Origin of the sequence: Paenarthrobacter sp. NPDC090522, assembly GCF_044769225.1 — a bacterium.
Taxonomy (GTDB): domain Bacteria; phylum Actinomycetota; class Actinomycetes; order Actinomycetales; family Micrococcaceae; genus Arthrobacter.
Genome location: NZ_JBIVXL010000016.1, coordinates 1 through 57671, shown reverse-complemented (window position 1 = coordinate 57671; position 57671 = coordinate 1). Strand labels below are relative to the sequence as shown.

Annotated in this window: 42 protein-coding genes, 2 tRNA genes and 1 riboswitch (1 of these 45 running past the window's edge); of the genes, 26 read left to right on the top strand and 18 right to left on the bottom strand. The window is 63.8% G+C overall.

All coding sequences use genetic code 11. The annotated features are described in order from the left end of the window. The 4 genes from ACIQT2_RS18620 to ACIQT2_RS18605 all read right to left on the bottom strand — a co-directional run. Positions 1-820: the 5' portion of an Lrp/AsnC family transcriptional regulator gene (locus tag ACIQT2_RS18620; protein ID WP_402949384.1), read on the bottom strand. 134 nt of this gene lie to the left of the window's left edge; 820 of the gene's 954 nt are visible here — the first part of the coding sequence; it begins with the start codon at positions 818-820; the stop codon falls past the left edge of the window. Between the two features lie 224 nt (positions 821-1044). Beyond that, positions 1045-2286, bottom strand: coding sequence for an AGE family epimerase/isomerase (locus ACIQT2_RS18615; RefSeq protein ID WP_402949382.1), 1242 nt, complete (start codon positions 2284-2286; stop codon positions 1045-1047). Between the two features lie 177 nt (positions 2287-2463). Continuing rightward, a complete protein-coding gene (locus ACIQT2_RS18610; protein WP_400335973.1) occupies positions 2464-3246 on the bottom strand; it encodes a DeoR/GlpR family DNA-binding transcription regulator in 783 nt (260 codons plus the stop codon). Positions 3247-3320: 74 nt separating this feature from the next. Continuing rightward, entirely contained in the window at positions 3321-4463 is a 1143-nt protein-coding gene (locus ACIQT2_RS18605; protein WP_402949379.1) for a Gfo/Idh/MocA family protein, read from the bottom strand. A 133-nt stretch (positions 4464-4596) separates the two neighbouring features. Here ACIQT2_RS18605 and ACIQT2_RS18600 point away from each other — a divergent pair, with 133 nt between their 5' ends. From ACIQT2_RS18600 to ACIQT2_RS18560, 9 genes are all read left to right on the top strand, one after another. Then, positions 4597-5496: a PfkB family carbohydrate kinase gene (locus ACIQT2_RS18600; protein WP_402949377.1), complete on the top strand. Its 900-nt coding sequence runs from the start codon at positions 4597-4599 to the stop codon at positions 5494-5496. A 16-nt stretch (positions 5497-5512) separates the two neighbouring features. After that, positions 5513-6397, top strand: coding sequence for an aldolase (locus tag ACIQT2_RS18595; protein WP_402949375.1), 885 nt, complete (start codon positions 5513-5515; stop codon positions 6395-6397). A 75-nt stretch (positions 6398-6472) separates the two neighbouring features. Further along, positions 6473-7762: an ABC transporter substrate-binding protein gene (locus ACIQT2_RS18590; RefSeq protein ID WP_402949373.1), complete on the top strand. Its 1290-nt coding sequence runs from the start codon at positions 6473-6475 to the stop codon at positions 7760-7762. Continuing rightward, positions 7759-8715 (top strand): carbohydrate ABC transporter permease, encoded by a 957-nt coding sequence (locus tag ACIQT2_RS18585; protein WP_400335961.1) that lies wholly within the window; start codon positions 7759-7761, stop codon positions 8713-8715. The genes ACIQT2_RS18590 and ACIQT2_RS18585 overlap by 4 nt, the downstream gene beginning before the upstream one ends. A gap of 4 nt (positions 8716-8719) precedes the next feature. Continuing rightward, positions 8720-9535 carry a carbohydrate ABC transporter permease gene (locus ACIQT2_RS18580; RefSeq protein WP_402949371.1) on the top strand — a complete coding sequence of 272 codons (816 nt, stop codon included), beginning with the start codon at positions 8720-8722 and terminating at the stop codon, positions 9533-9535. Between the two features lie 28 nt (positions 9536-9563). Then, on the top strand, positions 9564-11003 hold the full coding sequence (locus ACIQT2_RS18575) for an NAD-dependent succinate-semialdehyde dehydrogenase (RefSeq protein ID WP_402949369.1): 1440 nt from the start codon (positions 9564-9566) through the stop codon (positions 11001-11003). Continuing rightward, entirely contained in the window at positions 11004-11747 is a 744-nt protein-coding gene (locus ACIQT2_RS18570; RefSeq protein ID WP_402949367.1) for a sulfite exporter TauE/SafE family protein, read from the top strand. Positions 11748-11777: 30 nt separating this feature from the next. Then, complete coding sequence (locus ACIQT2_RS18565) at positions 11778-11957, top strand: hypothetical protein (RefSeq protein WP_402949365.1); 180 nt, start codon at positions 11778-11780, stop codon at positions 11955-11957. A gap of 13 nt (positions 11958-11970) precedes the next feature. Further along, on the top strand, positions 11971-13365 hold the full coding sequence (locus ACIQT2_RS18560) for a phosphomannomutase/phosphoglucomutase (protein WP_402949363.1): 1395 nt from the start codon (positions 11971-11973) through the stop codon (positions 13363-13365). 14 nt (positions 13366-13379) lie between these two features. Here ACIQT2_RS18560 and ACIQT2_RS18555 read toward each other — a convergent pair whose 3' ends face one another. Further along, on the bottom strand, positions 13380-15041 hold the full coding sequence (locus tag ACIQT2_RS18555) for an alkaline phosphatase D family protein (protein WP_402949360.1): 1662 nt from the start codon (positions 15039-15041) through the stop codon (positions 13380-13382). Between the two features lie 104 nt (positions 15042-15145). Between ACIQT2_RS18555 and ACIQT2_RS18550 the strand changes: the two genes are divergently transcribed. Together ACIQT2_RS18550 and ACIQT2_RS18545 are read left to right on the top strand one after the other, a co-directional pair. Continuing rightward, positions 15146-15766, top strand: a complete 621-nt coding sequence (locus ACIQT2_RS18550) for an MBL fold metallo-hydrolase (RefSeq protein WP_402949358.1) — start codon at positions 15146-15148, stop codon at positions 15764-15766. Positions 15767-15930: 164 nt separating this feature from the next. Then, complete coding sequence (locus ACIQT2_RS18545) at positions 15931-17142, top strand: MFS transporter (protein WP_402949356.1); 1212 nt, start codon at positions 15931-15933, stop codon at positions 17140-17142. A 72-nt stretch (positions 17143-17214) separates the two neighbouring features. Here the strand turns inward: ACIQT2_RS18545 and ACIQT2_RS18540 are convergent, their stop codons facing one another. After that, positions 17215-17580 (bottom strand): bleomycin resistance protein, encoded by a 366-nt coding sequence (locus ACIQT2_RS18540; RefSeq protein ID WP_402949449.1) that lies wholly within the window; start codon positions 17578-17580, stop codon positions 17215-17217. A 36-nt stretch (positions 17581-17616) separates the two neighbouring features. Beyond that, on the bottom strand, positions 17617-18576 hold the full coding sequence (locus ACIQT2_RS18535) for a LysR family transcriptional regulator (protein WP_402949354.1): 960 nt from the start codon (positions 18574-18576) through the stop codon (positions 17617-17619). 71 nt (positions 18577-18647) lie between these two features. Here ACIQT2_RS18535 and ACIQT2_RS18530 point away from each other — a divergent pair, with 71 nt between their 5' ends. From ACIQT2_RS18530 to ACIQT2_RS18510, 5 genes are all read left to right on the top strand, one after another. Then, entirely contained in the window at positions 18648-20384 is a 1737-nt protein-coding gene (locus ACIQT2_RS18530; RefSeq protein WP_402949351.1) for an FAD-binding protein, read from the top strand. 59 nt (positions 20385-20443) lie between these two features. Further along, positions 20444-21058, top strand: a complete 615-nt coding sequence (locus tag ACIQT2_RS18525; protein ID WP_402949348.1) for a TetR/AcrR family transcriptional regulator — start codon at positions 20444-20446, stop codon at positions 21056-21058. 350 nt (positions 21059-21408) lie between these two features. Next, positions 21409-22896 carry an aldehyde dehydrogenase family protein gene (locus tag ACIQT2_RS18520; protein ID WP_402949345.1) on the top strand — a complete coding sequence of 496 codons (1488 nt, stop codon included), beginning with the start codon at positions 21409-21411 and terminating at the stop codon, positions 22894-22896. Beyond that, complete coding sequence (locus tag ACIQT2_RS18515; protein WP_402949343.1) at positions 22897-24549, top strand: GMC family oxidoreductase; 1653 nt, start codon at positions 22897-22899, stop codon at positions 24547-24549. Positions 24550-24660: 111 nt separating this feature from the next. Next, entirely contained in the window at positions 24661-26250 is a 1590-nt protein-coding gene (locus ACIQT2_RS18510; RefSeq protein ID WP_402949340.1) for an APC family permease, read from the top strand. Positions 26251-26371: 121 nt separating this feature from the next. On the opposite strand, the gene ACIQT2_RS18505 is transcribed toward ACIQT2_RS18510, so the two are convergent. From ACIQT2_RS18505 to ACIQT2_RS18475, 7 genes are all read right to left on the bottom strand, one after another. Continuing rightward, positions 26372-27211: an aldo/keto reductase gene (locus ACIQT2_RS18505; RefSeq protein WP_400335919.1), complete on the bottom strand. Its 840-nt coding sequence runs from the start codon at positions 27209-27211 to the stop codon at positions 26372-26374. A 157-nt stretch (positions 27212-27368) separates the two neighbouring features. Next, the gene (locus tag ACIQT2_RS18500) at positions 27369-27809 is read right to left on the bottom strand and encodes a hypothetical protein (protein ID WP_400270673.1); all 441 of its coding nucleotides are present in this window, start codon (positions 27807-27809) and stop codon (positions 27369-27371) included. 8 nt (positions 27810-27817) lie between these two features. Further along, positions 27818-28459 carry a bacterial proteasome activator family protein gene (locus ACIQT2_RS18495; RefSeq protein ID WP_402949336.1) on the bottom strand — a complete coding sequence of 214 codons (642 nt, stop codon included), beginning with the start codon at positions 28457-28459 and terminating at the stop codon, positions 27818-27820. 85 nt (positions 28460-28544) lie between these two features. Then, a complete protein-coding gene (locus ACIQT2_RS18490; protein ID WP_402949334.1) occupies positions 28545-28736 on the bottom strand; it encodes a YbdD/YjiX family protein in 192 nt (63 codons plus the stop codon). Beyond that, complete coding sequence (locus ACIQT2_RS18485) at positions 28736-31003, bottom strand: carbon starvation CstA family protein (protein ID WP_402949331.1); 2268 nt, start codon at positions 31001-31003, stop codon at positions 28736-28738. Before ACIQT2_RS18485 ends, ACIQT2_RS18490 begins: the two co-directional genes overlap by 1 nt. Positions 31004-31186: 183 nt before the next feature. Beyond that, positions 31187-31726, bottom strand: coding sequence for a PadR family transcriptional regulator (locus tag ACIQT2_RS18480; RefSeq protein ID WP_402949328.1), 540 nt, complete (start codon positions 31724-31726; stop codon positions 31187-31189). Between the two features lie 29 nt (positions 31727-31755). Continuing rightward, a complete protein-coding gene (locus ACIQT2_RS18475; protein WP_400335907.1) occupies positions 31756-32739 on the bottom strand; it encodes an NAD(P)H-quinone oxidoreductase in 984 nt (327 codons plus the stop codon). Between the two features lie 103 nt (positions 32740-32842). Between ACIQT2_RS18475 and ACIQT2_RS18470 the strand changes: the two genes are divergently transcribed. The 8 genes from ACIQT2_RS18470 to ACIQT2_RS18435 all read left to right on the top strand — a co-directional run bounded on the left by ACIQT2_RS18470 (position 32843) and on the right by ACIQT2_RS18435 (position 47327). After that, positions 32843-32933, top strand: a tRNA-Ser gene (locus tag ACIQT2_RS18470). Between the two features lie 287 nt (positions 32934-33220). Further along, positions 33221-34111, top strand: a complete 891-nt coding sequence (locus ACIQT2_RS18465; RefSeq protein ID WP_402949326.1) for an LPXTG cell wall anchor domain-containing protein — start codon at positions 33221-33223, stop codon at positions 34109-34111. 284 nt (positions 34112-34395) lie between these two features. After that, the gene (locus ACIQT2_RS18460) at positions 34396-40596 is read left to right on the top strand and encodes an RHS repeat-associated core domain-containing protein (protein WP_402949324.1); all 6201 of its coding nucleotides are present in this window, start codon (positions 34396-34398) and stop codon (positions 40594-40596) included. Beyond that, positions 40593-40895, top strand: a complete 303-nt coding sequence (locus tag ACIQT2_RS18455) for a hypothetical protein (protein WP_402949322.1) — start codon at positions 40593-40595, stop codon at positions 40893-40895. The genes ACIQT2_RS18460 and ACIQT2_RS18455 overlap by 4 nt, the downstream gene beginning before the upstream one ends. 46 nt (positions 40896-40941) lie before the next feature. Continuing rightward, positions 40942-41358, top strand: a complete 417-nt coding sequence (locus tag ACIQT2_RS18450) for a hypothetical protein (protein ID WP_402949319.1) — start codon at positions 40942-40944, stop codon at positions 41356-41358. 120 nt (positions 41359-41478) lie between these two features. After that, positions 41479-42264 (top strand): VOC family protein, encoded by a 786-nt coding sequence (locus ACIQT2_RS18445; protein ID WP_402949317.1) that lies wholly within the window; start codon positions 41479-41481, stop codon positions 42262-42264. Between the two features lie 175 nt (positions 42265-42439). Then, the gene (locus ACIQT2_RS18440) at positions 42440-42625 is read left to right on the top strand and encodes a hypothetical protein (protein WP_402949314.1); all 186 of its coding nucleotides are present in this window, start codon (positions 42440-42442) and stop codon (positions 42623-42625) included. 181 nt (positions 42626-42806) lie between these two features. Continuing rightward, positions 42807-47327: an ExeM/NucH family extracellular endonuclease gene (locus ACIQT2_RS18435; RefSeq protein ID WP_402949311.1), complete on the top strand. Its 4521-nt coding sequence runs from the start codon at positions 42807-42809 to the stop codon at positions 47325-47327. A gap of 61 nt (positions 47328-47388) precedes the next feature. Here ACIQT2_RS18435 and cycA read toward each other — a convergent pair whose 3' ends face one another. Both cycA and ACIQT2_RS18425 read right to left on the bottom strand, forming a co-directional pair. Continuing rightward, positions 47389-48849, bottom strand: coding sequence for a D-serine/D-alanine/glycine transporter (gene cycA / locus ACIQT2_RS18430; protein WP_402949308.1), 1461 nt, complete (start codon positions 48847-48849; stop codon positions 47389-47391). A 159-nt stretch (positions 48850-49008) separates the two neighbouring features. After that, a riboswitch (glycine riboswitch) is annotated at positions 49009-49108 on the bottom strand. Positions 49109-49230: 122 nt separating this feature from the next. Next, entirely contained in the window at positions 49231-51177 is a 1947-nt protein-coding gene (locus ACIQT2_RS18425; RefSeq protein ID WP_402949305.1) for an FAD/NAD(P)-binding protein, read from the bottom strand. Between the two features lie 60 nt (positions 51178-51237). Here ACIQT2_RS18425 and ACIQT2_RS18420 point away from each other — a divergent pair, with 60 nt between their 5' ends. Further along, the gene (locus tag ACIQT2_RS18420; RefSeq protein WP_402949302.1) at positions 51238-53472 is read left to right on the top strand and encodes a prolyl oligopeptidase family protein; all 2235 of its coding nucleotides are present in this window, start codon (positions 51238-51240) and stop codon (positions 53470-53472) included. 68 nt (positions 53473-53540) lie between these two features. Beyond that, positions 53541-53629: transfer RNA gene (locus ACIQT2_RS18415), tRNA-Ser, on the top strand. A gap of 59 nt (positions 53630-53688) precedes the next feature. Here the strand turns inward: ACIQT2_RS18415 and ACIQT2_RS18410 are convergent. Beyond that, positions 53689-55122, bottom strand: a complete 1434-nt coding sequence (locus ACIQT2_RS18410; protein WP_402949299.1) for an MFS transporter — start codon at positions 55120-55122, stop codon at positions 53689-53691. 178 nt (positions 55123-55300) lie between these two features. After that, entirely contained in the window at positions 55301-57466 is a 2166-nt protein-coding gene (locus ACIQT2_RS18405) for a RecQ family ATP-dependent DNA helicase (protein ID WP_402949297.1), read from the bottom strand. Positions 57467-57671: the final 205 nt, after the last annotated feature.

Below are 57671 nucleotides of genomic sequence, written 5' to 3'. Positions count from 1 at the left end.
TGACATCGGCGATTACCTGGTAGTCGCCTGCTATGGCCGCGGCGTAGCGGACCATGGGGAGTTCGGCGAGGCTCTTGCCCAGTTGCTCAACGTGCTGTGGCGCGGCCCGGATCCAGAGCAAGGCTTCAACGGCGAGGCCGAAAGCTGCCGGTTCGATCACCACCCGCAAGTGGACCTGGTTGTTGGCCAGAAGCCATTCGCTGCGTCGGCGGGCGGTCGCTTCCGAGACGCCCACCCGACGGCCCAGCGCCTCGAAGCTCATCCGGCCATCGGCGCACAAGGCTTCCACGATCTCGTTGTCCTGGCGGCTCAGTTCCTTCTGGGCTTCCAGGATGCCCGAGTCCACGGTGAGGTGTGACCGCAGTGCCTCGGCCCGGTCCGCGCTGAGGATTTCCGGCCGCCACCCCCGGATGGTGCGGAAGTATCGCAGGACCGGGTAGCTGGTTGAATCCCTGAGGCCGATGGTGGACGGAAGTTCGTCCGAGAGCACGTCGGCCATGTGCCCGGGGTCCGTCATGATCTCGGCCACGCAATCACCGGTGCCCGTTGTGGTGTAGACGAACGTGATGTCTTTTCGCTGGGCCAGGGCTTTCGCAGCCGTCCGCACCGTCCCAGGGATGCACCGCATCTCGAAGAGCACCGCTGCCGGCTTCGGCCGCACGCCCACCACCGCAACCGCTCCCGACTCCAGGAGTTGGGAGCCCCGGCGCGCAACTGTTCGCTCGGCTTCCCCCAACACCGCAGCCATCTTGCGCCACGGGCATCGCGGGTCGATCTGGAGGGCGGCCACGATCTGCCGCTCCAATGCGTCAAACAACACCGTGGGCGCTCCATTCGGTTCGTTGGAGCCTCGGTTTCTGTCACGGGCCCACAGACAGAATATAAGGGCGCCACCCAGCCGGAGCCCACCCAGCCGGGGCGACAGGCAAGTCCTGGCACCCCGGCCCTGCCGCGCAGGTCGTCCCATGGCAGGGGAAAGTCAAAATGGTCCCCCGGTCCGCCTTCCCCGTATTGATGTCAAGTGCCCGGGGTTGACGCAGCAGCTTAGTGGAGGCGCGAGTCCAGCAACCCGGCCGCGAGTGCCGGAGCCAGGCCGGGCGCCAGCGGGAGCCGTGGAACAACGAGGCAGTGCCACAAGTGGTAGACATCTGCCTTGCCCGACCACACGGTCGAGGCCACGTTGCCTTGCTCGTCCAGTTCCTGCTTCCAAGAGCCATGCTCGTAGTCGATGAACCAGTCGCGGGCGTGGTCCCAGATCCGCTCGTACCAGTCCGCGTAGCTCTCGTCTCCGGTGGCCATGTACAGCGCGGCAGCACCGCCGATCGCCTCCACCGGCACCCACCGGATGCGGGACGTGACAACGGGCTTGCCCTCCCAGTCCACGGAGTACACGAACCCGGGATGGCCGTCCGGCTCCCAGGCATCGCGGATGGCGGCGTCGAACAGGCCCCGGGCGTCCTCCGTCAGCCAGGACGGGACCTCCAGGCCCCGGGCCTCGAGGCCGGCGCGGAGGTGCAAGAGCAAGCGCGCCCATTCGACCCAGTGGCCAGGCGTTCCGCCGTAAGCCCGGAACTGGCTTGCGCGGTCGTCTGTGTTGTACTCCGGAATCGGATTCCATTCCGGGTCGAAGTGCTCGAAGACGCGGTAGTTGTTGTTGCGCGCGAACTGATGAATGAGCACTTCGGCGATGTGCAGGGCACGTTCGATCCAGCGGTTCTCGCCCGTCACGTCGGCAACAATGAGGTAAGCCTCCACGGAGTGCATGCTGGCGTTTCCACCGCGGTAGGCCTCGGTTTCCGTGAAGTCGCGGTTCCAGGAGTCGAAGCACATGTTGGCTTCGTGGTCCCAGAACTTGGAGTCGGCTATGTGCAAGGCTTCCTCGAGCAGCTCCTGCGCGCCTGGCCGGCGGGCCGCGACCGCGCTGGCTGCCGCCAGGAGCACGAAGGAATGCTGGTACCCGGACTTTGCGTCGTTCACGGGCCCGTTCCCGTCCACTTCGGCGTACCAACCGCCATGCTCACTGTCCCGGAAGACTCCGTTGAGCGCGGCAATGCCGTGGTCCACCAGGGCTGCCGCACCTGGCCGTCCCATCAAGGTTGCAACTGCGAAACTGTGGACCATGCGGGCAGTGATCCACAGGTGGGTCGGCTTGCCCGCGTCCACCTTGCCGTAGTTGTCGAGCCAACCGAATCCTGTGGCAACCTTTGAACCGGCTGCAAAGTTAATGAGCCGATCCGTTTCTGCTTCGAGCCAACGTGCGTGAGCGGCGCTGTTCAGCCACGTCATGTGCATCTCCTCAGTGATTTTGGGGCCGCCAAAAGGGGCCTGTTGTTGACTTCACTCCCGATGATCGAATTCCACCAAGGTTTAGTCTGATTTCTGACACTGAAGGTCAGTGGATAACTGACGGTCAGTGGGTAACAGGAGCCTTTGGCTCCAGCAGTCAGGGCCGCTGCGGTGCGGTCAGGCCGCCACGATCAGTTTCACGTCGGCCGCTTTCAGCGCGGCCTCAATTTCCTGTGGCGGCGGCGCGTCCGTCACCAAGACGTCGACCGCATCAAATACGGCCAGTTTGGCCAGTGCATACCGCAGCATTTTCTGGTGCGTGGCCACCACCACCACCTGCTCGGCCGATGCCATGAGCGCAAGCTTCGTGGCCCGTTCAACATCACGTTCAATGTAGAACGCTTCATCATGGATCCCGCTGACGCCGATGAAGGCGGTCTTGGCACGCAGGCCTTGGGCGGCACTGACGGTCATGGGACCGTTGAACGCCTGGCTGTCCAGCAGCAGTTCGCCACCCAGGCAAATGGTCCGCGCGGACGTCAGTTGCAGGCACCGCTGTATGGCCGGTGCCGAATGGGTGATGATCGTGCCCATGAAGGACGCCGGCAGTTCCTGTGCGATCTGGTAGGTGGTGGTTCCTGCGTCAAGGATGATTGCGTCACGTTCGGCCACCATGTCCACGCAGGCCTTGGCAACACGCTGCTTGGCGTCGGCATCCTCGCGGGCCCGCGCCGCGAAGTCAGCGTTTTGTCCGTGTCCTTCGACCGCGCTTACCCCGCCGTGCACCACCTTGACCAGTCCCAGCTTGGACAGCGCCCGGGTGTCGCGGCGGACTGTCATGTCCGAGACGTCGAACGTCCCGGCCAAATCCGCCGTGGAAAGGAATCCCCGTCGGCCGAGCTCGTCCAGAATGGTGCGCTGACGCGGCGTCAGCGGCGCCTCTTCCCGTGCGATGCTCATGGCCTCCCCTTTCCTCTCATGTCCTTGGACGTTCCAGGGTGTCGCAAAGTGTTGCAATTCCAACACAATCCTACTTACTTCCGGGCGCCAACCATCGGTGCCTGGAGTTCAATGGCGCGTCCTTCCACAATGGACCGCTCGGCTGCAAGGCCCATCCTGACGGATTGAAGGCCGTCCGCCACCGTCACATCCACCGGCCCCTCACCCAGTATGGCCTTCCGGTAGCCGAGGTGCTCGTAGTAGGTGGAACCGTGGTGCGCCCCTGCGGCAAGGACTGCCTCGTCCACCGGAACGTCGTGCTTTTCCGGACCCAGCGGCGAGCGCGGACTGAACTCGACGGTGGCTTCAGTTTCGTCGCCTTCGATCCAGTGGTTGGCGGCCACAGGGATGAGAGTCTCGATTTTGGCTGCGTCGCCCACAATCGAGATTCGCTCCTGGAACTTGGACCCCTCGGCAAACATGGACAGTTCCAGCATGGCCCGGCTTCCGCCCTTGAAATCGACGATCACGTAGGCGTTGTCCACCATGTCGGAGATTCGCCCGTCATAGACCTCGTCGAGGTGGTTCACGTCGTGCCCGCCGCTGGCGTAGACGCGGGTGGGTTCGTCCTGCAGGATCAGGCGCATGAGGTCGAAGAAGTGGCAGCACTTTTCCACCAAGGTGCCGCCGGTGCGCTCGGCGAACCGGTTCCAAGCGTCCACCTTGTGCAGGAACGGGAAGCGGTGTTCGACGATCGAGAGCATGTGGATGGTGCCGAGCTTGCCACCGTGTGCGGCCTGGATGATCTCCTGCACGGGCGGCATGTAGCGGTACTCCATGGCAACCCACACCGGGGCCGGGTACGAGGCGGCCAGCACTTCCAGCTCGTCAGCCTGCTCCGCACTGGTGCACACCGGCTTCTCCACCAGGACCGGCAGGTTGGTGCCGCTGGCGAAGATGTCCTTCAGGATTCCCAAGTGCGTGTCGTTCGGACTCGCGATCACAAGGGCATCCACCAGCCCCGATGCCAGCAGGTCCTGGTGCGAGGAGAACGTCTTCACGTCGTAGCCAATTTCGCGTGACGTCTCTTCGAGGGAGGAGGGCGTGGGATCGGAGACCGCGGTGATGCGGCTTCCTGGGATCAAAGCAAGGTTTCGCACATGTTCGCGGGCCATGTGGCCGGCGCCGATGAGTCCGTAGCGAATGGTCTGGGCTGTTTCCTCAGAGGGCAATGCCATGAGCTGCTCCGTTTCTCTGCGTTGAGTGGGGGATCGACGTTGCATCCCAAACATCATTATACAGAATGTGTTGTTTTTCACACATAGCGTGTGTATATTTTTTCAAACCAGCCCAACTACAACGAGGTGGATCGTGCCCCAACCGTCATCCGGAACCCTGCTCTTCGTCGGGTGTGCCACTTTGGACTCCATCGCACTGGTGCAGGAATACCCCGCTGCCGACAGCCGCACTGTGGCCACAGATTTTGCGACGGCGGGCGGCGGCCCGGCCGCGACAGCGGCAGTCGCGGCAGCCCGTGCCGGCGCAAAGGCGGCCTTTGCCGGCGTCGTAGGTGAAGACGAGGAAGGCGACCGGATCATCAGCGGCCTCGAAGCTGAGGGCGTGGACACCTCAGCCGTCATCCGTGACCCCAAGGTCCAGACGGGCGCCAGCGTGATCGTGGTCAGCCGATCCACCGAAAGCCGGGCAATCGTGACCCGGCCCGTACCTCCGGTCGAGTTCCCGGCGGGCAGTCGCTTCCACGAGTTGGCGCGAAGTGCCGCTTGGGTCCATGTGGACCACTTGGGCTGGAACGCCATCGCTGATCTGGAGGGCCTGCGGATCAGCGTGGATGCGGGAAACCCCATCCCTGCCTTCAGGCCGGATGGCGTGGCGCTGTATGTGCCCACGATCGAACGCCTGCGGGCCGAGTTCGGTGACCACCTGTCCCCGGAGGCCCTGGTGCAAAAAGCCGTCGACGGCGGTGCGTCCGCCGTCGTGGCGACGGCAGGGTCCGCGGGAGCCTGGGGACTGGAACGGGACGGCGTTCCTTTCCACGTACCGGCAACACCCGCGGAGATCGTCTCCACGCTCGGTGCCGGCGATGTCTACCACGGCGCCATCCTCGCTGCCGTCGCGGCCGGACTCCCGCTGGCAGAAGCAGCAGCCTTCGCCGGCCGCACGGCCACGGCGTCCTGCGCGGGCCTGGACGGTCGCTCCATGATTCCCCGCCAGGCCATCACCCCCGTTTTGACCAGCAATCCCACTGTCTAGCTGAAAGAAGCAGCCCATGAGCACCACCGATCTTTCCCCTCTCCAGCGCCCGTCCGGTGCATTCGCCATGCTGGCAGTGGACCAGCGCGAAGCCATGCGAAACATGTTCGCGGAGCACACTGACCAGCCTGTCACCGACAAGGACCTCCGCGACTTCAAGCTTGCGGCGGCCCGGATCCTCACACCGTATGCGTCCGGCGTCCTCATTGATCGCCAGTTCGCGCTGGACCAAGCCATCGAAGCCAACGTGGTTGACCCCAGCTGCGGACTCATCGCCTCAGCCGACCACTTTGAGTCAGCCCACGGCGAATTGGTAGGGGAAGTGACCATCGACAAACTGGTGGATCCCGCAAAGTACGCCGCGCTGGGCGCGAAGGCCCTCAAGCTCCTGGTGCTCTACCGCCCGGATGAACCCGCCGAAGGCCGCGTGGCAATGGTCCGCGAGTTCGTAGAGAGCTGCAAGTCCGCCGGGCTCATCAGCATCATCGAACCCGTCTCCCGTAAGCCCCTGGCTGGTGGCGATTTCGACTGGAACGCCGGCATCCTTGCCGCGGCCAAGGAACTCGGCAGCCTGGGCGCCGACCTTTACAAGGCAGAGGTTCCGTACAAGGGCCAAGCCCCCGAGGCCGAGGTTCGCGCAGCATGCGCCGAACTGACCAAGGCCATCGACGGCCCCTGGGTGGTCCTTTCCTCCGGCGTCCCCGAGGACGTCTTCCCTGACGCCGTCCGGTGGGCATGCATGGAAGGGGCCAGCGGGTTCCTGTCCGGTCGGGCCGTTTGGGCGTCCTGCATCGGCTCCACTGACGTCGTGGAATCCCTGTCCACCGATGCCGTCCGTCGGCTGCAGCGGCTCTGCGCCGTCGTCGACGAGGTGGTTTCCGCACAACGGACCACCGCCTGATCCGTCCCGGAGGCCGCTGGGGCGGCCCATGATCCAAACAACCAGGCACAGCAAACACTCAATGAGGAGAATATTGTGAGTCAGATTTCACGCAGGCAGGCCATGGCCGTTTTCGGTGCCCTGGGTCTCGGTGCGACCGCCGCGGCATGCGCAGGACCTGGCGGTTCCACGGCCCCGGGTGGAGCCTCCGGTCCGGTTGCTCCGTCCACCGGTGACATCACCGGCAAGGTGTCCTTCGCCCACTGGCGTGGCGAAGACAAAGCAGTGTTCGACGAGCTCATCAAGCGCTTCGTGGCGAAGAACAGCGGGGCGGAGGTCACCCAGGATATTTCAACGTCCAACGACTACAACGCCCAGGGTTTGCAGAAGGTCCGGGGCGCGGCCATCGGTGACGCGTTTGCGACGTTCCGCGGCGCACAGTTCAAGAATTTCGGTGAGGCCGGAATCTACACCGAGCTGAAGAACAGCAAGGCGGTGGGGAATTACCAGAAAGGCCTCCTCACGGCCGGGCAGTCCGGAGACAGCCAACTGGGCCTGCCGTACCAAGTGGTCTTCCCCATGCCGATGGCCAACGTGGACCTCTTCGACAAAGCCGGGGCTGAGCTTGCTCCCAAGGACTGGGACGCTTTCCTGGCCATGTGCGAGAAGCTGGCGTCCTCCGGCGTCACGCCCATCTCGTGGCCAGGCGGCGATGTAGGCAACGGTGGCCAGTTGTTCAACTGCATGATCGCCAACAACGCCCCTGTGGACGACATGTGCTCCCAGATCGAACAGGGCAAGCTCAAGTGCACTGACGACTGGTTCATCGCCATGCTGAACCAGTACAAGGACCTGGTACCGTTCCTGCAGTCCAACGCCACAGGCACCGCGGTGGAACCGGCACAGAACCTGTTCTCCCAGGGCAAGGCCGCCATGCTGGCGACGGGGTCCTACCACCTCGCCGCCGTCCGAAATCTGGGCGCAAAGTTCCCCATCGAGCTCGTTTTCCCGAATACGTCCAAGGACGGCAACGCCAAGTATGAGGGTGCCTACAACGCCACGTTCATCCTCGGCGTCAATTCGGCCAGCAAGCACCAGGCCGCCGCGGCAGCCTGGATCGATTTCCTGTCCGAACCCGAAAACGCCGGGTACTACGCCAACCAGACGGCCCAGCACGTGTCCGTCAAGGACGTCGAGTACACGAACGCTGATCTCAAACGCTTGAGCCCGTGGCTGGACAAGAAGACGGCGCTGGCCGCCCGCTTCCAGTTCCTGAACCTGGACGTCCGCAACGCCGTGGAAGCCAGCGCGACGGCGGTCATCTCCGGTACCAGCCCTGAACAGGCGGCCGAAGCCGCCCAGAAGATTGTGGACGAACGGTTATGAGCACCCACACCGGAATGGCTGCCAAGCGCAAGGCACCGGACAGCAGCACGGAAGCTGCCACGAAGAAGCGCCGGTCACCTACCCGTGTGAATCCTGCGCTGTACCTGTTCCCGCTCCCCGCCGTCGCGGTCATCGCGTTCTTCCTGGTGATGCCCACCCTTCAGGCGTTCCAGTATGCCGTCACCGACTGGAACGGCTTCTCGGCAGCGTTCAACTACGTGGGCGTGGACAACTTCATCCGGGCATTTACCAAGGACTCGTTGTTCACCAACGCGCTGACCAACAACCTGAAGTTCGTGTTGCTGGTAGTCATCGCCCAAACTGCCTTCTCGCTCCTGCTCGGCCTGCTCCTCACCAAGAACTCACGAGGCAGCATCCTCCTCCGCGCCTTGTTCTTCTTCCCCACCATCCTGTCCTCTGTCTCCGTGGCCTTCATCTGGAAGTTCATCTACGATCCCAACTTCGGCCTGGCCAACTCGGTCCTCGGTGCCGTGGGCCTGGAAGGCCTGCAGGGGTCCTACCTCGGCGACAACAACCAGGCGCTGTACTGGGTAGCCGTCACCCAGGTGTGGTTCCACGCCGGACAAATGATGGTGGTCTACATTGCAGGGCTGCAGTCCATCCCGCGTGAACTCTATGAGGCAGCGGAAATGGACGGCGCCAACAAATGGCAGCAGTTCAAGTCCATCACGTGGCCCTTCGTCGCCCCGGCAACGTCCATTGTGGTGGCCTACACCACCGTGCAGTCGTTCAAGGCTTTCGACCTGATCCTGGGCATCGCGGGCAATCCGCCCAAGAGCTCCCTGGACATCCTCTCCACCCGCATCTACAGCACCTTCGCCAACTCGGAGTTCGGCTACGCCGCCGCCCAGTCGATCATCTTCATGGCCATGATCGCCTTGGTCACCTGGCTGCAGCGCCGGTTGCTCCGGCTGACCCCGAAGGGGGAGTAACAGCATGCTCGCATCAATCAGCCGCCGCGCCATCCTGGGCATCTACGCGCTCATCATCATCATTCCGCTGACCGTTGTAGGTTTCGGCAGTTTCAAATCCACGCAGGAACTGTTCGAAGGTCCGTTCAGCCTGCCGCAGTCCCTCTCCCCCGACAACTATGCCGAGGTGATCGGTGGCCAAGACCTGGGTTCCTCCTTCTGGAACAGCGTCATCGTCACCGCCATCTCCGTACCAGTCACGCTCTTTATTGCCAGCCTGGCCGGTTACGCCGTCTCACGGCTCAAGGGTTTTGTGTCCTGGGCGATCTTTGGTTTCCTGGTCCTGGGTATGGCCATTCCCGCCCAGGCCAACATGGTCCCGCTCTACGTACTTTTCGGACGGCTCGGACTGTTGGACAACCTCACGGGACTGATCGTGGCCAACGTGGTCTCGACACTGCCCATCGCCGTGTTCATCCTGGGCGGCTTCATGCGGACGCTGCCCAAGGAACTCTACGAAGCCTCCTCCATCGACGGAACGGGCCCGTGGAAAACCTACGCGTCGATCGCGCTGCCGCTGTCCGCACCATCGATCGCGGCCGCCGCAATCTTCCTGTTCGTCATCCACTGGAACGAACTGCTCTACCCCCTCCTGTTCATCCAGTCCCCCGGAAACCGCACCCTGCCCTTGGCGTTGCTGAGCTTCCAAGGCGAATTCCAGACCAACTACCCGCTGCTGTTCGCAGGAGTCATCCTGGCTTCCCTGCCGGTGGTGGTGGCCTACATCTTCCTGCAGCGCTACTTCGTGGCGGGCATCACCGCCGGCGCCAGCAAGGGATGAGCACAGCACTTACCGAAAGGCACTACCTATGAACCTGAAATCGGCACAGCACCTGATCAACGGGACCTGGCACTCAGCCGCAACGTCCAAAGACGTCAAGGATCCTGGAAACGGAAGCACTGTGGGCGAGGTGACGTGGGGAGGTGCGGAGGACGCGACCAGGGCCGCCGATGCCGCGGCCGAAGCATTCAGCAGTTGGTCCCGGACCACGGCACGGACACGGGCCGACCTGCTCCACAACGCCGCCGGCCTGTTGGCTGATCGCCGCGACGAACTGGCACATACCCTGGCTTTGGAAGCCGGGAAACGACTGCCCGAAGCCCAGGGCGAAGTGGACTTCTCCGTGGAATACCTCAGGTGGTTCGCCGAGGAAGCACGCCGAACCACTGGCACCGTCAGCCCGCCGGAGCTCCGGGGCCGCCACCACCTCAGCGGCCGCAGGCCAATCGGCGTCGCCCTGAGCCTCACGCCGTGGAACTTCCCGGTGTCCATCCAAGCGCGGAAACTCGCGGCCATGCTCGCTGCCGGCTGTACCGTGGTGGGCCGGGTCTCCGAGAAGGCACCCCTTGCAGCTACCGGACTGTTCGAGATCCTGCACGACGCGGGGTTCCCCGCCGGCGTCGTCAATCTTGTCCATGGACCATCCCGGGAAGTGACCGGGGCCCTGCTCAAGCACCCCGCCGTTCGGGCGGTCAGCTTCACAGGATCCACCGGCGTCGGACGGCAGATCATGGCCTCCGCTTCCGAACGGGTGGTGCGGCCGCTGCTCGAGCTGGGCGGCAACGCGCCGTTTATCGTCTTTGAAGACGCCGACCTCGATGCCGCCGTCGAGGGCGCAGTGCTTGGCAGGCTCCGCAACACCGGCCAATCCTGCGTGGCCGCCAACCGCTTCCTTGTCCAGGACAGCGTCGCGGACGAATTCGCCCGGAAACTGGCCGCACGGTTTGATGCCATGAGCATCGGGCACGGAGTTCCCGACGGCGACACACCGGTACCGGACCTTGGTCCAGTGATCGACGCCGAACGGGTGGCAGCTGTCCAGGCCCTGGTGGATGATGCCCTCAACCGCGGCGCCCAACGGGTCACCACGCGCACCGAGGTTCCTGGCGAAGGATCCTTCATGGCACCGACGCTCCTCGTGGACGTTCCCGACGACGCGCTTCTGGTGAGCGAAGAAGTCTTTGGCCCGGCTGCCGGCGTCGTGACTTTCGCTTCGGAAGAGGAAGCGATCCGCAAGGCGAACGCAACCGAAATGGGCCTTGCAGCCTACGTCTGGACCAACAGCCCCAAGCGCGGCTGGGACATTCCCGAGCAGCTGGAAGCCGGCATTGTCGGTGTCAACGATCCCCTTCCGTCGGTGGCCTTCGCGCCCATGGGCGGGGCCAAGCAGTCCGGCCTCGGCCGGGAAGGATCCAGCCTGGGCCTCGAGGAATTCGAGGAGGTCCAGTACGTTGCCTGGAAAGCCTAGATGCTGACCACCGGGCTGGTGCTGGGCGCCGTCGTGATGGGCGCCGGGATGCAGCGGGTGACCGGGATGGGATTCGCTTTGGTAGCGGCACCCTTCCTGGTCCTGCTGCTCGGTCCAGTGGAGGGCGTAGTGCTGGTCAACGTCTGCGGAGCCGTGACAGCCGGTGCCATCATCTTCCGCGTCGTGCGGGACATCGACTGGAAGCGGTATCTGGCACTGGCCGCATCCGCCCTCCTGGGGATTGTCCCCGCGGCCATCCTCATCCGGTTCATGCCGCCGCCGGTCCTGGAGATCTCGATCGGGGTCATCCTCGCCGTCGGCCTGACAGTCCTGCTGTTCATGAAATCCGCTGTCCTGCCCAAGCGTCGCCGGTACCTCTTCACCGCAGGAGGGCTCAGCGGTTTCATGAACACCGCGGCCGGGGTGGGAGGACCGGCCGTCAGCATGTACTCCATCGCAACCCGGTGGCAGCACAAGTCGTTCGCGGCCACCATGCAGCCCTACTTCTTCACCATCGGCTCCTTGTCGCTCATGTCCAAGGCAGTCACGGCTCCGGAATCGTTTCCCGTCCTGCCGGCAACCATGTGGGTGGCGGTCGCCGTCGCCTGTTTGGTCGGACTCGTCCTGGGCGACCTCGCCTCCAAGCGCGTCTCGGCGAGGGCCGCACAGATCCTGCTGATCGTGCTGGCCTACCTCGGCGCGGCTGCCACCATTGTCCGCGGCGTCCTCGACGCCGTCGGCTGAACCCCATAACCCCCTAAGAAAAGGACCACCATGTTTGACGTCTCCCCCAAGGAAAGCACCCTGCGGGTTTCCACCTCCAACGGCGAACCCGTCTCCCTCACGGTTGACCCAAGCGGGCTCCGTCTTGAGATCGACACCAACTGCCGGTGCAGCGAAGCCCCTGAGCGGCGCGCCGGCTCGTACACGGATACCGACTTCGGCGCTCGCTGAATCAAGGACGATCATGGATCTTTCTTCGTCCTTCAAGGCCTACGACGTCCGGGGCATCGTCGGTGTGTCACTGACCGACCAAGTTGCAGAAGCCATCGGTGCCGCCTTCGTGGATGTCCTGGGCCTTGCCGGGAGGACCGTGTTCTGCGGCGGTGACATGCGCCCGTCAACTCCGGGGTTCGTCTCTGCTTTTTCGCGCGGTGCCTCCAGTAGAGGCGCCGATGTTCGCGATCTCGGCCTCATTTCGACCGATGAGCTCTATTTCGCGTGCGGATCCCTCAATGCGGCCGGTGCCATCTTTACGGCCAGCCACAACCCGGCACAGTACAACGGGATCAAAATGGCCAAGGCCGGAGCCGTCCCTGTTTCCTCCGATTCCGGGCTGTTCGACATCCGGGACCTCGCCCAGCGCTACCTCGCCCAAGGAATTCCGGCGGCCGGCTCACCGGGTACCGTGGCCGCGCTGGACGTGCTTGGCGACTACGCACGCAAGCTGCGCTCCCTCGTTGACCTGACCGGCGTTCGTCCCCTCAAGGTTGTTGTGGACGCCGGAAACGGCATGGCTGGGATGACCGTTCCTGCGGTACTGGGCGGCCAGCACCTGGAGGCCCTGCCGCTGACGATTGTTCCCCTTTACTTCCAGTTGGACGGCACCTTCCCGAACCATCCCGCCAACCCGTTGGAACCGGAGAACCTCCGCGACCTGCAGGCGGCCGTCGTCGCGCACGGCGCCGACCTTGGGTTGGCGTTCGACGGCGATGCGGACCGCTGCTTCGTCGTCGACGAGATGGGACAACCGGTCACACCATCCGCCATCACCTCCCTGATCGCGGTACGTGAGATCGCCAGGGCGCAGGCGGCCGGGGAGGCAGAGCCGGCCGTGATCCACAACCTGATTACGTCCACGTCGGTTCCGGAGTTCATCCAGGCCGCCGGTGGCCGTTCCGTCCGAACACGGGTTGGCCGCTCGTTCATCAAGGCCCGCATGGCCGAAGAGAACGCTGTGTTCGGTGGCGAACATTCCGCCCACTACTACTTCCGCGACTTCTACAACGCGGATACCGGCATGCTCGCCGCAATGCACGTCCTTGCCGCCCTCGGCGGGCAGCCCGGACCTCTCTCCAGCTTGGCGCAAAAGTACGAACCGTACTCCTCAAGCGGCGAGATCAACTCGGCCGTGGCGGACACGGCCACGTCCATCGCGGACATTCAAGGCTCCTACGAGGGCATGGACGATGTTCTCCTGAATGATTTGGACGGCCTGACCGTGACCGCGGAATCAGGAGACTGGTGGTTCAACGTCCGTGCGTCCAACACCGAAGAACTGCTGCGGCTCAACGTCGAGGGCAAGGACGCCCAGACCATGGGGCGTGTGCGTGACGCTGTGCTGGAGATGATCCGGCGTTAGGGCTGCGCCAGGCGTCAGCCCAGCGGGTTCAGCGTCTTCGAGAAGATGACGGCACCGTTGGCGTTCCGCAGGCTCACATTGAAGGTGTTGTCGGAACCCAGTTCGACGTGCCCGAAGTACTGGTTCTCTCCATCGCGGGGAGACTCGCCCGGGAAACGCCCGGCCTTGGCGAACACCACCTCCGGCCCGAACGTCCCGTCCATGCCGTTCGGGCCGAAGGAACCCGCGTTGATCGGACCGGCCACGAACTCCCAGAACGGATCGAAGTCCGTGAAGGACGCGCGTTCGGGAGAGTAGTGGTGTGCCGCGCAATAGTGCACGTCCGCGGTCAGCCACACCGTGTTCTTGATGCCGTACTTCTTGAACGCGCTCAGCACGCCGGCGATCTCCAACTCGCGGCCCAGCGGCGCCCCGTTGTCCCGGTTGGACAGGCTCTCCTGGTTCACCGCGCCGTCCGGAACCACGATTCCGAGGGGAAGGTCGGCGGCGATCACCTTCCAGGTCGCCTTCGACTGCCGGACCTCCTTGATCAGCCAGTCCACCTGTTCCCGGCCCAGGATGTTGGTGGCGTAAGGCTCCTTGCCGTCCGTGTTCGGCGACTTGAACGTCCGCATATCCAGGCAGAAGATGTCCAACTGCGGGCCGCGCGAAATCTTCCGGTAGATGCGCGCGGGTTGGTACTGGCCGGCGTCGTACGTTCCCGGACGCCACAGTGCAGCGGAGTCCGCGATCGGCATGTTCTCCTGCCACGCCTGCCGGCCGCGGGCGGCGAGGACGTTTACGTCGCGTTCGGTGTAGCGGGCGTCGTCCAGGATCTGGCCGGGGTACCAGTTGTTGTGGGTTTCGTGGTCGTCCCACTGGGCGATGACAGTTACGTCGGCGAACAGGGCGCGCATGTTGGCGTCCAGGGAGTTGTAGCGGTGGCGCCCGCGGTATTCCTTCAGAGTCTCGGCCACTTTGGCAACGTCCTCCGTGACGATGTTCCGCCACACCTGGCCGTCCTTTTCAGTGACGGTTTCGGCGATGGGGCCGTCGGCGTAGATGGTGTCGCCCGAGTGGATGAAGAGGTCCGGGCGGGTCTGGTGCATGGCCTGGTAGCCGCGCATTCCGCCGATGTCCGGGTTGATGCCCCAGCCCTGCCCGGCGGTATCGCCGGTCCAGACGAAGGACTGCGAGTACGACGCCGGCCTGCCGCCAGCGCGCGCGTCTTGCGAGCCGCCGTCGTTGGCTTTGTTCGTTCCCGGCGCCGTGCGGAAGGTGCCCTGAACAGCCTCCCCGAGGCCGTTCTCGTCTTCGAAGTTCAACTCCAGCGTGAAGCGGGTACCCGCAGGAAGTCCCTTGGCATGGATCTTCGCGGTGAAGTCGCTGGCTTCGCTTGCCAGGGGGCCACGGATGGTTCGGCTGAAACCGTAGCGGCCGCGGAGAATGTCACCTGCGTCGTCGATGGCCCGGAGGGTGGCGGTGAGCCGGCCCGGTCCGGAGGCGCGGGACCACAGGACGGCGGAATCGGTGGTGACATCGCCGGTAGCGATCCCCGTAGGGAGGGTGAGGCGCTTGCGGACCAGGGGGATGGCGTTCGGGGCGGCGTTCGCGGGGCTTCCTGCCGTGGCGAGGCCGGCGAGGGTGAGGCCGGCGAGGGAAGTCTTGACGAGGGAGCGGCGTGAAAGGTCAGTCATGCCGTCCACCCTTTCGAGCCGTTGTGAACAGCGGGTGAGGGTGGGGTGAAGGTTTCGTTGGGCGGTTGCTCGACGCATCCTGTGGTGGGTGGGATTCTGGAGAAATGAATGCAGCCATCCGTGTCACCCCTGTCCGTGTCGGCGAACTTATGGCCGAAGGCGAACCGATGCCGATCTACGTCCATGTCATCGACCACCCCGAAGGGCGCATCCTGGTGGACACCGGCCTGACTGAACTTCATCCGGCAATCGCCGATATGGATCCCCGCCTGAACCCGTTGAACGAGCAGGATTTCGACATCCAGGGCATCGACATGGTGGTCAACACACACCTTCATTTCGACCACTGCGGCGGCAACCATCTCTTCGCCGGCAAACCCATCTACGTCCAGCGGCAGGAACTCGACGACGCCCGCACCAAGGAGGACTACACCATCCCTCACTGGGTGGACGCACCCGGGGTTGATTACGTGACGGTGGATGGCGAGTTCGAGCTGCTTCCCGGGGTGCGCCTCCTTCCCGCGCCAGGGCACACCGCGGGTTCGCAGATTGTGGTCGTAGACGGCGACAACGGGCCGACCATCATCGCCGGTGACACTGCCGTGTGGTTCGGAGAACTGGATGATCCGGGCACGGGGGGACAACGGCTGGTGTTGTCGTTGAACCCGGACAAGGTGTGGCTCACGCACACCGACGAGCCGTGGAGACCCGCGGCCACGGGCTGAACACGTCGCCTGCGCTGGTGCTGCCGCGTCGTCGACCGGCCGGCTTCCGGAGTGCTGCGGACACTGTGGACTTCGGGCATGATGCAGCCTAAGATCAAAACCAAGTTTGACTAGGTTTTCATCCACGCGCTGCCGTGCAGCCACTTCGACGGAGACACCGCAGCATGACAGACCAACTGACCCGCAGCCCCTCGGCGTTGCGGGTGGTGCTCGCCACCCCCTTGTATCGCGGCGCAACGCTGGCACTGTTCTTCTCCGGACTCGGCTTCTCCGCCGCAGCTCCGCACATTGCCCGCTTCCTGGTGGAGGACTTGGGCAGCTCATTGACGGTCGCGGGACTCTACTATCTGACGAACCTCACCGCTTTAGGGGCGGGGTACCTTGTTGGACGGCGTTCTGATCACACGGGCCGCAGACTCGGCCCGTTCCGGCTCTGCGCAGTGGCCGGTTTCCTGGGGTGGCTGGGGATCGCGTTCTCAACCGAGCTCTGGATGCCGTTTGCCATCAGCGCCCTTGTCCTCGGCTTCGCCGGTGCCGCCACCTCCCAACTGTTCGCAGCGATTCATGATGAACTCCAGGCCAATCCTTCGCCGGCAGGTGATGGCGTGATCTCCTACGTCCGGATGTCGCTCACCCTGGGTTGGGTGATTGGCCCGGTAGCAGGCTCTTTCCTGGGCGCCCAACTCGGCCTGCGTGCCATGCTGATGGCTACGGCGGTCTGCACCCTGGCACAGTTGCTTCCTCTGGGAACTCTTCGGGACCGGGCCCGGAACACCGCAACAGGGATCGCCCCGACGCCGAACACCCAAGTATCACTCAAGACCATGTGGCCATTGCTGGCCTTCACGGGCCTCTACATCCTGGTGTACGCCGGAGAACCCATCAAGTACGCCTACCTTCCCATCTACATGAATGACCACCAGTATCCGCCGACACTCGGCGGCATCATCATCGGCATCCAACCGCTCGTGGAACTGATCCTGATGCCAGTGGCGGCGGTCCTTGCCCGCCGGACCGGAATGCTCAACCTCATGGTCCTCGGGGCGCTGTTCGGCGTCGGAGCGAACGTGCTCTTCGCGCTCAGCGGCTCACCCGTCGGGCTGCTGATCGCGCAGGTCCTCATGGGCGGCGTCTGGGGCATCTTCGCAGGCCTCGGAATCATCGTGGCCCAACGCCTGCTCCCCCAGGCAGTAGCCACCGCTTCGGCGATCTTCATCAGCGCGCCCGCGGTCAGCTCCGCACTGGGAGGACTTGTGGGCGGCCTGGGAGTTGGCGTCGTGGGTTTGCCCTTGGTCTTTCTGGCCCCCGGCGCCCTGGCGCTCACGGCTGCAGGTGGACTGTATGCGCTCCAGTTGCGGTTAGGCCGCCGGATCTAGGCCGAACCTGGCGAACGACGCCGGCCTGCCGCCCGCGCGCCCGACTCCAGTGCCGCCGTCGTCGGCTTCTGCTCAAAACGACTGCTCGATCAGCGTCAGCTGGGTGCCGTCAGGATCCACCAGGTAGCCTGCCCGGAGGCCCCAGGACTGCATCCTCACGGGGCGCAGCCTGGGCATGCCGGTGGTCATCACGGGTACGCCGGAACGCTGTATGGCTTCGTAGAGCCCATCGACGTCGGCAACCCGAACGGAGCACATGAAGTTGCTGGTGAACGGGTCAAGGTCCGGGGCGGGAAAGAACTCCAACTGCAGGCCGCCCCGCGTCAGGATCAGCCAGCCCTCATCGCGGAAAACCCGCTCGAAGCCGAAGCCACTGTAAAAGGCTTCGGTCACGTCGAAGTCCGCGGACGGAAGGTTCGGTACGGCACGGTCAGGCAGGAGTGTCGGGACCATGGACCTATCTTGGCACGAGGGTCACCGCTTGCGAGCCGGTGTCGCTGAGAGCAGGCCTGCTGTCGCTGCGCTGGTTGAGGACAGGTCATTGGCCGTTTCGATGACCAGATCCTGCATGGCCTGGGCTGCACGCGTGAGCGGTACGTCGTTTCGGTGCGCCAGGCTGATGGAGCGCGTGAAGCGCGGGGCCGTAAGCCGCACCGAGTGCAAACCTGGCCTGTCCACCATCACCATGGCCGGAACCACGGCCACACCCAGTCCGCGTTCCACGCAGCGCAGTACGGCGTCCATTTCGGCGCCCTCAAGGACGATCCTGGGAGTGAGGCCCGCCGCGCGGAAGGCCTGTGTGGTGGTTGCCCGCAGTTCATAGTTTTCCTGGAAAGTGATCTGCGGCAGTTCAGCCAATTCGGTGAGCGTCAGGGTTTCAACGCCCTCCAGGAGATCGCGCCTGGCCGAGGAGATGACCACGAGTTCCTCACTCAGGATCGGAAGCATTCCCAGGCTGGGCGAGGGGGTTGGCGCGTCCTCCGATTTGGTGACGAGGGCAAGGTCCAGCGCACCATTGGCCAGTTCCTCCAGTAAACCCAGCGAACCGCCCTCTGACAGGTGCAACTCGATGCCCGGATAGGCGGAATGGAAAGAGGTCAGGACTTCGGCAACGAGGCTGATGCACAATGTCGGGGTAGCGCCGATGCGCACCCTCCCGCGCCTGAGTCCGGCCAACTCCTGCATTTCAAATCGAACGGTGTCGGCATCTGCCAGCATCCGGGTCGCCAACGGCAGGAGTGCTTCCCCCGCTGCGGTCAACGTGACGTTGCCCCTGACGCGATGGAAAAGGGCCGCTCCGAGGTCGGACTCAAGGGTGGAGATTTGCCGACTCAACGATGGCTGGGCCAGATGCAGATACCCGGCGGCCCGGGTGAAGTGCCCCATCTGGTGTACGGTCACGAAGCTCCGGAGCTGTTCAAGATTCACCTTCATAGCCTATATGCATCAAGTTGAGCCAAACAATGCATTGGACTGATCATAGAATCGGTTTTTAGCATGAATTTATGAACACTTCCCCCACAGAAAAGCAGATCTCCACTACTGTCCTCGTCATCGGGACGGGCGGATCAGGCCTCCGCGCGTCCATAGAGCTGGCCGAAATGGGAGTCGGCGTGCTCGCCGTCGGCAAACGCCAGCGCACGGACGCCCACACCTCCCTTGCCGCCGGCGGCATCAACGCAGCGCTCGGCACCATGGATGAAGACGACAGCTGGCAGCAACACGCAGCAGACACCATCAAGGAAAGCTACTACCTCGCCAACCCCCACACGGTAGAGATCGTTGCCCGCGGAGCCGCTCAAGGCATCCAAGACCTGGAACGCTACGGAATGGCGTTCGCCCGCGAGGACGACGGCCGCATTTCCCAACGCTTCTTCGGCGCCCACACCTTCCGGCGCACGGCCTTCGCCGGCGACTACACCGGGCTGGAGATCCAACGCAGCCTGGTTGCCAGAGCCCAGCAGTTGGAGATCCCCATACTGGACGAGGTGTACATCACCCGCCTGCTCGTGAAGGACAACCAGGTCTTCGGAGCCTACGGCTTCGACCTCAACAACGGCACCCGTTACCTCATCCATGCCGACGCAGTGGTCCTGGCCGCCGGAGGGCACAACCGCATCTGGCGCCGCACCTCCTCACGCCGCGACGAGAACACCGGAGACTCGTTCCGCCTCGCCGTCGACGCAGGGGCAAGGCTCCGCGACGCCGAACTCGTGCAGTTCCACCCGTCTGGGATCATCGAACCCGAAAGCGCCGCAGGCACCCTGATCTCCGAAGCCGCCCGCGGTGAAGGCGGCATCCTGCGCAACGACCTCGGCGAACGGTTCATGGAACGCTACGACCCGGAACGCATGGAACTGTCCACCCGCGACCGGGTTGCACTGGCCGCCTACACCGAAATCAAGGAAGGCCGCGGCACCCCCAATGGCGGAGTCTGGCTCGATGTGTCCCATCTTCCCCGTGAAACCATCATGGATCGCCTGCCACGGGTCTACCAGACCATGCTGGAAGTCCAGATGCTCGATATCACAGCCACCCCGATTGAAATTGCCCCGACAGCCCATTACTCGATGGGCGGGGTCTGGGTTCGCCCGGAAGATCACAGCACGGACGTGGCCGGCCTGTATGCCATCGGGGAAGCATCCAGCGGGCTCCACGGCGCGAACCGGCTCGGCGGCAATTCCCTCATCGAACTGCTCGTCTTCGGCCGGATCGTCGCCCAAGCAGCCGCCGGCTACTCTGCATCCCTCACGTCCCAGCCACGATCAGCCGAAGCGCTGGCCCAGGCGCGGGCGGAGATCGACGAGCTGCTCGCCGCCGATGGCACCGAGAACGTGCGGGCACTTCAGCGGGCCATCCGCAACATGATGACCGAACACGCCGGCGTCGTCCGGGACGAAGACGGCCTCATGACCGGCCTCGCGAAACTCAACGCCATCGAAGAACGCATGCAAAACATCGGCGTCCACCCAGACCTCGCCGGCTACCAGGACCTGGCCCACGCCTTCGACCTCAAAGCCTCGGCACTCGCCGCCCGCGCCACCCTCGAATCCGCCATCGAACGCCGCGAAACCCGCGGCTGCCACAACCGCAGCGACTACCCAGGGATGGATGCGGAACTGCAGGTCAACCTCGTCTGGTCACCCACCACAGGCGTGGCTAAGGAACAGATCCCGGCCATCCCCGCCGAGATCGCCGCCCTGATGAAGGAAGTCTCAACGGTGGGCAAGCTGGTGGAGTAAGCCGGACGGTCCGTCGACCCAAAGTGCGCTCCCGCCAACTTAGGCAATAGTGTGGCCTCATGGGGACAAACGCCTTGAATAAGGGTACGCAGAACAACGGCGAACAGCTCGACAAGCAGTCCCGCATTCTCGAAGCAGCCATGGAGCTGCTCTCGCGCCACGGCATCGCCGGAGTGAGCATGAGGGCAGTGGCCCGCGAAGCCGGAGTGGCGCTGGGCCTGGTGAACTATTACTACGACGACAAAACGAGCCTCATCCGCGCGGCCCTGCGCCGCGTGGATGAGGACGACCTCCTCCTCGTCGCCGCGAACTCCGAGGCAGACCCAGGCGAACATCTGCGCCAGGCCCTCCGCCGCGTCGCCGGCCCTGACCTGCTGACCACGCCTTACCTTTCCCTACGCCTCCACCTCTGGGCCCTGGCCCAGGCTGATGAGGGCTACGCGGAAATCAATGCCGCGGCTTTCGACCGCTACCTCGACGGCGTCGCGACCCTGATCAACAACGCCACACCCGCGCTTTCCTGGGAGGAATGCCGGGACCGCGCCGCTGACATCGTCGTCATCCAGAACGGCATGTGGCTGACCTCCCTGCTGGGCATAGACAAAGGCGCCATCCAGCGCAGCATCGCCCGCACGGAGGAAATCGCCTTCGCCCCGGCGCGCGACGCCAAGTAGCTCAACGCCAGAGTCCCGCCGGGGCAAAGTCACAAACAGGCTAATTGATATATCTCACCTCAAAACGCTTGAACGATCGTTCAAAGTGGTTTAGTGTACTTCTATGACTTAGGACACACCTACTCCGGGCCGGTCACTACACGCCCAGTTTCACTCCTCTGCAAAGTCGCCAACGCTGAACCACTCCGCATAACCCAAGACACCGGACAGCACCGCACCACCGCCAACCAGCCCCGCGCCTTACAAGGCGCAGCTGCGCTGTACCCAAAAACGCCGCACCGGAACCTCAACACCACCCCTGAAACACCCGCCCTACCTTTGAACACCGGGCCCAATTCCTAGGGAGATCCATGCCAAAAACGCTTTTCATCAACGGCTCATGGGAGGCGGCTGCCTCCGGCGCCGTCCGCGAAATCCGCAACCCCGCCGACGGCGAACTCGTCGCCACCGTATCCGAGGGCGGCAAGGAGGACGCCGAACGCGCCATAGAAGCGGCGCGCGCTGCTTTCGACTCCGGCGTCTGGTCCTCAACCCCCGCCCCGGAGCGCGGCGCCTTCCTCCTGAAGGTCGCAGCCGGGCTACGGGAACACCGGGAAAAGTTCGCCCGCGCCGAATCGCTGGACACGGGCAAACGGATCATCGAGAGCCGGATCGACATCGATGACATCGCCGCCTGCTTCGAGTACTTCGGCAGGATCGCCGGCCAGCAGGCGGGCAGGCTGGTGGACGCGGGCAACGCGGACGTCGTCAGCCGGATCGACTACGAACCGGTGGGCGTCTGCGGCCTCATCACCCCGTGGAACTACCCTCTCCTGCAGGCCGCGTGGAAGATCGCCCCGGCTCTGGCAGCAGGATGCACCTTCGTCCTCAAGCCATCCGAACTGACACCCTCCACGAGCATCCTGGCCATGCAGCTCCTGCAGGACCTCGGACTGCCCGACGGCGTCGCGAACCTTGTCACGGGTGCCGGCGCCCAGGCGGGTGCACCGCTTTCGGAACATCCCGCCGTCGACCTCGTCTCCTTCACCGGCGGCCTGGAAACCGGCAAGCGGATCGCCGCGGCGGCGGCCGCGACGGTCAAGAAAGTGGCGCTGGAACTCGGCGGCAAGAACCCCAACGTGATCTTCGCCGACGCTGACTTCGATGCCGCCGTCGACAATGCCCTCAACGGTGCCTTCGTCCACTCCGGCCAGGTCTGCTCGGCGGGTGCCCGGCTGGTGGTGGAGGAATCGATGGCCGAGCGTTTCGTCGATGAGCTGGTCCGCCGCGCCGAAAGCATCCGCCTGGGCGGGCCGTTCGACGATGACGCCGAGACCGGACCGCTGATCTCCGCGGCCCACCGGGACAAGGTCCACACCTACGTCCAGCGGGGGCTCCAAGAAGGCGCCCGGTTGCGGACTGGCGGCGCGCCGGTTGAGGGCGGGACGTACGACGCCGGGTTCTACTACCAGCCCACCGTCCTGGACCGCGTTACCCGGGGGATGTCCGTGGTCACCGACGAGGCGTTCGGTCCAGTAGTGACGGTGGAGACGTTCCGTACCGAAGACGAGGCCGTGGCAACCGCCAACGACACGATCTATGGACTGGCCGGTGCCGTGTGGACGCAGGATGCCGGCAAGGCCCAACGTGTGGCCAAGCGCCTGCGGCACGGCACGGTCTGGATCAACGATTACCACCCCTACCTCCCCCAGGCCGAATGGGGCGGGTTCGGCCAATCCGGAGTCGGCCGCGAACTCGGGCCCACCGGGCTGGCCGAATACCAGGAAGCCAAGCACATCTACCAGAACACCAGCCCGCAGGTAACCGGCTGGTTCGCTGACCACAGCAAGGAGAACTAGATGCACTTCGACACCATTGACAACCTCGGCGAGCGCGCGTTCGACTACGTCGTGATCGGCGGCGGGTCCGCCGGAGCAGCCGTGGCCGCGAGGCTGAGCGAGGATCCGGACGTGACAGTGGCCCTCGTAGAGGCGGGCCCGGACGACCGCAACCTGCCCGAAATCCTGCAGCTGGACCGCTGGATGGAACTGCTGGAGTCCGGCTACGACTGGGACTATCCCATCGAGCCGCAGGAAAACGGCAACTCGTTCATGCGCCACGCCCGCGCCAAGGTGATGGGCGGCTGCTCCAGCCACAATTCCTGCATCGCTTTCTGGGCTCCCCGCGAGGACCTGGACGAATGGGAGTCAAAGTACGGCGCCACCGGCTGGAATGCCGACGCCGCCTGGCCGCTGTACAAGCGGCTGGAAACGAACGAGGACGCCGGCCCTGATTCCCCGCACCACGGCGACTCGGGCCCTGTGCACCTGATGAACGTGCCGCCGGCAGATCCTTCCGGCGTCGCACTGCTGGACGCTTGCGAACAGGCAGGCATCCCCCGGGCGAAGTTCAACACAGGCACCACGGTGGTCAACGGAGCCAACTTCTTCCAGATCAACCGCCGCTCGGATGGCACCCGGTCCTCCAGTTCGGTGTCCTACATCCATCCCATCATCGAGCGCCCCAACTTCACTTTGCTGACCGGCCTGAGGGCCCGCCAACTGGTGTTCGACGCGGACAAGCGTTGCACCGGCGTCGATGTTGTTGATTCGGCGTTCGGCCGCACCCACCGCCTTGGCGCACGCCACGAGGTGATCCTCTCCACCGGTGCCATCGACTCCCCCAAGCTGCTGATGCTTTCCGGCATTGGCCCGGCCGCACACCTCGCGGAGCACGGGATCGAGGCCTTGGTCGACTCTCCGGGCGTGGGCGAAAACCTGCAGGACCACCCAGAGGGCGTGGTGCAGTTTGAGGCAAGGCAGCCCATGGTGCAGTCCTCCACCCAGTGGTGGGAGATCGGCATCTTCACCCCCACCGAGGAGGGCCTGGACCGTCCGGACCTCATGATGCACTACGGCTCGGTTCCGTTCGACATGAACACCCTGCGCTACGGCTACCCCACCACGGAGAACGGCTTTAGCCTCACCCCTAACGTCACCCATGCCCGTTCCCGCGGCACAGTCCGCCTGCGCAGCAGGGACTTCCGCGACAAGCCCATGGTGGACCCGCGCTACTTCACGGACCCCGAAGGCCACGACATGCGCGTCATGGTTGCGGGCATCCGCAAAGCCAGGGAGATCGCCGCGCAGCCCGCCATGGCTGAGTGGACTGGGCGCGAACTCTCGCCCGGCATCGAGGCGCAGACGGACGAGGAATTGCGGGAGTACATCCGCAGGACCCACAACACCGTGTACCACCCGGTGGGCACGGTCCGCATGGGAGCGTACGACGACGATATGTCACCTTTGGATCCCGGGTTGCGGGTCAAGGGGGTCACCGGCCTCCGGGTCGCCGATGCGTCCGTCATGCCCGAACATGTCACCGTCAACCCCAACATCACCGTCATGATGATCGGCGAGCGGTGCGCTGATCTGATCCGGTCCAGCCGTCTTCACGCCAACGGCGCAGCCCTCGAACGGGAAGAGGAGGATTTCTCGCCTTCGTATGCCTAAGCGCCAAGCCCGGCGGGGCTGTTCCTGCCGGGCACAACCACCACAGCAAACTTCGATTCGCCGCGCCCCAGGGCGGCCGATCCCATCTTGCTTTCCTGATTAGGAGTCCACATGGAACCCATCAAGAGTAATGATTCAAGCGGCATGGACGAATTTGGCTACACGCAGACCCTGGACCGCAGCATCGGCAAATTCGCCAGTTTCGCTGCCGGCGTCAGCTACATCTCCATCCTTACCGGTGTTTTCCAGCTGTTCTATTTCGGCTTTTCCATGGCCGGACCGGCTTACGCCTGGTCCTGGCCCATCGTCTTCGTCGGCCAACTCATGGTTGCCCTCTGCTTCGCCGAGCTTGCCGGCCGCTACCCGGTGGCCGGGTCGGTCTACAACTGGGCCAAACGGCTTTCTTCCGGGACCCCGTCCTGGCTGGCAGGTTGGCTGCTGATGTTGTCCTCCATCATGGCCTTGGGGTCTGTAGCACTGGCGCTGCAGATCACCCTGCCCCAACTTTGGTCCGGCTTCCAGTTCGTGGGCGACGGCAGCGGACCCTTTGATTTCGCCATGAACGGTGTGGTTCTGGCGACGATCATGATCACCATCTCCACGCTGATCAACGCGTTCGGCGTAAAGCTCATGACGCGCATCAACAGCATCGGCGTTTTCGTGGAGCTGATTGCCGCGGTACTGCTGATCCTGGCGCTCGGCTGGCATGTGGTCCGCGGTCCGGAGGTCTTCTTCGACACGGCCGGCTTCGGTGAAGGCCATGACCTGGGCTTTTTCGGCGTCTTCCTGATCGGCGCCATGGCCTCCGGCTACGTCATGTACGGATTCGACACCGCCAGTTCCTTGGGCGAGGAGACCAAGGACCCCAAGAAGACGGCACCGAAAGCGATCATCCGAGCGGTCACAGCGTCCTTCCTGCTGGGCGGATTGATCCTGTTGTTTGGCATCCTGGCAGCACCGGACCTCACGGACCCCAAGGTGGGCGCAGCCGACGGCGGGCTCCAGCACATTGTTCTCAGTGTCCTCGGCGGGCCTTTCGGCAAGGCGTTCCTTGTGTGCATCGTCGTCGCCGTGGTGGTCTGCACGCTGGCCGTCCATGCTGCTGCGATCCGCATGATGTTCGCCATGGCCCGGGACAACAACCTCCCGTTCAGCCGCCAGCTCAGCAAGGTGGACCCGGTACGCCGGACCCCCACCGTGGCAGCCATTGTCATCGGCGTACTGGCCGTCATTCCGCTGCTCATCAACGTGATGCAGCCGGCCATCTTCACCATCCTGTCCAGCATCAGCATTGTCCTGATCTACCTGTCTTACCTGCTGGTCACTGTGCCGCTGCTGCGGAAGCGGTTCCTGAAGAAGTGGCCGATAGCGGACGCTCCCGGTTCCGAGTCCGGCTTCTCCCTGGGAAAGTGGGGCCTGCCGGTGAACATCCTCGCCGTGCTGTGGGGCGGTGCCATGACCATCAACCTGATCTGGCCGCGACAGGAGATCTACAACTCCGTCCCGCCCTTCGAGTGGTACCTGCAGTGGGGTGGAGTGATCTTCGTGGCTGCTGTCACCGTGGGTGGGGCCCTTCTCTACCGGCTGAAGATCCGGCACCAGACGGGCATCCTGGCTGAACACGCCGCGAACCTTCCGGCCCATCCATCCTCGGGCGCAGAACCGGTCCCCCAAAACCCGCCACCCGCCGTCGTACCTTAGGAGCCAGGCACCTTAACGCACAGCGCCCCGCACCCAAGTAGGTCGCATTAGCGCGCGTTTTGAGCGATCATAACGCGCACTAATGCTACCCAGTTGGGTACGGGGCACTTGCGTGCCGGGACTAGGCGAAGTCGGACACCGCCGGGTCCGGGCCGATCCGGCCTTCGGTGCCGCGGTCCAGGCCGTTGATGGCCTCGACGTCGGCATCGTCCAGCTTCACGGACAGAGCCGCGAAGTTCTCCTGGATGCGGGATTCGGTGACGGACTTGGGGATGACGACGTTGCCGATGGCCAGGTGCCAGGCGATGACCACCTGGGCGGGCGTGGCCTGGTGCTTGGCCGCGATCTCAGCGACGGTGGGGTTCTCCAGCAGTTCGCCGCCCTGGCCCAGCGGGGACCAGGCCTGGGTGAGGATGCCCTTCGAGGCGTTGAAGGCACGCAGCTCGGACTGGTTGAAGAAGGGGTGCAGTTCAATCTGGTTGATCGCCGGGACAACGCCGGTCTCATCGATGATGCGCTGCAGGCCCTCGGTGGTGAAGTTGGAAACACCAATGGACTTCACCCGGCCGCGCTTCTTCAGCTCGATCAGGGCCTTCCAGGTGTCCACATACTTGTCCTGCTTGGGCTGCTGCCAGTGGATCAGGTATAGATCCAGGGTTTCGATGCCGAGGCGGTCCAAGGACTTCTCGAAGGCCTCCAGCGTAGCCTCGTAGCCCTGGTCGGCGTTCCACAGCTTGGTGGTGATGAAGATCTCCTCGGCGGAGAGGCCGGATGAAGCAATCGCACGGCCAACGCCGGATTCGTTGCCGTAGATCTTGGCGGTATCGATGTGGCGGAAGCCGGCATCGAATGCCTGGCGGACCACCTTTTCGGCTACATCGTCTTCAACCTGCCACACCCCGTAGCCGAGCTGGGGAATGGTGTTGCCGTCGTTGAACGTAAGCGTTGGTGAGGAAGTCATGTCTGCAATCCTGCCAGCATGAAGTTGCTCAAAGCACCAAATATTACGCAGATCAGCTATCCGCTTAACTTTTTGCGTCAGTGGAATAAACGCGCACGCCGGTAGTTGCATGCGCTGCACACTTGAACCGGGCGGTCTTCAGTCCGTTGGCCTTCAGTCAGTACGAAAGGAGGCGCTCGGCGTCGGCGACCTGTTCAAAAACAGACTCGGCCCGGCGCCGTACGGACAGCGCGCCCACTGGGACAGGACCAACAGCCAGCCGCAGCATGGCCGCAGCCTCTGCAGTCGTGGCCAGCGAATTGCCGGCCTTGGACAGTGCACGGTGGACGCCGGCAAGGGAACCTGGCACGTCAAGGCCATCGCTGGGCGCCCGTTTTTGCGCCTCTACGCAGATCACCCGAACGCGTGGGAGCAAGTCCGCAAGCTCGTTGGCGATCTGCACCAGCTCGTTGTACAACTCCTCGTCGTCAACGCCTTCCAGTACCTGGTGATATCGATCCAAGCCACGATGGAAACGGTCATGTGCACGGCGCCACAGCCCCTTACCGAGCTCAAGATCGTCTTTCCGTCCCTGCCGGACGGCCCCAAAGAAACCCACGGCCAGGCTCAGAGGTACTGGCCCGGGCCGTGATCGGGATCGTCGGTCTGGCCGGGAGCCGCAACGCCGGGTCCACCTGGGGCCTTGGCCCGCTGCGGCTGCCCGTTCTCGCCGATCACAATGCCGGGCGCGATCACCGTTCCCGGCGGAAGTTGGCGCAACTGGTGCTGGGCAGTTGCATGGTCACGGGCAGCCTGCTGGGCCGCGATGGCGGCCTGGATGCCGTGGAACAGGCCCTCCAACCAACCAACCAGCTGTGCTTGGGCTATGCGAAGTTCTGCGTCCGAGGGCGCTTTGTCCTCCGGAAACGGCAGGCTGATACGCTCCAGCTCTTCGATAAGTTCGGGAGCCAGACCGTCTTCCAATTCCTTGATGGAACGTTCATGGATTTCTGCCAGGCGGCCACGTGCCGCGTCGTCCAGGGGTGCGCTCTTCACCTCTTCGAGGAGCTGCCGGATCATGGTTCCGATCCGCATCACCTTGGCCGGCTCGTCAACGAGCTCCTGGAGGTTGGTGCCCTTGGGCTTGTCCTTTGCCTCCTCTGACCCCTGGTCAGCGCCGTTCAAGGCCGTGCCTTCCACCGGGGTACCCTCCACGGCTTGGTCGTCCGAAGCCTCATCCTTGGGCTGAATGTCGTTCAGATCGCTCATGCGTTTCATACTCTCACGTGGTTCGCGCCAGCCCGCGGCCAAGACCGGATTTTGGACTTCGTTCGTAGCGAAACTTCCGGTAGCCTCAGCAGCAGCGCCCTTGCGGGTTGGTGTCCTGACGGTCCATGCGGTCCCGCCAGAACTCGCGCTCGGTCATGGCAGGACCTTCGTGGCCGGAGGACGTGAAGTGCTCCAGATACTTCTGGTACGCGTCGGCGCCCATCAGCCCCCGCATGTATCCAGCGAATCCACGAAAGCCGTTCGTGAGGGCTCCCACTAGTGGTGCCCCGAGCTCACGGGTCGCTGGTCCACGGGCAGGGCGTCCCACTCGGCAAGGAGTTCCTTCTCTGCTGCCGTCGGAATCAATCCGGCCGGAGCGAACACCTTGGACGGTACGGCCGGATCCTCGTGGTCCTGCCCGCCACCGGCACGGAACGCCCGGACCGTGGCAATGACGGCGGTGATGATCACGATGATGCTCAGGACGACGAAGATCACCGAAAGCACGCCCTGGATCATGGTGTTGCGGACCACCGCTTCCATGGCCTCAACCGTTTTGGCCGTCCCGAACGAGGTCTTGCCGTCCGCCAAGGCCTTGGTGAAAGCGGCATTGTTGGCAAAGTAGCCCACCGCCGGAACGGGCGAGAAGATCTTGAAGAAGCTTGCCGTGATGGTCACGACGGCGGCAAACGCCAGCGGGACTGCGACGATCCAGAGCCACTTGAACACTCCCCGCTTCGCAGCAATGGCCATGCACACGGCCAAGGCGATGGCAGCGAGCAACTGGTTGGCGATGCCGAACAGCGGGAAGAGAGTATTGATCCCACCCAAGGGGTCCGTGACGCCCATCAGCAGCACGGCACCCCACGCAGCAACCATGATCGCCGTACACAGCCAGGCACCCGGCCGCCACGAGGCTTCCTTGAACCTGGGAACGAAGTTGCCGATCGAGTCCTGCAGCATGAAACGCGCAACCCGGGTGCCGGCGTCCACCGCAGTCAGGATGAACAGTGCCTCGAACATGATGGCGAAGTGGTACCAGAACGCCATCATTCCAGGCCCGCCGATGAACTGCTGCATGATGTGCGCCAGGCCAACAGCGAGCGTGGGCGCACCGCCCGAACGGGAAATGATGCTCTCCTCCCCCACGTCCTTGGCGGTCTGTGCCAGGACGTCCGGAGTGATGTTCACGTTCGCCAGGCCAAGGCTGTTGACCCACTGGGCCGCGGATTCAACCGTGCCGCCGGTCAGCGCGAGGGGTGCGTTCATGGCGAAGTAGATGCCACGGTCGATCGAGATGGCCGCCACCAGCGCCATGATGGCCACGAAGGACTCCATGAGCATGCCGCCGTACCCGATGAAGCGGGTCTGCCGTTCCTTCTCGATCAGCTTCGGAGTGGTGCCGGAGGAGATCAATGCGTGGAACCCGGACAGGGCACCGCACGCGATGGTCACGAACAGGAAGGGGAACAACGCTCCAGAGAAAACCGGGCCGTTCTCGCGGCTGGCGAACTCGCTGAAGGCCGGAACGTTGATTTCCGGCCGCACCACGATGATGGCAAGGGCGAGCATCACGATCACGCCGATCTTCATGAACGTCGAGAGGTAGTCACGCGGTGCGAGCAGCAGCCACACAGGCAGGATCGCAGCGATGAAGCCGTAGATGATGAGGCCCCACGCGATGGTCACCTTGTCCAGGTGGAAGAAGGCTGCACCCCATTCCGTTCCAGCCACGGCACCGCCGCCGATGATCGCGGCCATCAGCAACACAAAGCCGATGATCGAGACCTCCATGACCTTCCCCGGCCTCAGGTACCGCAGGTAGACGCCCATGAAGAGTGCGATCGGAATGGTCATGCCCACCGAGAAGACACCCCACGGGCTTTCGCCCAAGGCGTTGACCACCACCAGAGCAAGGATCGCAACGATGATGATCATGATCAGCAACGTGGCGACCAGGGCGGCGGTGCCGCCAATGACGCCAAGTTCCTCGCGGGCCATCTGGCCGAGGGACCGGCCGCCTCGCCTCATCGAGAAAAACATCACCAGATAGTCCTGCACCGCACCGGCAAGTACGACGCCGATGATGATCCAGATAGTGCCGGGGAGGTAACCCATCTGTGCAGCAATGACCGGACCCACCAGCGGACCGGCGCCGGCAATGGCAGCGAAGTGGTGGCCGAACAGGACGTTCCGATCGGTGCGGACATAATCCTTGCCATCAGCCTTGTACTCGGCCGGGGTAGCCCGCCGGTCATCCGGCTTGAGGAGGTACCGCTCAATGACCTTGGAATAGAAGCGGTAACCGATCAGATAGGTACACACGGCAGCGAAGACAAACCAGATGGCGTTGACCGTCTCGCCGCGGACCAGCGCAAGCATGACCCAAGCCACGCCGCCGAGCAGGGCAATGGCCACCCACAAGGCGATTTTGGCCGGGGTCCACTTCCGTTCGTCCTTTTCCCGTCGGGACTCATCCACGGCCGGCGGCGGCAATGTGGGGTCCAGCTCCCTTTCGAGTTCTTGTTCCGGGATGGCGTTCATGTCTCCTCCTTGAGAACCTTCTTGCTGCCGTGGCTCCGTTAGGGCACAGCCGGGCGTCACGGGCACGCTAGCAATGAAGGTTCCCCCCGCACGGCGGAACCTACCGGGTGATCAGGCGTGGTGCGACGAGCGGCGGTTGTGCTGCGGTGAACGGCAACTACACTCCGCGCACTTTCCGAGAGTTCACTCCCCCGAGCGCTCCTGAACTTGCAGCATCCGCGCTTCGCACAGGTCCAGCCAGCGCACCTCTGCCTCCGCTTGGAAGATCAGGGAATCAAGTACCAGCAACCACGCAGTGTCGGCGGAGCGTTGGTTTGCCGATGCCGCTTTCCTCGCTTGGGTGTGTTCCTGGAGGGCGCGCACGGACACTTCGCGCTGCGACTGGATCACGGCCGAGGCGTCCACGCCCGGCAGGGTCACCGCGAGCGCCAGCTTGATGGCAATCTCGTTGCGAGGCGGAGTGCCGCGGCCCACTGCCCCGTCAAACCAGGCCCCGACTTCGGCGACCCCGGCGTCGGTGATGCTGTAGACGACGTGGCCGCCGCCGTCGTCGCCGTCGTTGCTGACCAGTCCGTCCCGCTCAAGGCGGTCCAGGGTGGTGTAAACTTGGCCGATGTTCAGCGGCCAGGCCGCGCCGGTCCGGTCCTCGAACTCCACGCGCAGCTCATAGCCATACCGGGGCTGGTCCTGGAGCAGGGCCAGGAGGCTGTGCCGGATGGACAATGGAGCTCCTTGCTATAAGGGGGTGCCGGTCAGAGCAGCAACAGGACCTTACCCACATGCTCGCCGGAATCGAAGTACTCGTGGGCTTCCGCCACGCGGTCCAGCGGGAAAGACTTGGCCACCAGCGGCTTGATCCGGCCATCGGAGAGCATGGGCCAAACCACCTCACGCACGGCGGACATAATGACGCCCTTCTCGGCCACGGGCCGCGGACGGAGGGCCGTGCCGATCACGGCGGCCCGTTTGCTGACCAGTTGTCCCAGGTTGATCTCGGCTTTGGTGCCGCCTTGCAGTCCGATGATGATCAGGCGGCCGTAGTCGGCGAGTGCGTCTACGTTCTGCTGCAGGTACTTGGCACCCACGACGTCGAGGATCACGTCCGCGCCTTTGCCACCGTTTTGCGCCTTGAGGCTTTCGACGAAGTCCTCGTCGGAGTAATTAATGGCGATGTCCGCACCAAGGAACGCCTTGGCGGTGCCCACTTTTTCGTCAGTGCCCGCGGTGGTGGCCACGTTGGCGCCGTAGGCTTTGGCCATCTGGATGGCCATGGTTCCAATGCCGCCCGTGGCACCGTGGATGAGCACGGTTTCGCCGGGTTGGAGCTGCGCCGTCATGATGAGGTTCGAGTAGACGGTGGCTGCCACTTCGGGCAAAGCGGCTGCGGTGACCAGGTCAACGCCGTCGGGAAGCCGCAGTACCTGTTCGGCGGGAACGGCCACTTGCTGGGCGTAGCCGCCGCCCGCCAGCAGGGCCACAACCTTGTCCCCCAACGAGAACGCTTTGGTAACTCCAGGGCCGAAGCCGGCGATCCGGCCGGAAACCTCAAGCCCGGGAACCTCGGAGGCGCCAGGGGGCGGCGGGTAGAAACCGCGGCGCTGCTGCACATCGGCGCGGTTCAGCCCCGCGGCTACGACGTCGATCAACACCTCACCCTCGCCCGGCACCGGAGACGGGACTTCCCTGACGTCGAGGACTTCGGGCCCGCCTGGCTGGGAAATGTAGACGGCTTTCATGACGGACTCCCGGATTCTTGCTGGCACTTCCAGACCCGGGGCCGGGACGGGAAGCACGTGATGTTTTGGTACAGCCAACTCCCTATGAAACACTACTAGGCAGGGAAGGTTGTCCGAGCGGCCTAAGGAGCTGGTCTTGAAAACCAGTGTGCGGTAACCCCGTACCAAGGGTTCAAATCCCTTACCTTCCGCCACGTTGGAACCCCCGGTATGCGAGTGCATGCCGGGGGTTCTGCTGTTTGGTGCCTTCACGCCTGCGATTGCGCGGGTTTGGTGAACAGTCAGGCCAGGAGCCTCGCCCCGCCCCTACGCAACTGTGGCTCGTTCTTGCCAAGAAAACGCCAACTGCGCCTTGGCTTGTGCCGCACGCGTACGGGGGCGTCCCTCGAATGGTCTGCCGATAGTTTGTGAATGTGGCGTCATAGATCGCCCTGATGCGGCTCTAACTAAGTGGAACCGCACTCCCGGTTGGAGGAGTGTGTTGACCATCACCCGCATTCCGAAAGGCATCACTGTGGCGCTCCCTGCTACCAGATCATCCCTGAACTCCAGGTTCTCGCCTTTGAAGACAGCACCAGCGCTGGAGCGCAGCGCCCGCTCCGCACCTTCCAAGACGTTGGTTAAGAGTTTGCTGGGCCTCGTTCCCCTGCTCTTGCTGTTGCTTATGTCGATTCCATGGGCCACGGCCGCAGCCGCAAGCACGAGTGTGAGTGGGGTTGCCAAGGCATCGATGTCGTACGCGGTGGCGGTTCCCGCAGCTCAGCACGTAGCGTGCTCGGGCCAAAAGGACGCTGCTTCCTGTGACGCCGATGGGGATGCGATACCTGACGGTGTCGAGGTGGTGGTCTGCGGGTCCGGTACGTGCGCGACTGGTCGGGAAGACACAGACGTTGACGGCATTCCTGACTGGACCGAGATCACGGCGTGCGGTGATGCGAAATGCGCAGACCCAACCACCGACACTGATTCTGACGGCGTCCCCGACTACGCAGAGGACTTGGCATGTGGGTCAGCGACGTGCTCCAACGGACGCGACGATGCGGACGGAAACAGGGTCGCGGATTGGATCGACTTCGTCATCTGCGGCACTGCGGGATGTGCGACAGGTGAGGAGGATTTCGACGGCAACGGTGTTTCCGACGCCGCCGAACTGGCTGCCTGCGTAAAGGAACAGCCGAACATCTTTGGCATCCCGTTGCCAGGTACCGGTCCGGATTCAACAGGTTTCCTGGCTTCGACAGGATTCCAGGCGTGGGTCTTCGGCTTGTTCGGAGTGATCCTGCTCGGAGCCGGTGCCCTGCTGATCTACCGCAGGAAGGCCACCACCCCTGCGATCAGCGACGAGAATTCTTCCATGGGTGGCGACGCATGAGCCCCCGCCACAACACATCCAGTGACTCCGTAAAAGGATCATGGTCAAGGCGGCTGACCTCGAGTGTCGTCGGGGTGGGGCTTTCCTGCGCACTGGCCGCCTCGACGTTGACGCCGAGTTACGCGGCGACCTTAGAGGCTACAGCGTCACTTCGGGCGCAAACCCTTGCTACGGCGCGGGACGCGTCTGGGGCTCTGAAGCGGTCTGTGCCGTACATCGCACCGAAGGTGGAGGACGGACAGGGCCCAGTCCAAGACTCTCCTGATGTTGGCACTGGCGCGGTTTTGCCCGGTCAGAAGTCCGAAGTCAGCGCGGATCCCGTCGGCGCGAAGGTGGTGTTCTCCGGCCACGAGGTCAAAGACCAGTTGAATGTGGCGGTCAAGAAACTCGGCGAGGGGGCGGGCAGGACCGCAGCGGCCGAGACCGCCGGCGTGGTATTGAACAGTGCCGTAGACGTCGCCGCGACCGACACCACGGGCCAGGACATGACGTCGTTCCCAGCCGACCCCACAATCATCGAATCCCAGAACGGTCCTGAAGTGGTTACCGCTGTGAACCCTGGTGTCAGTCTGGAGCTTGCCGTCGATGAGGCGCGTCTCGGCACTACTGTCGGGAAGGTCGATCCTGCGTCCGTAAGGATCATGACTCGTGAGAAGCCTGGTGAACCCTGGGTTGAACTGCCCTCCTACTACGACAAGGCCAGTGGCAAAGTGCGCGGCGAGTCGGACCACCTTTCCCAATTCGTGGTCATCGGTACTCCATTCACGCCACCCGCCGGACCGCGGGTGGTGCTGGATCCGGACGACGACATCGCCGTCACCACCGGACCGGGCGGTGACATGACCGAACTGCCCCAGAACGTGCGCCTCGCAAACGAGGTCGCGGCCGTGATGCGCACCACCTGTAAAGCCGACGTCCTGGTAACGAGGCCCACAGCGACCCCGCGGTTCATCTCCCCACAGACGCGGGCGGCGATGGCCGCAGCGCACAACCCGGACCTGACCGTGACGCTTGCCTTCGACGCACTCTTCGGGCACCCGTGGGGCGTAGCTGCGGATGGTGGCACTAAGGTATACACGCGCGGGGGTCCTGACGACAACGCGGTGACGACCTCGTTAGTCGCACAGATGCCCGGCTACACCGGCCGACCCGCGGAACAAGCCGCCGCGGGGGCAACAACACCACTCCCGTACCTGGATCTGGGATCTTTGCCAGGTGCCGTGACGCACTTGGAGGCCCTGTACATCGACCACAACTTCGACCGACCCGTGATCGACAGTGGCTTCGCTTCGATCACCAACGGTGTTTTCACCGGGCTCGGGAAGTATCTCGAAAGCAAGGGCTTCAACTGCACCAACCCTGCCACCGGCGGTTGGCCGGCGAAACCATCAGCCGCCGAGCTGGCGAAATGGCGGAACCTGGGATTCCATAACTATCAGGCCTACGGCGCCGAGCCGGTCTCCTTCACTACCGGGAACCTGATCGAGAAGTTTCCGCTGTTCACGCTCACCGGACCCGGAAACCAGAACCTGGATCTGTCCCTCGTCTACAACTCCCAGGACGGCCGCTTCACAAGGACGGGCGCCGGGGTCTCGTTCGAGCTCGGTGCCCGGGTCCAGAGGTTCGACGACGGGTCGGTCCTGGCCGTGCGCGGGGACGGGGCCTCCTATGTGTTCACAGGCAACGGCGCCGGCGGCTTCACCGCAGAAGCCGGCACCGTCAACACTCTGAGTGATGCAGGAAACGGGCAACTCTTGCTGGCATCACCGGACGGGGAAACGTGGCTGTTCGACACCTCCGATGTGGAGGGCATCGGGGAACTTGTCAGACAAAGCGACCGGCAAGGAAACAGCACCACCCTGGCTTATGGCCCCGGCACCGCGGAAACCCAATTCCTTCCCCTGTCCTCCATCACCGATACCGCCGGACAAACAGTTCTGGTCGGATCCGACGTGTTGGGCCGGATCACTTCCTTCACTCATCCGGATGGTCGCGTTTGGCGACTGGCTTACGACGCCGTCGGGAACCTGACCGTCATCACTGAACCAGACGGCCGTACCCGGTCCTTCACTTACGACGGCGTTCACCAACTCATCACCGCAACCGACCCGCTCGGGATCCTTTACCTGCGCAACGAGTATGACGCCGCCGGCCGGGTGGTGAAGCAGTGGGACGCCGAAGGAAGCGAACGGGTCTTCACCTACGACGATGCCGCGAAGACCACGACTTATACAGATAACGAAGGCAACACGACCGTCTACACACGGGATGACAGCTATCGGGTAACGCGTATCAGAGATGCTGCCGGAGGAACCCAGGACTTTTCCTACGACGGGAACAACCAGGTCACCGGCTATACGAACCAGAACGGCAAATCCACCACCTACGCTTTCGATGCCGCCGGGCACCTGATCAGCACCACCGCAGCGGACGGGACCGTCACCTCCCGAACATACACACCGGCAGGGGACCTCGCCTCGACCACGGACGCCGGCGGCCCCGGCGGGTCAGCACGCACCACAAGTTTCGACAGCGACACACGTGGGTTGCCGATCACGGTCCACCTGCCCGACGGCACCACCATCAAAAATGCGTTCGACGCCCGCGGGAACCTCACTGCGTCCACCGACCAACTGGGACACACCACCGGCTACGGCTACGACGTACACGGGAACCTGACCACGGTAGCGGACCCGCTCGGCCGGACGAGTACCTTCGACTACGACGTCGCTAACCGGGTAACCGCAGCGACAGACCCGCGCGGGAACACGACTTCCTACGCTTGGGATACCGCTGACCGTTTGGTAACTCAAAAGGACACAGCCGGTGGCGTTACCACCCTGTCCTACGACGGGAACAACCACCTCACCTCGACGACCGACCCCACCGGCGCCGTCACTAAGTATGCATGGGACGTCCTGTTCCGGGTCACCTCCGTGACAAATCCCGACGGCGGCAAGACCACGTACTCGTATAACCGTGAGGACGAGCTCACCCGAATCACTGACCCGCTCGGCGGCGAAACGCTATTCGAACTTGATCCGCTCTACCGGATCACCAAAACCATTGATCCTCTCGGCGGACAATGGTCCCGCACCTGGGATAGAGCAGGAAACCTGGTTACCACCACCGACCCCGAAAACGGCATTATCACCACCGGCTACGACGCGTTGAACCGGGTCACGTCGACTACAAACCCGACCGGAGCGAAAACCGTATATGCCCTCGACGGTGTCGGTCGGACCGCCGTCGTGACTGATCCCGTTGGCGGTACACGGCGGTTCGAATACGACGTGATGGACCGGCTCGTCAAAACCACCGATCAGTCCGGGAACACTTCCACGACGAGTTACGACAAGGCCGGCAACCCGGTCGCCGTCACCGACCGGCGCGGACAGGAATGGAAACGTACTTTTGATGCCGCCGGGCAACTTACGTCTACCGCCGACCCCACTGGCGCGGGCAGCTCGTTCGGGTACGACGCTAACGGGAACAGGATCACAGTCACCGACCCGCTCAGGCGGGTAACGACCACCGTCTACGACGTGATGAACCGGCCTGTATCCGTAAGGAATCCGGCAGGCGAAACGACTACCACCAGCTACGACCATGCAGGGCGCGTCATTTCCAGCACGGATGGGGACGGGGACGCCTGGACCCGGTCCTACGACATCGCTGGCAACCTGGTCAAAACCGTTGACCCAGACGGAGTTGTTTCCTCCTATGGCTGGGACGTTGCAAGGAACCAGACCTCAATGACGGAGGGGAGCGGCACCGTCACCGCCTATTCCTGGGACAAAGCGTCCCAGCTGACCGCCGTTACCCAAAACCACGTGGCCGGCAAGGAAGAAGACGCAGACACAAACGTCACTACCAGCTATGCATACTCCCCCGCCGGGTACCTGGCGGAGGTCACCAACCCGAACGGCAACACCACAAAGTTCAGCCATGACAAGGCCGGGCGGACCACCGCCGAAACCAACCCGGCCGGCAAGAAGTTGGAGTACGAATACGACGGGCGCGGACTCTTGACCAAGCAGAAGGACGCGAACGGGACGACCACAACCAACACCTATACCCCCACGGAGGAATTAGCCGCCGTAGCCTACTCCACCGGCCAGAAGATCTCGTATGGCTACGACGCGGAGCAAGCCATGATCACCATGGAAGATGCCATCGGCGCCTCGGCGTGGACTTACGATGCCCGCGGGGCGCTGAAGTCACAGACGGATGCGCTGGGTAAGAAGCTCTTCTACGACTATGACCCTGCCGGGCAGATGACCACCCTCACCCTGCCCGCCGGGGCCACAACTCCGGCCACCACCGGCAACACCGCAGGACAACCCACAGTCAACAAGCCAATCGGGATTTCCTACAGCTACGACTCCGCCGGACGGGTTATGTCCCTGGCCTCGCCCTGGGGATCCATGGACTACGGCTACACGCCTGCGGGGAACACCGCCGTCGTGACTCGCTCCAACGGCGTCAAGACCACAACGGAATACACACCCGCGAACCGCACCGAAACAATCACACACGCCACCACGAAACCCGCGGCAGCTACTGCAGCTGTAGCCACTGGCGCGGTTCCCGGCTTCGCGCCAAAAACAAAACCCGTCCAACACGACGCGATGGGTTGCACCACCGCGACCTCCTACTTGGCCAACCGGGCCCTGCCGGAGCACGGCGCTACCGGAACAAACTGCGTCAAAACTGCGGACTATCTGGCCCGGCGCACCCTGCCTACAAAGGAAGCGGGCATCGCAGCAGGCGAATCCCTGACCCTGAGCTACACCTACGACAAGAACGGCAACACAGCCTCCCGGACACGGAAAAACGGAGCCACCCCGACATCGAATACTCCAGTCACGGAGACTCGCGACTACACGTATGACCTTCTCAACAGACTCACAGGCTCCACCTCAAACACCGGAGTGAAGAACACCTACAAGTTCGACCGGAACGGGAACCGGACCAGCTGGACCACGAACGACAACCCTTCAACCACCACGGCCGGGGATCCCTTGAACGTGGCGGCGGTGTTCGACAACATCGACGAACCTACGAAAGAAACCCGTACCGGCTCCGGGACAGGACAGCCGGGCGCCGTTACGACGTCGTACGGCTACGACGCCAACGGAAACCGCATCAGAGTCGCTGTCGCGGGCGGACCCACCACCACCTACAGCTATACCCCTGACAACCAAACCCAGTCCGTCACACGGTCCGGGATCGAAAGCACGTACAAGTACGACGGGCTAGGAAGGAACCTCACCAACACTGACACCACCAACTATGGGACCCACGAAACGTCCACGGCGTTCAAGGGGCTTACCCCAATCCAGAACACTGACAGCCATGGAACAGCAAACCTGATCCCGGACAACCTCGGTCACGTGGCCCTGCAAACCGGGACCACTACCGTCGAAGACCGGTGGGCACTCCTCGACCGGCTCGGCTCGACCATCGCCCAAACCACCAACATCCTTGGTGCGGGCACAATCGACCAACTGGCCGAATACTCCGACTACGGCGTTCAAGGGTATGGCACCACAGGCTGGGACGCCGACCCCAATTACACGGGACAACCCACCAACACTACCCACGCCACCTACAGGTACCATGCCCGCACCCTCGACCCGTCCACCGGAACCTGGACCGGGCAGGACAAATGGCGCGGACTCCTCAACGCGCCCCAAACCCTCAACCGCTACGCCTACACCCTCAACAACCCCACCACACTGATCGACAACCTCGGTAATGACCCGGTCAGAGTTATTGGCGGGATCTCCTACGACTACCTGCCGGCGTCCGAAAGCTGGGAACCAATCCCCGGCAGCACACCCGTTGTTCTGCCAGTCCCGCCCCTTCCGCCGTACTCCATCCGGCGACCGGATTACACGCCACCTACAGGCGACTCCTACTTCAATCGCATCCTCCAGCAGGCCGCCGCCTACACACCTGCCCGTGCCAGCACATCCCAGATCAGCGCAACGCACGCTGCCCTGAATTGCGCGTCAGACGTGAAAGTCGGGATGAGCCCGGAGCAGTTGGCCATCAACGAAGCCTGCGGCAACGCACTCGCCGAGGCCAAACTCCAAACCAAACCCGAATGGGTGCAGGACCTCGTCCACGGCAACCAGGCGTTCGCAGAAAAGGCCACGCCAGTCGTTGCCTTGGGCATCGCCGGAGGGCTAGGCAGCGCTGGAGCATCCAAAGCAGAGACAGGTAGCATTGCCAATGTATTCGAGCACGGATACATATATCACCCACGGATTCGTGCGCGTGGCGTCGAAGACCCCCGAGCACACAATTTCCCCTATTCCTTTGACGACGTAATCCTTAGGAGTAACCCGATGACGCAAGCAGACGGCTCCTACCTGTACCGCATTCCCGGAGAGATCAACGGAAAAGCCGGCGTTTACGAGATTGCGCTCAATCCCGACTCTGGCATCATCTTCCACCGAACGTGGCGATCCGAATGAGATATGTCACCCTGGCCGCGGACTACCTTGAGCCCTCCATTCGTGACGAAGTCACTGGCTCGATGGACGCAACCAAATGGAATCTAACACCCAGCCTCCTCCACGAAGTCGCGGTCTGGAATGCGGAGTATCAGAAGATCATCCCTCTCGACATAAGAGATCGTCCTTCCGTTGCGGGACTCATCGACAAACTCGACAGTCAAGGTCTTGAGCTCGCAAGAAGAATCGGAGCTGAACTGGGAAGTTCCACCAAAGTTCGGTACTACAGCGAAGGCTGGCTGAAACTCATAGAGAATTGAATCATTCAGCGCATCTTGCAACCAGATTTATTGCACGAGTTGTGGGATGAATCGAGCAAAAATATGGGAAAACGATGCTATGAGACTGCTGAATAACGTGGTTCGGGGCAGACGAACATCGGTCTTGCGCTCGACAGGAAATTCATTCTCTTTTAGGCGAATCTTCGATCTTTCATGGCTGCCCGCGCGCGGCTACCTCACAACCGTTGTGAATGCTGATCTGCTGCTGTCTGATGAGCCCGAGGAAATTGCCCCGTGCCTGCGTCAACTGGACTATTTCGACAGCTACTGGGCTGGATCAATTGGTCTCGGTCAAGAATGGGGCGGCGGTGAAGTGTCGTTCAACACCGTATTTTCGCCTTGGATCCCTTCAGGAGGGCAGACGTTCCAGGCACAGAACAAGCTGCCCTGGCTCCGGAACCGACGCTGCTTGTCTGATTCGGCCTCCTACAGCCCGGTCTGAGAACTGACAACCAAAAGATCGTTGAAAAGTGTCAGAGCCCCCGCATAGTGTTCCTCGTGTCTCCACCACTACACCTTCAGTCGCGGAGCTTGCCGCGGCCTGACTACAGGAGCTGTACACATGCCTACGCCCGATATCACTGCCGGTTCGCCGTGTTGGATCGACCTGATGACCTCCGATACAGAGAAGGCGAAGTCCTTCTACAACGCACTCTTCGGCTGGACCTATGAGACCGGAGACGAAGAGAAGTATGGCGGCTACATCACCGCTTCCAAGGATGGGAAGCTCATAGCCGGCATCATGCAGAAGCGGGAAGACATGGGCTCCATGCCGGACCTCTGGTCCACCTACTTGCGGACGGACGACATCAAAACCACCACAGAAGCCGCTGCCGCGAACGGCGGCCAGGTCTTCATGGAGCCGATGGATGTTCCCGAGCAGGGCAGCATGGCCATGTATGGAGACTCCTCCGGAGCCTCGATCGGAGCATGGCAGTTCGGGGAGATGAAGGGCTACGAACTCGCCGCCGAACCTGGAACGCCCGCATGGCATGAACTCCTGTCAAAGGACTATGAATCCGCAGTGTCGTTCTACCAAAACGTGTTCGGCTGGGAAACGGAGGTCATGAGCGACACTCCGGAGTTCCGCTACACCACGCTGGGCTCCGGAGACAACGCCAAGGCCGGGATCATGGACGCGGCAGATTTCCTTCCCGAGCAGGTGCCGTCCATGTGGAGCGTGTACTTCGCCGTAGAGGACACGGACGCCACGGTTGAGGAGGCGCTGGGACTTGGCGCCACCGTGGTCCAGGAGGCCGAGGACACTCCGTTCGGACGCCTGGCTACGTTGTCGGATCCAACAGGCGCCACGTTCAAGGTCATCCAGGATTTGGGCCAGACCGCTTAGACTCTTGATTTTCGGGTCGTGCCGGCCATCTCCTACCCAAGGATGGCCGGCAGGACCTGCCCACTCCCGGGCTTGGGGGATCGTTCGGCGTGGGCATGGCTTCTGGTCCCCCAATCGTTTGACCGCACCCTTCGAAAAACCAGGCTGTGGTCCTTCTGGGAATGAGGACCGGAAATTGCTTCACCTTTCACAAACTGCCAAGGCTGCCGCCGTGCTCGGCATTGCATCCCTGGCACTCGCTGGATGTTCACTCATCAGCAGCGGCGACGCCAAGCGGGACGAATCCGGCCGCCCCACCGAGACGTCCGGCGGCGAATCCGGTGCTGCCGTCACTGGCACGCTGAAAGGCGCTGCCAAGTAGTTCCTGCCGGTGACCGGGGCCACCCTCCGGCCACCGGCAAGCCACTCCCTATTCATCCGTTCGTGTTCAGCTTTGTCCGAGGCAGCTTTACCCGGGAGTAACTTCCGGCAAACGCCCCTGCACAAGACAGTGGGCGTCGTCCATAGAGCCCTACAGGGCTCCCTGATGAAAGTTAGAGCGGATGCACCATAAGAATTGGAAACTCTTGGCGGGCACGGTCCTGTCGGCGGGGCTCTTAGCGGCCCCGCTGACGGCCGTTCCGGCCTTCGCAGCTGATGATCCCACTCCGGGCACATCACCTGTGGTCATCAATGAGGCCTACTTGAGTGGAGGCAGCAGCGGCGCAGCATTCAAGAACAAGTTCGTTGAGCTGTACAACTCCTCCGACTCACCTGTCAGCCTCGCCGGCTGGTCCTTGCAGTACCGTTCGGCAACGGGAACCGCTGCACCCACCGGCATCACTGCACTGACGGGAAGCATCCCTGCCAAGGGCTACTTCCTGATCCAGGGAGCCACCAACAGCGGCACGTCCACTGCCCCGGCCCTACCGCCGGCTGATGTCCAGGCCACGGGAACGCTGAACCCGGGCGGCACCGCGGGGACACTGATCCTTGCCAAGCAGAGCACTGCGGTGTCGCCGCTGGCTTCGGGCTCCGTGACGGGCAACGCGGCCATCGCGGACCTTCTTGGCTACGGCACGTCCAACACGTTCGAAACCGCAGCCGCAACGGCGCCCACGGGAAACACGGACACCCGGAGCCTGAACCGCACCAACGGCGTTGACACGGACTCCAACGCCGCCGACTTCAGCCTCAGCGCGTCCATCACGCCCACGGCGTCCGGCGGCGGCACCCCGCCCACGGAGCCGGGTAGCGGCACCAAGACCATCGCCGAGATCCAAGGCACCGGCGCGGCCAGCCCGCTGGTCGGCAGCACCGTGACCACGCGCGGCAAGGTGACCGCGGTCTACGCCACCGGCGGCTTCAATGGCTACTACGTCCAGACCCCCGGAACCGGCGGCGACAACGGCGGGGCGGCCAGGACGGCGTCGGACGCTGTGTTCGTCTACTCCCCCACAACGGCTGGTTCGGTACAGCCCGGCGACTACCTGGAACTGACCGGCGTCGTGAGCGAATTCGCGAACCAAACCCAGATCACGGTGGAGGCCCCCGGGCTGAAGAAGCTCACCGAAGCGGCACCGGAAGTGAAGGCATCGCCGTTCGCGCTCCCCGCCAATGAGGCAGCCAGGGAGACGTTCGAGGGCATGCTCGTCGCTCCGCAAGGCACGTTCACCGTGACGGACAACTACTCCCTGAACCAGTACGGCGAAATTGGCCTCGCTGCCGGGACCTCGCCTTTGGTACAGCCGACGGCGGTAGCCGCCTACGGTTCGCCGGAGTACGCGGCGGTGGTGGCTGACAACGCGATGCGCGGCATCAAGCTCGACGACGGCGCGTCCACCAACTTCCTCAAGGACGCCACCACCAAGGCCCAGCAGCTCCCGTATCTGACCACCACCGATCCTGTCCGGGTGGGTTCTCCTGCCACGTTCAAGACCGACGTGATCCTGGGCTACGGCAACAACTCCTGGAAATTCCAGCCACTCACGGCCCTGACCCCGGAGAATGCCGACTCGGTCCAGCCGGCGACGTTCACTGCTTCACGGCCCGAGGGCCCGGCAGATGTTGGCGGCACTCTTAAGCTGGCGTCCTTCAACGTGCTGAACTACTTCCCCACCACCGGTGACCAGCTCAGTGGCTGCGTGTTCTACACGGACCGCGCCGGCAACCCGATCACGGTGAAGGAAGGCTGCAACGCCCGCGGTGCGGCCAACGCAGAGAACCTCCAACGCCAGCAGGACAAGATCGTTGCCGCCATCACCAAGTCCGGCGCAGACGTCGTTTCCCTGGAGGAAATCGAGAACTCGGCGCAGTTCGGCAAGAACCGCGACGACGCCCTGTCCAAGCTGGTTGATGCCCTCAACGCCAAGACGCCCGGGGTGTGGGACTACGTCCGCACTCCTGCGAACGCTCCCCCGCTGGGCGACGAGGACATGATCCGCACGGCATTCATCTACAAGAAGGCCACCGCCGAACCTGTGGGCGAATCCATCATCCACAACGACACCGTGGCTTTCGCCAGTGCGCGCAAGCCCCTGGCGCAGGTCTTCAAGCCGGTAGGTGCGGCCGATGACAAGAAGTTCATCGCGATCGTGAACCACTTCAAGTCGAAGGGCTCCGCGGCCACCCCGGACGACACCGACAAGGGCCAAGGCGCCTCGAACATCGCCCGCACCAAGCAGGCAGAATCGCTGCTGGCCTTCTCGAAGGACCTGCAGGCCAGCAAGGGCACGGACAAGGTCTTCCTGATCGGCGATTTCAACGCCTACGCCAAGGAGGACCCCATCAACGTCCTCACGGGCGCGGGCTACACCGACCTCGAAGCCGGAACCAACAAGCACTCCTATCTCTTCGGCGGAATGGTCGGCTCCCTGGACCACATCCTCGCTTCCCCAGCGGCGCACAAGACCGTGACGGGAACCGACATCTGGAACATCAACTCCGTGGAGTCCGTCGCGTTGGAGTACAGCCGGTATAACAACAATGTGACCAACTACTATGCCGCGGACGAGTTCCGTGCCAGCGACCACGATCCCGTGGTGGTGGGCCTGGACCTGGCACCGGACGCACCGGCAAGCGTTGACCTGCAGTTCCTGGGCATCAACGATTTCCACGGCCGCATCGACTCCAACACGGTGCTCTTCGCAGGGACCGTGGAGAAGCTGCGGGCAGCAGCCGCTCCGGGCGCAACGGCCTTCATCTCGGCCGGCGACAACATCGGAGCGTCGCTCTTCGCTTCTTCTGTGGCGAAGGACCAGCCGACCATCGATGTGCTCAACGCCCTTGAACTGCAGGCTTCCGCAGTTGGCAACCACGAGTTCGACGGCGGGTGGCAGGACTTGCGCGACCGCGTCATTGCCGGTGGCAACAACGCGAAGTTAGCCTACCTTGGCGCCAACGTCTACCAAAAGGGCACCACCACCCCGGTATTGCCGGAGTACAAGGTCCTGGAGATGAACGGCTTGCGGGTTGCCGTGATCGGCACCGTGACGCAGGAAGTTCCGTCGTTGGTGACCCCTGCGGGGATAGCGGACCTGGAATTCGGTGATCCGGTGGAGGCCATCAACCGGGTTGCTGCCAAGATCAAGTCGGAGAACGCTGCGGACCTGATCATCGCGGAAAACCACGACGGCGCCGCCTCCGGAACACCCGAAGGCGCCACCTTGGAGCAGGAAGTCGCAGCCGGCGGCCCGTTCGCCAAGCTCGTGAAGGAGACCTCCCCGGACGTGGCTGCGATCTTCACCGGGCATACCCACAAGGAATATGCCTGGGATGCACCCATCCTGGACTCGAACGGACAGCCCACAGGCAAGACCCGTCCGATCGTGCAGACCGGAAACTACGGCGAGAACGTGGGCAGCGTGACCTTGACCGTGGACACCGCTTCCAAGTCGGTCACGGCGTACAAGGCAACGATCGTGGACCGCACCACGGACACGGCAGAAAGCCTCGTCGCCGCCTACCCGCGCGTCGCCGCCGTCAAGACGATCGTGGACAAAGCCCTGGCCAACGCCGCAGAGATCGGCAACCAGCCGGTGGGCGCGGTGACCGCTGATATCACCACGGCTTTCACCCCGGACCCGGCCGGCGGTGCCCCGAAGCGCGACGACCGCGCGTCCGAATCCACGCTGGGCAACCTCGTGGCGGACTCGCTGGTGGATACGCTTAAGGCTCCTGAACTGGGCGCGGCGGAGATCGGCGTCGTCAATCCCGGTGGGCTGCGCAACGAGCTGTACTACGCCCCGGACGGAACCATTACCTACGCCGAAGCGAACGCAGTACTGCCGTTCGTGAACAACCTCTGGACGACGACGCTCACCGGCGCCCAGTTCAAGACGCTCCTGGAACAGCAGTGGCAGACCAACCCTGATGGCACGGTGCCCAGCCGCCCCTACCAGCAGCTGGGCCTGTCCAAGAACGTCAACTACACCTATGACGCCGCACGCCCCGCGGGTGACCGCATCACCGGCATCTGGGTGGGTGGCGCCGTGATGGACCCGGCCAAGCAGTACCGGATCGGGACGTTCAGCTTCCTTGCCACCGGCGGTGACAACTTCCGGGTGTTCAAGGAAGGCAGCGACACCAAGGACACGGGCCTGGTGGACCGCGACGCCTGGATCAAGTACCTGCAGGCGCACAATCCGGTTTCCCCTGACTTCGCCCGGCGCTCAGTGGCAGTGGCGAACAGCACCGCCGCGGAGGTCAAGGCAGGCGACGCCATCACGCTGGCGGTGTCCAAACTGGACCTGACCTCCATCGGCAGCCCGGCCAACAAGACGCTCAAGGCAGTGTTCATTGATGCCAAGGGGGCCACAGTGGCACTGGGCGACGTCCCCGTTGCCTCCGGTGCAGCAAGCGTCAGCTTCAAGGTTCCCGCGGCAGCAGCCGCAGGTACCGGCACCCTGGTGCTGACCGCCGTCGAAAGTGGCACCACAGTCAAGGCATTGGTCAAGGTGGCAGCGAGCGGTCCGAACCCGCCGCAGTGCACCGCCCCCACCAAACCGTCCAAGTGGTACGACATCGTGGGCTGGCTCCGTTACGCGTTCGCGTGGCTGGAGTACCAGAAGTGCCTGAGGGGCTAAGCACCCTTCAAAGCAGCAAAGGAGCCCCTCACACCCGTGAGGGGCTCCTTTGCTTTGTGGGCTAGTTGCGGACGGGTTCCGGTATCCGCTCAGCGTCCTTCTGCAGCTCGGCACGGAAGTGTTCGTACCGGGCAAGGTGGGTGGGCCGCTTGCGGAGGATGGCCCACGCAACGCCCAAGGCCAGGAACCAGACCGGAGTCACGAGCAACGCCATGAGTGTGTCAGGTTGGGTGGTCAAAGCCCAGAGGATGAACGCGAAGAACGCGAACACCACCCACACCATCGCCACGCCACCGGGCATCTTGAATTTCGAGGAGTCGTGCAGCTGCGGCCGGCGCTTCCGGAACGCCAGGTAGCTGGCCAGGATGATCGACCAGACGAACACGAAGCAGACGGCGGACACGGTGGTCACCATGTCGAACGCCTTGCCGACGTCCTGGCCGGCGTACATGAGCACGACGCCGGACAGCAACAGGACGCAGGAAAGGAACAGGGCGTTGCGGGGTACTTTGCGTCCGGACAGCGCGCTGAAGACGGCGGGCGCGTCGCCTTCCTGTGCCAGGCCATAGACCATGCGGGAAGTGGAGTAGATGCCGGAGTTGGCCGAAGACATCGCCGAGCTCAGCACCACCAGGTTGACGATGGTGGCTGCGGCACCGAGCCCCGCCAGGGAGAACATGGCAATGAAGGGGCTGTGGCCGGCGGCAAACTGGGTCCACGGCGTGACGGACATCAGGATGATGAGGGCACCAACGTAGAAGAGCAGCACGCGGATGGGGATGGAGTTGATGGCCTTGGGCAGGTTCTTCTCGGGGTCCTTGGCTTCAGCGGCCGTGGTGCCTACCAGTTCGATGCCAACGAACGCGAAGACGGCGATCTGGAAGCCGGCAACGAAGCCCATGAATTCGTTGGGGAAGAAGCCGCCGTGGAACCAGAGGTTGGTGAAGCTGGCGGGACCGGCGTCGGATTGGAAGCCGCTGAAGATCATGAAAAGACCCACGATGATGAGCGCCGCGATGGCCACGATCTTGATGAGGGCGAACCAGAATTCCGTCTCCCCAAAGGCCTTCACGGTGGCCAGGTTGAGGAGCAGGAGGATGCCGATGGTGATGAGCCCCGGAATCCAGAGGGGCAGGCCGGGCCAGAGTTCCTTGGAGTAGCCCGCAATGGCGATCACGTCCGCGATGCCGGTGATGACCCAGCAGAACCAGTAGGTCCAGCCGGTGAAGAAGCCTGCCCAGGGACCCAGGAGGTCGGCGGCGAAGTCACTGAAGGACTTGTAGTTCAGGTTGCTCAGCAGCAGTTCGCCCATGGCCCGCATGACGAAGAACAGCATGAAGCCGATGATCATATAGACGAAAATGACCGACGGTCCGGCCGCGGAAATAGTCTTGCCGGAGCCCATGAAGAGGCCCGTTCCAATGGCACCGCCAATCGCGATGAGCTGGATGTGGCGGTTGCTGAGCTGGCGTTCGAGGTGGGGTTCTTGGCTGGAATCTGTTGGCGGGCGCTGAATCGTCATGAGGAACTCCATTGTTCAGGCGGTACCTTGTGGGTACCACGATGATTCGGGTTCCTCCCCGCTCTGTCATTGACCTGAGAGTTTCCGCGCTCTGCGCGCACGCAGCACCGCTTGCACCTTCGGTGAGTCCGGGAATCCCGGACTGCTTTCCAGAGTTGCCTCGCCGCGGCGGTACAGGGTGCCTGAGAGATTCCTGGGGAGGGTTTGCTCCTACGGCGCCTGACGGGATGTACCGGCAGGACTCTCCCGCCACGGATCACTAGCGCGCACCACCTGGCCGGTGATGCAGCTCACACAGTAGCGAAGGCGTGGTGGTTCACGCAAGCGCCCCGGGTCAAACCCTGGTTCGAGCCCTGCCAAAGCCCGCGTCCGCGGCGCGCATCAGAGCTCCAGGATGCTGCGGGCGATCTCGTCGGCATCGCGCAGGGTCCGTTGCCCGCTCCTGTATGCCCTGCCCTTGGTGGGCCGTGCCTCGGCCGCGATCGCGGTTCCCCACTGCGTGGCGGACAACTGAAGGCTCAGCACGTACAGCCCCCGGGTCACTGAACCGTTCGCCGCCACCGGACGGTAAGGATGCGGTTCAACGTCCAGGCCTGTGGTCTGCACCGGAGTTCCCTCGACGCTCATCATGATCTTGGTACGGACCAAACCGTCGTCCAGCAGTTGCTCCAGGAGCGGCGAGATGTTCATGCCCACACGGTTCGCGGGCGACATCGCCTCGATCAGCGTCCGTGCCTGCGCCGGCACGTCGCGGACCCACGGCGAGAATGCGCGGAACACCTTGGCGTTCCGATCCACGCTGAACTTGGGGTCGGGTCCCACGAAACTCACGACGCCGGCACGCGCCAATGCTGCCAACTGTTCCGACCGCAGCGCCGGAGGACCGCTGGCCAACCCCTCCACGAACGATTCGAACCAGCCCCGCAACTCGGCCACCCACGATTCGTCCGTGATGCCGCCGTCGGCCACTACTGTCTTGAGGATCGCCCGGCCGGTGTGCAGGGCACCGATGGCCATCTTCACGGGGTCGGATTCGCCGAGGGCGGAGCGCCGTGCGTCGTCGTCGAGGTAGGCCGTAATGGCTTTGTCCAGCTCCTTGCGTGAGGCAAAGGTCCGGCCGGCCAAGGGTGCTGCAAGCCCCTTCAGGTTCAGCCGGCGGGAGGCCACCACGTGCTTTTCCACGAGCGCACCCACGGCGCTTTCCCAGTTGCCCGTTGCGTGGGCGTGGGGCTGCAAGGCATCCTCCAGGTCCGCGAGGAACTGCGCCGGGTCCCGGATCGCCGCTGGTTGCGATCCCGCCAGCGTGGCGTAGTAGGCCCAGAGGGCGTCGCGGTGCAGGAGCGGCCAGAGGTCGTGATCGAAGCCCGGCTGGATGCCAGCGGTCTTGAAGCGGTCCATGGCGGCCTCGGTGAGGTACCGCAGCGTGATGCTCGTGGCGTAGTAGCCGGACAGCCCGGCCTTGGCGCGGTACGGGGTGCCCCTTCGTGAGGCAGCAATGATCTTCGGCTCGCGGCCGGACGGCCGGTATTCGAGCGTACCGGTCCCCGGAGCCACGGAGTCGACGAATTTGCCCCCGCGGCCTTCCGTCAGCTGCCCCATGACGTCGAAGAAATTCAGTCCCATGCCGCGGACCAGCACCGGCTCGTTGTCCGGTACGCGTGTCCAGTCCACATCGGCCGGAGGAGCAGGCGGGAAGTAGAGCAGGCCCTGTTCCCGCGCGGCGGTTTCGAAGGAGCGCTGCTCGGGATTCAGCCGGGATTCGATGTGCCCCAGCGCGAGGACCACCGAACCGACCGTGAGGCTGCCGCCGTCGGCCAGTTCGACGTCGAACATGTCACCGGCCGGCCGCGCCGCAATGGCGGTGGTTTCATGGAAGGTGACCTCGACGCCGTCGGGCAGCCGCTGCAGCAGCTCCGCGAGGGTCTGGCGCAAATAGCGTCCGTAGATGGCGCGGCTGGGGAAGTTGTCCGACTCGAGGGTGGCCAGTTCCGCCTTCTCGGCCTGGTTCAGCCCCTGGCCATCACGACGCCGGGTGACTCGCCATTCGTCGAAGGACGTCCCCGCCAAGGGCGGTGCGAGTTCGGGATCCTCGGGAATGAGCGTCGGATAGAACGACTGGGTGTTCATCAGGTACAGCCGCGACTGGTCCGGCTGCCACACGTGGCCCGAACCGGCCGGGTAAGGATCAATGACGTGGATGTGGAGCGTTGCGGTCACATTCGCCTCGTCCGTGGTGGCGGCCCAGTTGGCGAGCAGCCGCTCAAGCACACTGGTACCCCGGGGGCCCGCCCCCACCAGGGCAACACGGATGATTTGCGATTTAGCCACGCTCAAGCCTAACGTCCGTGTGACTTGCTTCCCCGTGAAAAGAGTTGCTTGGATGGGGCGATGACCACCACAGAAGCTGATCAGACGCCACTCCCCGACGACCCCCCCGCTACCGGACCCCGCCACGCCGCCGATGTGGCAGCGGAACCGACGGATGAGAATGTCTGGCTGGAAGACATCCACGGCGAAGAGCAGCTGGCCTGGGTCCGCGAGCAAAACGCCCGCACGGAGGACCTCCTGGAAGACGCCGACTACGCCGCCGTGGAGGCCGGAATCCTCGAAGTCCTGGACTCCACCGACCGGATCGCCATGGTGAACAAGCGGGGCGACTTCTACTACAACTTCTGGAAGGACCGGGAGCACCCCAAGGGCCTCTGGCGCCGCACCACGTGGGAAAGCTACCTTTTGTCCGAACCCGTTTGGGACGTGCTGCTGGACGTCGACGCCCTCGCCAAGGCCGAGGGGATCGAGTGGGTCTTCCACGGTGCCGGTTTCCTGCGTCCCGCGCCCGGCGCCGAGTACCGTCTGGCGATGGTTTCGCTCTCCCCCGACGGCGGCGACGCCAACCGGTACCGCGAGTTCGACGTCGAGACCCGCACCTTTGTGGACCCTGCCGCGGGCGGCTTCGACGTGCCAACCGCAAAGGGCAACGTCAGCTGGCTCGATGCCGATACGCTGCTCGTTTCCAGCACGGCGGACGGCCTTCCGGCGACGTCGTCCTCCTACGCCCGCACGGCGGTCCAGCTTCGCCGGGGGCAGTCGTTGGCCTCTGCGAAGCAGGTCTTCGAAATCCCCGAAGACCACATGCTCGCCATGGTGGCCCACGACGCCACTCCGGGCTACGAGCGGACCTTCGCAGTGGACTACATCGACTTCTACAACCGGAGCACGTGGCTGCTCCGCGACGATTCGTGGGTGGCCATCGAGGTACCCACGGACGTGAACATCAGCGCACACCGGGAATGGTTGATGTTCCGGCCCCAGAAGGACTGGTCCTTGGCCGATGTTGTCTATCCCGCAGGCTCGCTCCTGGCAGCCGACCTGGACGCGTGGCTCGCCGGATCGCGCGAGGTCGTTGTGCTGTTTACCCCGGACCAACACACGTCCCTCCAGTCCTGGAGCTGGACCCGGGACTACCTCCTGCTGAACCTGCTGCACGACGTTTCCTCCGAAATCCGTGTGCTGGACCCCACCCGTCTCGATTCTGCGGGGTCCTGGGCCTCCAGCACCCTGGATGCCTGCCCGCCCCTCCACGATGTCAACGCCTACGCCGTGGATGACGAGGATGAATCCGGCGCCGGCAACGACTATTGGCTGGTCGCCACCGGCTTCACCACGCCCACCACGCTCACCCGGGGGACCCTGGAACCCGGGGAAGCCGTGTACTCCCTGGACTCCGGGCGCACCGGGGGCGTCAACAGCCACCACGAAGAGGTGAAACGGTCGCCGTCGTTCTTCAACGAAGCCGGGTACGAGGTCCAGCAGCACTTCGCCACCTCCGCTGATGGCACCCGCGTGCCCTACTTCCAGGTGGCCTCAAAGGACCTGGTCCTGGACGGCCAAAATCCTACGCAGCTCTCCGGTTATGGCGGGTTCGAAGTGTCCCGCACCCCTGCCTACAGCGGTACGGTTGGCCGTGCCTGGTTGGAGCGCCGCACCACCGGGCCGGATTCGCAGGCCCGGGGTGGCGTGTACGTGGTGGCCAACATCCGTGGCGGCGGCGAATACGGGCCCTCCTGGCATCGCGCTGCACTCCAGGAAAACCGTCACCGTGCCTACGAAGACTTCGCTGCCGTCGCCCGGGACCTGATCTCCCGTGGAGTCACCAGCCGGAAGCGCCTCGGCTGCGTGGGCGGTTCCAACGGCGGGCTGCTGGTAGGCAACATGCTCACCCAGTACCCGGAGTTGTTCGGCGCGGTGTCCTGCGGAGTGCCGTTGCTGGACATGCGCCGCTACTCCAAGCTCTCCGCCGGGTACTCCTGGATTGCCGAATACGGCGACCCGGATGTTCCCGGGCAGTGGGAGTTCATCCGAACCTTCTCGCCGTACCACTTGTTGCACGACGGCGTGGAGTACCCGGAGACCTTCATCTGGACCGCCACGTCCGACGACCGCGTGGGCCCCGTCCAGGCCCGCAAGATGGCAGCCCGCATGCAGGCCATGGGCATACGCAACGTGTGGTTCCACGAAGCCTTGGAAGGCGGGCACGCCGGAGCCTCGGACAACCGGCAAGCCGCGGCCCTCCAAGCCCGGAGCAACCATTTCCTGTGGAGGGCGCTGGCCGGAATCAACTGACGCTCCTGGCCTGTTTTGCACTGGGCCGCTGGTTCTGCGTATCCTTGGTGGGCTAGCAATAGCGGATTGGAGACGTGCCAGAGCGGCCGAATGGACTTCACTGCTAATGAAGGGTCGGGGTTAAACTCGACCGGGGGTTCAAATCCCCCCGTCTCCGCGAATTGGTCCCGGTTTTTGAACCGGGACCTTTTGCGTTTAACGCTGGGCTTCGCGGACCTACCGCTTGGAAGCCCCTGCGCTGACCTCGGCTCCCGCGTGGCGGTGCAGTGTCAGGCTGTCGATGGTGCTGACCAGCATCAGGACGGCCATCGCCAGGAACGCCCCCTTGTAGGCGGTCACATGGTCGGCGCCGAAAAGGTGGGTGGCGTCGAACATTCGGAGGAACAGCGCTCCGACGGCGATTCCCGCTCCCGCCGCCAGTTGGACCAAGGTGGCTGAAATGGCGTTGGCGGAGGGCAATTGTTCGGGAACGATGTCCGCGTACTGGACGGAGGCGTAGGCGGAAAATCCGATGGATCGGAAGGCACCGCTCAGGAGCAGGAGTCCAAAGATGACCGGCTCGGGTGTCTGGGCGGTAAGGAACGCGCACAGGGCAAACGTCACCGCCGATGCGAGGGAAGCGAAAACCAGCATCGTCTTGAATCCGAAACGCCGGATAAGCGGCGTGGTGGCGGGTTTAATGCCGATGTTGCCCACGAAAACGGCTGCCACCATGACGCCGGCCTTCAGCGGATCCCAGCCGAAACCGTCCTGGAACATGAGGGGCAGGAGGAATGGCACAGAGCTGATCGTCAGGCGGTAAATGAAGCCGCCCGTTGAGGTAGCGCGGAACGTCCTGGTCCCGAACACGTTCAGGTCGAACAGTGGGACCTTGGCCATCGCCATCCACCAGACGGCACCTGCCAGCGACAAGACGCCCGCAGCAACCACGACGGCGGCAACCGACCCGGGCGCGTGGCCACCCAGCGTTTCCAGCCCCACGACCAAGGCCCCGACGCCGAGCGTGGTCAGCAGCAGCCCGAACCAGTCCAGCCTGCGTTTGCCGTCCCCGGCGGTCTTCGGCACAAGCCGCAACGCCGCAATGAAGGCTGCGAGGCCCAGCGGAACGTTGATGATGAAGATCCAGTGCCAGGACAGGAACGTGGTCAGCGCCCCTCCCACCATGGGGGCCAGGACCGGTGCCAGGAGTCCGGGCCACACGAGGAAGGCCGTAGCCCGGAGGAGTTCGGATTTCGGCGTTCCCCGCAGCACCACCAAGGTGCCTACGGGAACCATCATGGCCCCACCCGCGCCCTGGGCCACACGGCTCAGCGTGAGCATGGTCAGGTCCTGGCTGATGGCGCAGAGCAGCGACGCCACGGTGAAGACAGCGATGGCCAGGCAAAATACCCTGCGTGCCCCCAGCCGTTCGGCCAGCCAACTGCTGAGGGGAATACCCATGGCCACTGTCACGAGGTAAGCCGTCATGGTGATGTTGACATCCGCGGCCGGGACCCTGAAATCGGAAGCGATGCTGGGAACGGCCGTGGTGAGGATGGTGCCGTCGAGGAACTCCATGAAGAACGTTGCGGCCACCAGCAGCGCCAACCTCGGCTGCCATGTACTCTCCGTGGCGGTGGCAGCGTCGGTCTGGTTCGAATCTGTGGTCATTGCTCCGGTCCGAAGTCAGGATGGACGGCCCATGCGGGGCTATCTTGCGTGTTTCATCGATCCTATAGAGACAATGTGGGAGCGATCACAAAATGACACAGCCTTACGTCCCAGGACGTTGCCCGTCACTCGCAGTTCCGCCGCTGTGGGCCGCGACAGCCGTGCCCGGGGAGGCGTTCTACCCAGCCTGCGCCAACGCCAGCGGAAGGACCGGCCCTGCACCGGCCAGCCGCAGGGCCCGGGCGGCCACGGTCATGGTCCAGCGGCTGTCAACGAGGTCATCCACCAGAAGCACTGGTTGCCCAGCGGTTCCGGCGAGCGCTTGGCCCAGTTCCGGTCCCACCACCAGCCGGTCCCAAACTCCTGCAAGCCGGTAGGCACTGTTGCCTCCGCGGGACCCCGTGGGTCCGCCGTGCTGGGGCTGCAGGGACCCCAGGTAGGGCATGCGGCCGATCCCGGCGATTCCCCGGGCCAAGGAGTCCACCAACTGCGGCTTGCTCCTGGAAGGGAGGCTCACCACGGCAGCAGGCCGGCCCACCCCGCTCCAGGCAGTTCCACCGTCTGCGCCCGACCACTCGCGCAGGACCTGCACGCAGGCCTGGAGCATGGCCGGGTCCACCTCACGGTCAGCAGCTCCTGCCGCGAAGAGCTCGCGAAGCGCACCGCCCCAGCCCAAGTCCGTGAGACGGGCCTGCACACGCCCTTCAGCGATGCCCTCGTCCGGCTTGATCTTTCCCTTGACCGGAACGCCCAACCGGTCCATCCCGGACGGCCACTGCAGGCGGGGTTCCACAGCGATGCCCACCCTGCGCAGTGTCTGTCCTGCGGCGTCCACCGCGGCCGCGGCAATATCGTCCGGGAACCAGCGCCCGGCGCAATTGTCGCAGCGTCCGCACGGTGCTGCGGTCTCGTCGTCGAGCACGGAGGTGATGTACTCCATGCGGCACCCTGAGGTGTCCTGGTAAATGATCATGGAGTCCTGCTCGTCCACCCGGGCCTCGGCAATACGCGAGTATCGCTCGGCGTCATAGACCCACGGCTGGCCGGTGGACCGCCATCCTCCGCCCACGCGCTCCACGGCGCCGTCCACGGCAAGGACCTTGAGCAACAACTCAAGTGGTGTCCGGCGCAGGTCCACGCGGGCTTCCAGTGCAACTGTGGACAGTGCAGACCCTGCATCCGCGAGGACGTCCAGTACGGCCGCGGCCTTTTCCGCGGAGGGCATGGAGGCCGTGGCGAAGTACTGCCAGATTTCACGGTCCTCGGAGCCCGGGAGCAGGAGGACATCGGCGTTGGCTGCCCCACGTCCAGCACGGCCCACTTGCTGGTAGTACGCCACCGGCGAGGACGGCGCCCCCAGGTGGATAACGAATCCGAGGTCAGGCTTGTCGAAGCCCATGCCCAACGCGGACGTGGCAACGAGGGCCTTGACCTGGTTGTCCTTCAGGAGCTGCTCGGCGCGCTCCCGTTCGGCGGGATCCGTCCTGCCCGTATAGGACAAGACGTTGTGCCCGGCTTCGGCGAGCAGCCTCGCGGTGTCCTCGGCCGCCGAGACTGTGAGCGTGTAGATGATTCCACTGCCAGGCAGGTCTGCTAGGTGGGTCAGCAACCAGCCAAGCCTGTCCCGGGAGTTCTCAAGATTCAGGACGCCCAGCCGCAGGGATTCCCTGCCCAGTGCACCCCTGATGGTCAGGACACCTTCCCCGAGTTGTTCTTCGATGTCATGGACCACGCGGGAGTTGGCCGTGGCGGTAGTGGCCAGCACGGGCACACTCTGCGGTAGCTGGGCGATCAGGTCCGCGATCCGCCGGTAGTCGGGCCTGAAGTCGTGCCCCCAGTCCGAAATACAGTGGGCCTCATCGATCACCAGCAGGCCGGTGCGCCTGATCAGTTCAGGAAGCTGGTTCTCCCGGAAGGAGGGGTTGGTGAGCCGTTCCGGGGACACCAACAAGACGTCAACGTCGTCGGCCGCGAGCTGTTCCAGCACGGAGTCCCACTCCAGGGCATTGGCCGAGTTGATGGCCACCGCCCGCACACCGGCTCTCGCAGCCGCCGCAACCTGGTCCCGCATGAGGGCAAGCAGTGGCGAGACGATCAGCGTGGGGCCAGCACCGCGCCTGCGCAGCAACAGGGAGGAGACGAAGTAGACCGCCGATTTCCCCCAACCCGTGCGCTGGACCACCAATGCCCGCCTCCCGCCGTCCACCAAGGCCTCGATGGCCTCAAACTGGCCGTCGTGGAACTCCGCCTCCGGGTGCCCCACGAGTTCACGGAGGCAGGCGAGGGCCTGCTCACGGGTAGGTGTTTGCACGGAAACAGAGGGAATGTGGGGGTAGGAGGCCATGTACCCCAGTATTGCAGCCGGCCCTGACAGCCAGGACCCCGACGACGGGCTATGTGGACAACGTCTATCCACATGTACCCTGCGCCGGTTCATGCCCATTTGCACTGCCGCAGTAGGATTGAGCGCGTGACTAGCGAGCAGAACAAGACTTTCGACCTCTCGGCTTCCTTCAAGGCGTACGACGTCCGGGGCATCGTGGGGGAAT

Excerpts from the sequence above, each read along its gene's own strand:
- ACIQT2_RS18615 (WP_402949382.1), bottom strand. The coding sequence starts at position 2,286 with ATGACGTGGCTGAACAGCGCCGCTCACGCACGTTGGCTCGAAGCAGAA.
- ACIQT2_RS18610 (WP_400335973.1), bottom strand. The coding sequence starts at position 3,246 with ATGAGCATCGCACGGGAAGAGGCGCCGCTGACGCCGCGTCAGCGCACC.
- ACIQT2_RS18605 (WP_402949379.1), bottom strand. The coding sequence starts at position 4,463 with ATGGCATTGCCCTCTGAGGAAACAGCCCAGACCATTCGCTACGGACTC.
- ACIQT2_RS18595 (WP_402949375.1), top strand. The coding sequence starts at position 5,513 with ATGAGCACCACCGATCTTTCCCCTCTCCAGCGCCCGTCCGGTGCATTC.
- ACIQT2_RS18585 (WP_400335961.1), top strand. The coding sequence starts at position 7,759 with ATGAGCACCCACACCGGAATGGCTGCCAAGCGCAAGGCACCGGACAGC.
- ACIQT2_RS18580 (WP_402949371.1), top strand. The coding sequence starts at position 8,720 with ATGCTCGCATCAATCAGCCGCCGCGCCATCCTGGGCATCTACGCGCTC.
- ACIQT2_RS18575 (WP_402949369.1), top strand. The coding sequence starts at position 9,564 with ATGAACCTGAAATCGGCACAGCACCTGATCAACGGGACCTGGCACTCA.
- ACIQT2_RS18570 (WP_402949367.1), top strand. The coding sequence starts at position 11,004 with ATGCTGACCACCGGGCTGGTGCTGGGCGCCGTCGTGATGGGCGCCGGG.
- ACIQT2_RS18565 (WP_402949365.1), top strand. The coding sequence starts at position 11,778 with ATGTTTGACGTCTCCCCCAAGGAAAGCACCCTGCGGGTTTCCACCTCC.
- ACIQT2_RS18560 (WP_402949363.1), top strand. The coding sequence starts at position 11,971 with ATGGATCTTTCTTCGTCCTTCAAGGCCTACGACGTCCGGGGCATCGTC.
- ACIQT2_RS18555 (WP_402949360.1), bottom strand. The coding sequence starts at position 15,041 with ATGACTGACCTTTCACGCCGCTCCCTCGTCAAGACTTCCCTCGCCGGC.
- ACIQT2_RS18550 (WP_402949358.1), top strand. The coding sequence starts at position 15,146 with ATGAATGCAGCCATCCGTGTCACCCCTGTCCGTGTCGGCGAACTTATG.
- ACIQT2_RS18545 (WP_402949356.1), top strand. The coding sequence starts at position 15,931 with ATGACAGACCAACTGACCCGCAGCCCCTCGGCGTTGCGGGTGGTGCTC.
- ACIQT2_RS18535 (WP_402949354.1), bottom strand. The coding sequence starts at position 18,576 with ATGAAGGTGAATCTTGAACAGCTCCGGAGCTTCGTGACCGTACACCAG.
- ACIQT2_RS18530 (WP_402949351.1), top strand. The coding sequence starts at position 18,648 with ATGAACACTTCCCCCACAGAAAAGCAGATCTCCACTACTGTCCTCGTC.
- ACIQT2_RS18525 (WP_402949348.1), top strand. The coding sequence starts at position 20,444 with ATGGGGACAAACGCCTTGAATAAGGGTACGCAGAACAACGGCGAACAG.
- ACIQT2_RS18520 (WP_402949345.1), top strand. The coding sequence starts at position 21,409 with ATGCCAAAAACGCTTTTCATCAACGGCTCATGGGAGGCGGCTGCCTCC.
- ACIQT2_RS18515 (WP_402949343.1), top strand. The coding sequence starts at position 22,897 with ATGCACTTCGACACCATTGACAACCTCGGCGAGCGCGCGTTCGACTAC.
- ACIQT2_RS18510 (WP_402949340.1), top strand. The coding sequence starts at position 24,661 with ATGGAACCCATCAAGAGTAATGATTCAAGCGGCATGGACGAATTTGGC.
- ACIQT2_RS18505 (WP_400335919.1), bottom strand. The coding sequence starts at position 27,211 with ATGACTTCCTCACCAACGCTTACGTTCAACGACGGCAACACCATTCCC.
- ACIQT2_RS18495 (WP_402949336.1), bottom strand. The coding sequence starts at position 28,459 with ATGAGCGATCTGAACGACATTCAGCCCAAGGATGAGGCTTCGGACGAC.
- ACIQT2_RS18485 (WP_402949331.1), bottom strand. The coding sequence starts at position 31,003 with ATGAACGCCATCCCGGAACAAGAACTCGAAAGGGAGCTGGACCCCACA.
- ACIQT2_RS18475 (WP_400335907.1), bottom strand. The coding sequence starts at position 32,739 with ATGAAAGCCGTCTACATTTCCCAGCCAGGCGGGCCCGAAGTCCTCGAC.
- ACIQT2_RS18455 (WP_402949322.1), top strand. The coding sequence starts at position 40,593 with ATGAGATATGTCACCCTGGCCGCGGACTACCTTGAGCCCTCCATTCGT.
- ACIQT2_RS18450 (WP_402949319.1), top strand. The coding sequence starts at position 40,942 with ATGAATCGAGCAAAAATATGGGAAAACGATGCTATGAGACTGCTGAAT.
- ACIQT2_RS18445 (WP_402949317.1), top strand. The coding sequence starts at position 41,479 with ATGCCTACGCCCGATATCACTGCCGGTTCGCCGTGTTGGATCGACCTG.
- ACIQT2_RS18435 (WP_402949311.1), top strand. The coding sequence starts at position 42,807 with ATGCACCATAAGAATTGGAAACTCTTGGCGGGCACGGTCCTGTCGGCG.
- cycA (WP_402949308.1), bottom strand. The coding sequence starts at position 48,849 with ATGACGATTCAGCGCCCGCCAACAGATTCCAGCCAAGAACCCCACCTC.
- ACIQT2_RS18420 (WP_402949302.1), top strand. The coding sequence starts at position 51,238 with ATGACCACCACAGAAGCTGATCAGACGCCACTCCCCGACGACCCCCCC.
- ACIQT2_RS18410 (WP_402949299.1), bottom strand. The coding sequence starts at position 55,122 with ATGACCACAGATTCGAACCAGACCGACGCTGCCACCGCCACGGAGAGT.
- ACIQT2_RS18405 (WP_402949297.1), bottom strand. The coding sequence starts at position 57,466 with ATGGCCTCCTACCCCCACATTCCCTCTGTTTCCGTGCAAACACCTACC.